Annotated in this window: 54 protein-coding genes and 1 other RNA gene (1 of these 55 cut by a window edge); 21 read left to right on the top strand and 34 right to left on the bottom strand. The window is 41.8% G+C overall.

Features of this window, described 5'->3' with window-relative positions:
- Nucleotides 1–198, bottom strand: partial view of a ribosome silencing factor gene (gene rsfS, locus ACFQ3Q_RS13020; protein WP_380746538.1) — the 5' portion only. Its footprint begins 174 nt before the window's first position; 198 of the gene's 372 nt are visible here — the first part of the coding sequence; the start codon lies at nucleotides 196–198; its stop codon lies beyond the left edge, outside the window.
- A gap of 94 nt (nucleotides 199–292) precedes the next feature.
- On the opposite strand from rsfS, the gene ACFQ3Q_RS13015 reads away from it, so the two are divergent.
- Nucleotides 293–1,024, top strand: coding sequence for a biotin--[acetyl-CoA-carboxylase] ligase (locus ACFQ3Q_RS13015; protein ID WP_380746536.1), 732 nt, complete (start codon nucleotides 293–295; stop codon nucleotides 1,022–1,024).
- Between the two features lie 30 nt (nucleotides 1,025–1,054).
- On the opposite strand, the gene ACFQ3Q_RS13010 is transcribed toward ACFQ3Q_RS13015, so the two are convergent.
- Both ACFQ3Q_RS13010 and pyrE read right to left on the bottom strand, forming a co-directional pair.
- Nucleotides 1,055–1,447, bottom strand: a complete 393-nt coding sequence (locus ACFQ3Q_RS13010; RefSeq protein WP_380746534.1) for an SRPBCC family protein — start codon at nucleotides 1,445–1,447, stop codon at nucleotides 1,055–1,057.
- The gene (pyrE, locus tag ACFQ3Q_RS13005; RefSeq protein ID WP_380746532.1) at nucleotides 1,444–2,091 is read right to left on the bottom strand and encodes an orotate phosphoribosyltransferase; all 648 of its coding nucleotides are present in this window, start codon (nucleotides 2,089–2,091) and stop codon (nucleotides 1,444–1,446) included. Before pyrE ends, ACFQ3Q_RS13010 begins: the two co-directional genes overlap by 4 nt.
- Before the next feature lie 7 nt (nucleotides 2,092–2,098).
- On the opposite strand from pyrE, the gene ACFQ3Q_RS13000 reads away from it, so the two are divergent.
- A complete protein-coding gene (locus ACFQ3Q_RS13000) occupies nucleotides 2,099–2,722 on the top strand; it encodes an NUDIX hydrolase (RefSeq protein WP_380746530.1) in 624 nt (207 codons plus the stop codon).
- Here ACFQ3Q_RS13000 and ACFQ3Q_RS12995 read toward each other — a convergent pair.
- Nucleotides 2,690–4,441 (bottom strand): M14 family metallopeptidase, encoded by a 1,752-nt coding sequence (locus tag ACFQ3Q_RS12995; RefSeq protein WP_380746528.1) that lies wholly within the window; start codon nucleotides 4,439–4,441, stop codon nucleotides 2,690–2,692. The two genes, ACFQ3Q_RS13000 and ACFQ3Q_RS12995, sit on opposite strands and share 33 nt — an antisense overlap.
- 151 nt (nucleotides 4,442–4,592) lie before the next feature.
- Here ACFQ3Q_RS12995 and ACFQ3Q_RS12990 point away from each other — a divergent pair, with 151 nt between their 5' ends.
- Entirely contained in the window at nucleotides 4,593–6,893 is a 2,301-nt protein-coding gene (locus tag ACFQ3Q_RS12990) for a TonB-dependent receptor domain-containing protein (RefSeq protein ID WP_380746526.1), read from the top strand.
- A gap of 26 nt (nucleotides 6,894–6,919) precedes the next feature.
- Here ACFQ3Q_RS12990 and coaD read toward each other — a convergent pair whose 3' ends face one another.
- Together coaD and ACFQ3Q_RS12980 are read right to left on the bottom strand one after the other, a co-directional pair.
- Nucleotides 6,920–7,372 (bottom strand): pantetheine-phosphate adenylyltransferase, encoded by a 453-nt coding sequence (gene coaD / locus ACFQ3Q_RS12985; protein WP_380746524.1) that lies wholly within the window; start codon nucleotides 7,370–7,372, stop codon nucleotides 6,920–6,922.
- A 43-nt stretch (nucleotides 7,373–7,415) separates the two neighbouring features.
- On the bottom strand, nucleotides 7,416–8,390 hold the full coding sequence (locus ACFQ3Q_RS12980) for a D-alanine--D-alanine ligase (protein ID WP_380746523.1): 975 nt from the start codon (nucleotides 8,388–8,390) through the stop codon (nucleotides 7,416–7,418).
- Between the two features lie 103 nt (nucleotides 8,391–8,493).
- On the opposite strand from ACFQ3Q_RS12980, the gene ACFQ3Q_RS12975 reads away from it, so the two are divergent.
- The 4 genes from ACFQ3Q_RS12975 to ACFQ3Q_RS12960 all read left to right on the top strand — a co-directional run bounded on the left by ACFQ3Q_RS12975 (nucleotide 8,494) and on the right by ACFQ3Q_RS12960 (nucleotide 11,723).
- On the top strand, nucleotides 8,494–9,108 hold the full coding sequence (locus ACFQ3Q_RS12975; RefSeq protein WP_380746522.1) for a PASTA domain-containing protein: 615 nt from the start codon (nucleotides 8,494–8,496) through the stop codon (nucleotides 9,106–9,108).
- Nucleotides 9,108–10,160: an RluA family pseudouridine synthase gene (locus ACFQ3Q_RS12970; protein ID WP_380746521.1), complete on the top strand. Its 1,053-nt coding sequence runs from the start codon at nucleotides 9,108–9,110 to the stop codon at nucleotides 10,158–10,160. Before ACFQ3Q_RS12975 ends, ACFQ3Q_RS12970 begins: the two co-directional genes overlap by 1 nt.
- 113 nt (nucleotides 10,161–10,273) lie before the next feature.
- Nucleotides 10,274–11,035, top strand: a complete 762-nt coding sequence (yaaA, locus tag ACFQ3Q_RS12965; protein ID WP_380746519.1) for a peroxide stress protein YaaA — start codon at nucleotides 10,274–10,276, stop codon at nucleotides 11,033–11,035.
- Between the two features lie 28 nt (nucleotides 11,036–11,063).
- Nucleotides 11,064–11,723, top strand: a complete 660-nt coding sequence (locus tag ACFQ3Q_RS12960; protein ID WP_380746913.1) for a uracil-DNA glycosylase family protein — start codon at nucleotides 11,064–11,066, stop codon at nucleotides 11,721–11,723.
- A gap of 5 nt (nucleotides 11,724–11,728) precedes the next feature.
- Here ACFQ3Q_RS12960 and ACFQ3Q_RS12955 read toward each other — a convergent pair whose 3' ends face one another.
- From ACFQ3Q_RS12955 to ACFQ3Q_RS12900, 12 genes are all read right to left on the bottom strand, one after another.
- A complete protein-coding gene (locus tag ACFQ3Q_RS12955; protein ID WP_380746518.1) occupies nucleotides 11,729–11,863 on the bottom strand; it encodes a 30S ribosomal protein THX in 135 nt (44 codons plus the stop codon).
- 3 nt (nucleotides 11,864–11,866) lie between these two features.
- Complete coding sequence (locus ACFQ3Q_RS12950) at nucleotides 11,867–12,010, bottom strand: hypothetical protein (RefSeq protein ID WP_380746516.1); 144 nt, start codon at nucleotides 12,008–12,010, stop codon at nucleotides 11,867–11,869.
- Between the two features lie 76 nt (nucleotides 12,011–12,086).
- Complete coding sequence (gene trpA, locus ACFQ3Q_RS12945) at nucleotides 12,087–12,854, bottom strand: tryptophan synthase subunit alpha (protein ID WP_380746514.1); 768 nt, start codon at nucleotides 12,852–12,854, stop codon at nucleotides 12,087–12,089.
- A 37-nt stretch (nucleotides 12,855–12,891) separates the two neighbouring features.
- On the bottom strand, nucleotides 12,892–14,073 hold the full coding sequence (gene trpB / locus ACFQ3Q_RS12940; RefSeq protein ID WP_380746513.1) for a tryptophan synthase subunit beta: 1,182 nt from the start codon (nucleotides 14,071–14,073) through the stop codon (nucleotides 12,892–12,894).
- 48 nt (nucleotides 14,074–14,121) lie between these two features.
- Nucleotides 14,122–14,778 (bottom strand): phosphoribosylanthranilate isomerase, encoded by a 657-nt coding sequence (locus ACFQ3Q_RS12935; protein ID WP_380746511.1) that lies wholly within the window; start codon nucleotides 14,776–14,778, stop codon nucleotides 14,122–14,124.
- 5 nt (nucleotides 14,779–14,783) lie between these two features.
- The gene (gene trpC, locus ACFQ3Q_RS12930; RefSeq protein WP_380746509.1) at nucleotides 14,784–15,569 is read right to left on the bottom strand and encodes an indole-3-glycerol phosphate synthase TrpC; all 786 of its coding nucleotides are present in this window, start codon (nucleotides 15,567–15,569) and stop codon (nucleotides 14,784–14,786) included.
- Between the two features lie 25 nt (nucleotides 15,570–15,594).
- Nucleotides 15,595–16,587, bottom strand: coding sequence for an anthranilate phosphoribosyltransferase (gene trpD, locus ACFQ3Q_RS12925; protein WP_380746507.1), 993 nt, complete (start codon nucleotides 16,585–16,587; stop codon nucleotides 15,595–15,597).
- Between the two features lie 82 nt (nucleotides 16,588–16,669).
- The gene (locus ACFQ3Q_RS12920) at nucleotides 16,670–17,236 is read right to left on the bottom strand and encodes an anthranilate synthase component II (RefSeq protein ID WP_380746505.1); all 567 of its coding nucleotides are present in this window, start codon (nucleotides 17,234–17,236) and stop codon (nucleotides 16,670–16,672) included.
- A gap of 1 nt (nucleotide 17,237) precedes the next feature.
- A complete protein-coding gene (locus ACFQ3Q_RS12915) occupies nucleotides 17,238–18,635 on the bottom strand; it encodes an anthranilate synthase component I family protein (protein WP_380746503.1) in 1,398 nt (465 codons plus the stop codon).
- A 235-nt stretch (nucleotides 18,636–18,870) separates the two neighbouring features.
- Nucleotides 18,871–19,440: a YceI family protein gene (locus ACFQ3Q_RS12910; RefSeq protein WP_380746501.1), complete on the bottom strand. Its 570-nt coding sequence runs from the start codon at nucleotides 19,438–19,440 to the stop codon at nucleotides 18,871–18,873.
- A 26-nt stretch (nucleotides 19,441–19,466) separates the two neighbouring features.
- Nucleotides 19,467–20,099 carry an NAD(P)H-dependent oxidoreductase gene (locus ACFQ3Q_RS12905; RefSeq protein ID WP_380746499.1) on the bottom strand — a complete coding sequence of 211 codons (633 nt, stop codon included), beginning with the start codon at nucleotides 20,097–20,099 and terminating at the stop codon, nucleotides 19,467–19,469.
- Nucleotides 20,100–20,108: 9 nt separating this feature from the next.
- Complete coding sequence (locus ACFQ3Q_RS12900; protein ID WP_380746498.1) at nucleotides 20,109–20,561, bottom strand: MarR family winged helix-turn-helix transcriptional regulator; 453 nt, start codon at nucleotides 20,559–20,561, stop codon at nucleotides 20,109–20,111.
- Between the two features lie 188 nt (nucleotides 20,562–20,749).
- On the opposite strand from ACFQ3Q_RS12900, the gene ACFQ3Q_RS12895 reads away from it, so the two are divergent.
- From ACFQ3Q_RS12895 to ACFQ3Q_RS12875, 5 genes are all read left to right on the top strand, one after another.
- Nucleotides 20,750–21,061, top strand: coding sequence for a rhodanese-like domain-containing protein (locus tag ACFQ3Q_RS12895; protein WP_380746496.1), 312 nt, complete (start codon nucleotides 20,750–20,752; stop codon nucleotides 21,059–21,061).
- Between the two features lie 2 nt (nucleotides 21,062–21,063).
- Nucleotides 21,064–21,462 carry a rhodanese-like domain-containing protein gene (locus tag ACFQ3Q_RS12890; protein WP_380746495.1) on the top strand — a complete coding sequence of 133 codons (399 nt, stop codon included), beginning with the start codon at nucleotides 21,064–21,066 and terminating at the stop codon, nucleotides 21,460–21,462.
- Between the two features lie 183 nt (nucleotides 21,463–21,645).
- Nucleotides 21,646–22,881: a S8 family peptidase gene (locus ACFQ3Q_RS12885; RefSeq protein ID WP_380746493.1), complete on the top strand. Its 1,236-nt coding sequence runs from the start codon at nucleotides 21,646–21,648 to the stop codon at nucleotides 22,879–22,881.
- A gap of 162 nt (nucleotides 22,882–23,043) precedes the next feature.
- Nucleotides 23,044–23,730 (top strand): outer membrane beta-barrel protein, encoded by a 687-nt coding sequence (locus tag ACFQ3Q_RS12880; protein ID WP_380746492.1) that lies wholly within the window; start codon nucleotides 23,044–23,046, stop codon nucleotides 23,728–23,730.
- 132 nt (nucleotides 23,731–23,862) lie between these two features.
- On the top strand, nucleotides 23,863–24,543 hold the full coding sequence (locus ACFQ3Q_RS12875) for an aspartate/glutamate racemase family protein (RefSeq protein WP_380746490.1): 681 nt from the start codon (nucleotides 23,863–23,865) through the stop codon (nucleotides 24,541–24,543).
- A 71-nt stretch (nucleotides 24,544–24,614) separates the two neighbouring features.
- Here ACFQ3Q_RS12875 and ACFQ3Q_RS12870 read toward each other — a convergent pair whose 3' ends face one another.
- From ACFQ3Q_RS12870 to ACFQ3Q_RS12850, 5 genes are all read right to left on the bottom strand, one after another.
- Nucleotides 24,615–27,833 (bottom strand): TonB-dependent receptor, encoded by a 3,219-nt coding sequence (locus tag ACFQ3Q_RS12870; protein ID WP_380746489.1) that lies wholly within the window; start codon nucleotides 27,831–27,833, stop codon nucleotides 24,615–24,617.
- A 188-nt stretch (nucleotides 27,834–28,021) separates the two neighbouring features.
- Nucleotides 28,022–29,287, bottom strand: a complete 1,266-nt coding sequence (locus ACFQ3Q_RS12865; RefSeq protein ID WP_380746487.1) for an NAD(P)/FAD-dependent oxidoreductase — start codon at nucleotides 29,285–29,287, stop codon at nucleotides 28,022–28,024.
- 125 nt (nucleotides 29,288–29,412) lie between these two features.
- A complete protein-coding gene (locus tag ACFQ3Q_RS12860) occupies nucleotides 29,413–30,972 on the bottom strand; it encodes a DUF7282 domain-containing protein (protein ID WP_380746486.1) in 1,560 nt (519 codons plus the stop codon).
- Nucleotides 30,973–31,284: 312 nt separating this feature from the next.
- Nucleotides 31,285–32,142, bottom strand: coding sequence for a 23S rRNA (adenine(1618)-N(6))-methyltransferase RlmF (gene rlmF / locus ACFQ3Q_RS12855; protein ID WP_380746484.1), 858 nt, complete (start codon nucleotides 32,140–32,142; stop codon nucleotides 31,285–31,287).
- A 57-nt stretch (nucleotides 32,143–32,199) separates the two neighbouring features.
- Entirely contained in the window at nucleotides 32,200–32,721 is a 522-nt protein-coding gene (locus ACFQ3Q_RS12850) for a hypothetical protein (protein WP_380746482.1), read from the bottom strand.
- Nucleotides 32,722–32,927: 206 nt separating this feature from the next.
- Between ACFQ3Q_RS12850 and ACFQ3Q_RS12845 the strand changes: the two genes are divergently transcribed.
- The gene (locus tag ACFQ3Q_RS12845; RefSeq protein ID WP_380746480.1) at nucleotides 32,928–34,238 is read left to right on the top strand and encodes a DEAD/DEAH box helicase; all 1,311 of its coding nucleotides are present in this window, start codon (nucleotides 32,928–32,930) and stop codon (nucleotides 34,236–34,238) included.
- Here the strand turns inward: ACFQ3Q_RS12845 and ACFQ3Q_RS12840 are convergent.
- Nucleotides 34,235–35,659 (bottom strand): exonuclease domain-containing protein, encoded by a 1,425-nt coding sequence (locus tag ACFQ3Q_RS12840; protein ID WP_380746478.1) that lies wholly within the window; start codon nucleotides 35,657–35,659, stop codon nucleotides 34,235–34,237. The two genes, ACFQ3Q_RS12845 and ACFQ3Q_RS12840, sit on opposite strands and share 4 nt — an antisense overlap.
- Nucleotides 35,660–35,788: 129 nt before the next feature.
- Nucleotides 35,789–36,847, bottom strand: coding sequence for an NAD-dependent epimerase/dehydratase family protein (locus ACFQ3Q_RS12835; protein WP_380746476.1), 1,059 nt, complete (start codon nucleotides 36,845–36,847; stop codon nucleotides 35,789–35,791).
- Between the two features lie 221 nt (nucleotides 36,848–37,068).
- On the opposite strand from ACFQ3Q_RS12835, the gene ACFQ3Q_RS12830 reads away from it, so the two are divergent.
- A complete protein-coding gene (locus ACFQ3Q_RS12830) occupies nucleotides 37,069–37,539 on the top strand; it encodes a methyltransferase family protein (RefSeq protein WP_380746475.1) in 471 nt (156 codons plus the stop codon).
- Nucleotides 37,540–37,645: 106 nt separating this feature from the next.
- Here the strand turns inward: ACFQ3Q_RS12830 and ACFQ3Q_RS12825 are convergent, their stop codons facing one another.
- From ACFQ3Q_RS12825 to ssrA, 4 genes are all read right to left on the bottom strand, one after another.
- Complete coding sequence (locus ACFQ3Q_RS12825; RefSeq protein WP_380746474.1) at nucleotides 37,646–38,050, bottom strand: nuclear transport factor 2 family protein; 405 nt, start codon at nucleotides 38,048–38,050, stop codon at nucleotides 37,646–37,648.
- Nucleotides 38,051–38,054: 4 nt separating this feature from the next.
- Entirely contained in the window at nucleotides 38,055–39,179 is a 1,125-nt protein-coding gene (locus ACFQ3Q_RS12820; protein ID WP_380746472.1) for a hypothetical protein, read from the bottom strand.
- A 427-nt stretch (nucleotides 39,180–39,606) separates the two neighbouring features.
- Entirely contained in the window at nucleotides 39,607–39,975 is a 369-nt protein-coding gene (locus ACFQ3Q_RS12815) for a DUF2255 family protein (protein ID WP_380746470.1), read from the bottom strand.
- Between the two features lie 372 nt (nucleotides 39,976–40,347).
- Nucleotides 40,348–40,747, bottom strand: a transfer-messenger RNA (tmRNA) gene (ssrA, locus tag ACFQ3Q_RS12810).
- Nucleotides 40,748–40,861: 114 nt separating this feature from the next.
- Between ssrA and ACFQ3Q_RS12805 the strand changes: the two genes are divergently transcribed.
- Complete coding sequence (locus ACFQ3Q_RS12805) at nucleotides 40,862–42,091, top strand: NAD(P)-dependent oxidoreductase (protein WP_380746468.1); 1,230 nt, start codon at nucleotides 40,862–40,864, stop codon at nucleotides 42,089–42,091.
- Nucleotides 42,084–42,917 (top strand): endonuclease/exonuclease/phosphatase family protein, encoded by an 834-nt coding sequence (locus ACFQ3Q_RS12800; RefSeq protein ID WP_380746467.1) that lies wholly within the window; start codon nucleotides 42,084–42,086, stop codon nucleotides 42,915–42,917. The genes ACFQ3Q_RS12805 and ACFQ3Q_RS12800 overlap by 8 nt, the downstream gene beginning before the upstream one ends.
- Nucleotides 42,918–42,934: 17 nt before the next feature.
- Here ACFQ3Q_RS12800 and ACFQ3Q_RS12795 read toward each other — a convergent pair whose 3' ends face one another.
- From ACFQ3Q_RS12795 to kdsA, 4 genes are all read right to left on the bottom strand, one after another.
- Complete coding sequence (locus ACFQ3Q_RS12795) at nucleotides 42,935–43,792, bottom strand: universal stress protein (protein WP_380746465.1); 858 nt, start codon at nucleotides 43,790–43,792, stop codon at nucleotides 42,935–42,937.
- 2 nt (nucleotides 43,793–43,794) lie between these two features.
- A complete protein-coding gene (locus ACFQ3Q_RS12790; protein WP_380746464.1) occupies nucleotides 43,795–45,429 on the bottom strand; it encodes a BCCT family transporter in 1,635 nt (544 codons plus the stop codon).
- A 21-nt stretch (nucleotides 45,430–45,450) separates the two neighbouring features.
- Nucleotides 45,451–46,605, bottom strand: a complete 1,155-nt coding sequence (locus tag ACFQ3Q_RS12785) for a hypothetical protein (RefSeq protein ID WP_380746463.1) — start codon at nucleotides 46,603–46,605, stop codon at nucleotides 45,451–45,453.
- Between the two features lie 242 nt (nucleotides 46,606–46,847).
- The gene (gene kdsA, locus ACFQ3Q_RS12780) at nucleotides 46,848–47,666 is read right to left on the bottom strand and encodes a 3-deoxy-8-phosphooctulonate synthase (protein WP_380746461.1); all 819 of its coding nucleotides are present in this window, start codon (nucleotides 47,664–47,666) and stop codon (nucleotides 46,848–46,850) included.
- A gap of 152 nt (nucleotides 47,667–47,818) precedes the next feature.
- Between kdsA and ACFQ3Q_RS12775 the strand changes: the two genes are divergently transcribed.
- The 3 genes from ACFQ3Q_RS12775 (at nucleotide 47,819) to ACFQ3Q_RS12765 (ending at nucleotide 50,622) form a co-directional block, all read left to right on the top strand.
- On the top strand, nucleotides 47,819–48,304 hold the full coding sequence (locus tag ACFQ3Q_RS12775; RefSeq protein WP_380746459.1) for a DinB family protein: 486 nt from the start codon (nucleotides 47,819–47,821) through the stop codon (nucleotides 48,302–48,304).
- Nucleotides 48,305–48,452: 148 nt separating this feature from the next.
- Entirely contained in the window at nucleotides 48,453–50,252 is a 1,800-nt protein-coding gene (typA, locus tag ACFQ3Q_RS12770; protein WP_380746457.1) for a translational GTPase TypA, read from the top strand.
- 109 nt (nucleotides 50,253–50,361) lie between these two features.
- Nucleotides 50,362–50,622, top strand: coding sequence for a uroporphyrinogen decarboxylase (locus ACFQ3Q_RS12765; RefSeq protein WP_380746456.1), 261 nt, complete (start codon nucleotides 50,362–50,364; stop codon nucleotides 50,620–50,622).
- 54 nt (nucleotides 50,623–50,676) lie between these two features.
- Here ACFQ3Q_RS12765 and ACFQ3Q_RS12760 read toward each other — a convergent pair whose 3' ends face one another.
- Nucleotides 50,677–51,360, bottom strand: a complete 684-nt coding sequence (locus tag ACFQ3Q_RS12760) for a cell division ATP-binding protein FtsE (RefSeq protein ID WP_380746454.1) — start codon at nucleotides 51,358–51,360, stop codon at nucleotides 50,677–50,679.
- A 162-nt stretch (nucleotides 51,361–51,522) separates the two neighbouring features.
- Here ACFQ3Q_RS12760 and ACFQ3Q_RS12755 point away from each other — a divergent pair, with 162 nt between their 5' ends.
- Both ACFQ3Q_RS12755 and ACFQ3Q_RS12750 read left to right on the top strand, forming a co-directional pair.
- Nucleotides 51,523–54,546, top strand: coding sequence for a tetratricopeptide repeat protein (locus ACFQ3Q_RS12755; RefSeq protein WP_380746452.1), 3,024 nt, complete (start codon nucleotides 51,523–51,525; stop codon nucleotides 54,544–54,546).
- Nucleotides 54,547–54,575: 29 nt separating this feature from the next.
- Entirely contained in the window at nucleotides 54,576–56,312 is a 1,737-nt protein-coding gene (locus tag ACFQ3Q_RS12750) for a TonB-dependent receptor domain-containing protein (protein WP_380746450.1), read from the top strand.
- The last annotated feature ends 10 nt before the right edge of the window (nucleotides 56,313–56,322 follow it).

Raw genomic sequence — 56,322 nt, 5'->3', positions numbered from 1 at the left:
ACTTACTGTTTTTTGGATGGAATTAACTATGGCGTTTACCTGCGTGTTGGAAGTTCCGTTGCAGATTATAAAATAATCACAAACTGTGTTTTCTATGTCTCTAAGGTCAAGGATGTCAATGTCATTTCCCTTTACTTCCTCAATTCCTTTGATAATATGTGCAATAAGTTGATCGCTGTTCGTTTCTTTTTTTGCCATTAAATTTATTTCTTTACGCAAAGTTATTACTTTTTAGTCTTATAGAGACCCTGTTAACATAACATTTAAACGCTTTATATGCTTCTCTTTTAATATGCGTATAATCAAAGTTAATGCCATCAATTCTACCAATGAATTTGCCAGGAACCTTTACCGTGGCAATTCGAAATTTGAACCGAGCTGCGTGGTGGCTAAAGAGCAAACCAAAGGTAAAGGTCAGCGCGGTGCACGCTGGGTCTCTAATGCAGGTGAGAACCTAACATTTAGCATCTTATATCCAAAGCTTAATATAGGCATAAATCAGCAATTTTTACTAAGTGCAACGGTTTCAGTTTGTATTCTCAAGGTGTTGATAAAGTATAATATCCCGAAACTTAAGGTGAAGTGGCCCAACGACATAATGTCAGGGAGATTTAAGATAAGCGGAATCCTTATCGAAAATATACTTAAGAATGACAAAATTGAAGCCTCGGTAATAGGGGTAGGGCTCAATGTGAATCAGGAAACTTTTGAAGGATTACCCCAGGCAGCCTCTCTCAAATTGGTCACGGGCCGCAGTTTTAAGCTGAATCAACTGCTTCAGGATATTTTGGCAGAGATCGAGCTGAAATTATCCACTCTTTCTGAAGAGAGACAAACCGAAGTGCTGGAGGAGTATGCAACAAATATGTTTAGGCGTAACAAGGTGTCTACTTTTCAGCTGCCTGACGGGAGATATTTTACAGGTATAATTCGTGGGGTAACTACTACAGGAAGACTGAATATGGAAATTGAAGATTCGGTTTTTAAAACCTTCGACCTGAAAGAAGTAAAGTTGATGACTTAAAAAAGCCCCACTTTAGTGAGGCTTGATCATTTACATTTTTCCGACATTTGCGGCCAGACTGTCAATAAATTTCTGTAATGGTCCTTTGATCATCATACTCATCATCGCATTGAATTTTCCGCTGAAGAAAAGCTGAGTTTCGCTTTTACCATCTCCTGCAGGATCTATGTGTATGCTTAATGCAAAGGGGAACTTATCTGAAGTGGAACCCAGAACAACAAGGTTGGGCTCATCTGTATCTTTAATCTTTAATTTAATTTCTGGCATTCCCTTAAGGCCAAAGAGAAAAGCGTCCTGGGAGACTACTTCAAATTTCTCTTTGCTTTCGGGCATTAATTGTTCGTAATTTTCAACATTGGTCAAAAAATCGAACATTTCCTGCTGACTCTTGTCAGCGGTTACTTTAGGACTTTCTAAATTCATATTTTTACATTCCAATTACTGGGGTCCTGACTCCATTCCTTAAGGATTTCGGCTTCAGAAGCATTTATATAATTTGTGCGGTGTGCAGTTTCTATCAGGTGGTCGTAATTGCTTAGGGTGTGATATTCTACTCCGGCTTCCTTAAAGTTTTCTTCAGATGTTTTGAAGCCGTATGTAAAAATGGCAAGCATACCTTTAACATTGGCTCCCGCTTCTTTAAGGGCTTTTACTGCATTAAGACTGCTTTTTCCGGTACTAATAAGGTCTTCTATCACCACAACGGTTTGGCCCTCTTCGAGGTTTCCTTCGATCTGGTTCTTACGGCCGTGGCTTTTTGGTTCGGGCCTTACATAGATAAAGGGAAGACTAAGATACTCGGCCACGAGCATCCCGATCCCTATGGCTCCGGTGGCAACCGCCGCAATAACATCTGGTTTCCCGTAGATCTCCTCGATCTGTTTCGCGAAATGCTCCCTTATAAAGTTTCTTATTGGCGGATAAGAAAGTACGATCCTGTTGTCGCAGTAAATTGGCGACTTCCAGCCACTTGCCCATGTGAAGGGGTCTTGTGGTTCCAATTTTATTGCTTTAATTTGCAATAACAGTTCAGCAGTAGTTCTTGCTGTTTCTTTGTTTAAAATCATAATGCAAATGTATAAAGTTTTTGTAAATGATATTCCCATAATTCTATCTACTCAGAAAGATTTTGGGGAAAATTACACAACTTTTCCTCTGAAAAGCGTGAAGCTGAAAAGGTTGATTAAAAGAATTAACAAGGGCACAATTATGTATGTTAATCTTTATCACCCAGATGAAAATAAGCTGCTGAAGCTGCTCTTTAAAAAAATAAAGGTGGTGACGGCTGCCGGAGGCCTGGTGTATAACGAGGCCGGAGAGATTTTATTTATCTACAGAAATAAACGCTGGGACCTGCCTAAAGGAAAGACCGAAAAAGATGAGACCATAGAGTCTTCGGCTGTTAGAGAGGTGGAAGAAGAAACCGGAGTTGAAGGGCTTGAAGTGACTCACTTTCTAAGAAAAACCTATCATATTTTTAAAAGAAAAGGGAAGTTCAGGCTTAAGGTGACCCATTGGTATGAGATGAAGACCTCTTATGAAGGTGAATTAAGACCGGAGATCACTGAAGGAATTGAAAAGGCCGTATGGAAGAACCCTGAAAAAACCCGGAAGGCACTTACCAAGTCGTATGCTAATATCAAAATGCTGTTTCCGGAGAAACTTTTAGCGCGGAAGTCTGAAGATTGGGTAGCGTAAATGTGCTGCTTCGTAATGTTTAGATTTCTTGTGCAGCCAGTCCAGTTGCGCATACCAGTCATTAGAGAATTCCGGATCATTTCGTTTCTTCATTTCAAATTCTTGTTTTAGACCGTCATTCGTCTCCAGCATTTCTTTTGCAATATCTTCAAAAACATAAGGTGAAAAGCCCTCTTTTTGTTGGAGTACAGAATCGAAGAAGTTCCATTTGAAAAAGGAGTCGGGTGCTGTTGGTTCCAGGGTTTCAATAAGATATCTCGCGCCATCCTGGAAGGTCTTAACCAGCATATCTCCTTTTCTGAATTTTATGGAATCGGTGGTTTTACTCACTTTAACTTCACTGTGGGGGTAATGTCCTTCAAAAGCTTTGTCACCGGTTTTGAGGTCTTCTATTTGGTAGACCTCTACCAAAAATGTAGTGTCCTGTTTGAGAGGCTGCATTTTGATCTTATTGAGTTCAAGAAGGTCAATGATGTTCCACCATCCCTGGGGGATTACATAGGCCCTTGGGATCTCGATCTCTTCAGTGGCTTTAAAATTATCGTAATAATTTATCTCTTTGGTGAACGGCTTGTTTCTGTCATATTTCAGCCTTTGTTTGCCGGTAACTTCACTGGCTATCATTTCCCCTTCGTACCCCTTGAACTGACGCTTTGACGGATTCTCCATATCCGGCTCATAGTTTATGGGATACCAGCGATCTGTCAGATACTTTCGCCGCTCTCTTTCCCGTATATCTTTTATTCTGGAAGATTCTATATCTGTAATATTGATCATAGACCGAATTAGTTCATATGTCCCGTTCACCCTCTGCTTATAAGGCTTCAGCATATGGGTTTCAACCATCATCCCCAGGGTGTTCCAAAGACTTGTGTACCCGGTGGAGTACCTTGGCAGATCAAGAAATTGTGAAAATCCCTTTTCCGGGACCTCATTGAATACATTCACGTAAGGAGTAATGTCAAGTTTCTTGCGTTTAAGGGAGTCTTCAAGCGCCGGCATCATTTTCTCATCCAGGTATTCGCCTAATTCCCCGCCGAGTTTGTTGTGCTGGGTAAAGAGGTGGGTAAGGGTGTATTGATAATCGGCGCCGTTGCTCACGTGGGTATCGATAAAAACATCGGGGTTTACGTGATGAAAGATTTCATAAAAACTCCTGGTGTTTCGGGTGTCAGCCTTTATGAAATCCCGGTTGAGGTCATAATTTCTGGCATTTCCCCTAAAGCCATATTCCATTGGGCCATTTTGATTGGTCCTGGAGGTGGAGTTCCTGTTAAGGGCCCCGCCGATATTGTATATCGGGATTGTTGCGATAATAGTGTTTTTGGGTGTTTTAATAGAGTCGCCGGCAAGATCTCTAAAGAGCATCATCGTGGCATCTATCCCGTCACTTTCCCCGGGGTGTATCCCGTTGTTGATAAGCAGTATGCTTTTGTCTTTTCTTAATTTTTCAAAATCGAAGTCACCATCGGGGCTGTAAACAGCAAGATGTAAAGGTTCTCCGCTGTCTGTTTTTCCGAATTCCTCCAGGCTGATGCTGGGGTAAGCCTCGGCAAGATCGGTGTAATAGGAGATCACTTCGTGATAGGCTGCCGTTTCTTTTCCGCCCGATTTTTCAAAACGAGTTTCAAAATCATATTCCTCGACCAGGGCATATTTCGAGAAATCGCAGGATGCCAGTAGGGCCAGGCAAAATGCCGCTAATGTTAATTTTTTCATAAAAGACACCTATTGAGCGGTAAACATACTTAAAACCGCTAAAGTCACCAAAAAAAGACGGTGAGAGGCCTAAATAACAGGTCTTTTGCTAAGAGGCTTTTTCTCTCATCAAATTTAAGACTATTTTTAAGCCCGAATCCAATTCTATTAAATGAAGTTTTTTCTAAAAGCCAATTTTTTCATCTTTTTTCTTCTTTTCTCTGTCAATTCCTTTACTCAGAACTTTGAAGGTATAGTTCTGAACGAAAAGGACTCAAAGCCAGTGACCTTCGCATTAATCAGGGTTTTCGAGAAGGGAATTTCAACCGAAACAAATGCGGAAGGACGTTTTGAATTGAAAATCGAAGAATTCCCTGTAGAACTGGAAGTTTCCGCTTCAGGATATAAGGTTCGTAAAGTCAGGTTCGCTTCAGGAGAGGGGCCGGTTAAAATTTATTTACAGAAAATAATGGAAAGCCTGTCGGAAGTGGTGGTTCGAAGTGCGGTAATTCCAAATGATCTTCAGAAAACTCCTGCCGCGGTAGGGGTGATCTCTGCAAGGGATATGGAAAGAAGCGACGCAGCCAATCTCGTGCAGGTTTTTAATAATGTTTCCGGAGTATATGTGAACCAGGGAGCTCTGAACACCAATAAGATCAATATTCGCGGGATTGGTGCCCGCTCGCAATACAGCACTAACCGGATACAGGCCTATTTTGACGGAATACCGCTTACTACTGCCGAAGGGGAACTTACCCTGGATGATATAGACCGGGAGAGCCTGGAGCGAATTGAGGTGATCAAAGGCCCAACCTCAAGTATATATGGTGCGGGGTTGGGCGGTTCCATAAACCTCTATTCAGCCGAACCGCAAAATGAAGGAATCCGGGCTGGGGTTTCTTCAGATTTTGGAAGTTTTGGAATGAGAAAACAGACCGCAAAGGCTTCTTTCAGCAATAAGAAAGCCTCTTTTTTTGCTAATTACTCAAACCTGACTACCGATGGATACCGGGAAAATTCCGATTATGAAAGGAAATCCTTCCTGATGAATGGCAGACTGAAAATATCGGAAAAAAATCAACTTTCATTTTTGGTTAATTTTACCCGGTTAAAAGCCTACATCCCTAGTTCGCTTAATCAATCAGATTTTTTGAATGACCCTGAAGCAGCAGCTCAAAACTGGGCAGATGCCAGGGGATACGAATCTTATGATCGCGGAATGCTTGGGGTCTCCAATCAATATCATTTTTCGGATAAATTCAGCAACATTAGTTCTGTTTTTATGAGCTTCAGAGATGCTTATGAGCCGCGGCCTTTCAATATCCTGGAAGAAGAAAGGACTTCTGCAGGAGCGAGGACTAAATTCAATTTGAAAACGAATTTTATTCAACTGCCATCAGAATTGAGTTTTGGGGCTGAAGCTTACCGCGAATGGTACGAAACAGGGACTTTTGAAAATTTATATGAAGAACCAGGGAATGCCGGGAGTGTTCAGGGAGAGCCCTTAAGTAAAAATGAACAGGACAGGGAATACGCGAATTTCTTCGTCCAGTTTAACCTTGAGTTTTCCCGAAAATGGAATTTGGAGGCCGGTTTTAACATAAATACCACCGCGTACAGTCTGACCGATCTTTATGATCAGGATGAAACAGACCAATCCGGTGATTACCGCTTTAAGACAATTTTCTCACCAAGGCTGGCCACAACCTATGAGCTAAGCCCGGGAAAAAATATTTACGCCTCGGTTAGTCACGGATTTTCGACTCCTACGGTCGCCGAAACCCTGACTCCTGAGGGGCTTATAAATACTTCCCTTCAGCCGGAAGCGGGAGTTAATTACGAGATCGGTTTCAAAGGAAACTGGCTTGAAAACAGGCTCTATACCGAATTTGCTCTTTATTCGATACAGATCGAAAATCTGCTGGTGGCCCAAAGGGTAGGAGAAGACCAGTATGTAGGCGTTAATGCAGGGCAGACCGATCATAACGGGGTCGAATTTCTGCTGAATTATAATTTTGAATTGTCAGAGTCCATTTCGTTGCAGCCTTACCTAAACACTTCCCTGAACTTCTTCGAATTTGATGAGTTCGTAAATGAAGGGGTGGACAATTCAGGAAATGAATTGCCGGGAGTGCCAAAATCGGTACTCAATTTAGGCCTTGATGTGGAGAGCGATTTCGGGTTGAGTTTTCACAGCAGTTTTCGCAATGTAAGTGAGATCCCGCTTAATGATTCGAATTCGGTTTACTCAGAAGGCTACAGCCTCGTGAACATAAAAGCCGTGTATGAGATTGCGCTAATTGATGATCTTAAATTGAAAATAAATGCCGGGATCAATAATCTTTTCGATGAACATTATGCAGCCAGTGTGCTCACTAATGCCGTTGGTTTTGGTGGTGCTGAGCCGCGATATTATTACCCGGGCAACCCCAGAAATTATTTTGCGGGATTAAGCCTTGATTATCTTTTCTGAAATTTGACCGGAAGCGGAATTAATTCCTAACCCCTAACCACATCGGGGACCATAAATTCATAATTTCCGCCGTGGCGAATCACGTCACGTACCACGGTAGAAGAGATATGCTCCTTGCCGGAAGAAGCAATAAAGAAAACCGTTTCTATGCCTGACATTTTATAATTGGTCTGTCCTATGGCTTTCTCGAATTCCAGGTCCTGCCCGTTTCTGAGTCCGCGTAAGATGAATTCCGCATTTTGTTCCTTACAGAAATTTACCGTCAGGCCTTCGTAGGTCATCACCTTTATCTTAGGCTCATCCTTATACGTTTGCTTTAAAAAATTCAGTCTTTCTTCAAGAGAGAACATATACTTCTTGCTGGAATTGGTGCCTATGGCAAGAATGATCTCATCAAAAAGCGGCAATCCTCGTTCAATGATGTCGGTGTGGCCCAGGGTGAGTGGGTCGTAAGATCCAGGAAATACTGCTTTTTTCATCTTTTTGATTTTGAATGTGTTTTATAAAGATATTAAATGCTATCTATTTTAAAGCAGCCTCGATCGCGCTTCCGTAAAGATCGCTCAGCGCGATTCCTGCTTTTTCGGCTTGCTGAGGTAAAATACTTGCCTGGCTTAAGCCGGGATTGGTGTTGATCTCAATAAAATAAGGCTCGTCATTATGGAAGATGAATTCAGACCTGGTCAGCCCGCGAAGCTTCAGCTTTCTGAATATGAACTTGGAGATCTCCTGCACCTTTTGCGTTTGTTCTTCCGAAATCCTTGCCGGTGTTATCTCCTGTGATTTTCCAAGATACTTGGCTTCATAGTCAAAGAATTCATTTTCTGAAATGATCTCGGTAACCGGTAGCGCGAGGACTTCATTTTTATAGTTTACCACTCCGACAGAAACCTCGGTCCCGTCCAGAAAGGATTCGATGATCAGTTCATCATCTTCCTTAAAGGCAATCTTTGTTGCCGGGATCAGCTCTTCTTCGGTTTTAACCTTGGTAACTCCAAAGCTGCTCCCTGCGCGATTTGCTTTTACAAAACAGGGAAGCCCAACTTTATCGATTATGGCCTGGGTATCTATCTCATCTTCCTTATTGAGGTAGTAATTGGTTGCAGACTTGATTCCGTAGGGTTTCAGTACGCTAATAAGGTCTCTTTTATTGAAGGTAAGGGCTGCCTGGTAATAATCGCAGGAGGTTTGCGGAATTCCTATCAGTTCAAGGTAAGCCTGGAGAAGCCCGTTCTCACCGGGAGTTCCGTGAATGGTATTAAAGACACAATCAAAACTGATGGTCTTTCCGCCTATATTTACCGTGAAATTGCTTTTATTTATCGGGTATGGAGTATCATCATCGGCCACTACAAACCATTCGTTCTGCAAAATATGAACTCTGTAGGGTTCATAAAGATCGCGGTTAAGGTGCTTGTAGACCATATTTCCGCTGTTGATAGAAATGCGGTATTCACTGGAATAGCCGCCCATTGCAATGGCGATTTTTTTCTTCATATTCAATATATGGTATTATATATGCGTTAAACAAAAATATCACTAATAACGGGTGCAACCAAAACCTCGGGGTTTTATATCTTTGCGTCTTATAAACAAATCTATGGGATTAATACGATTTATATTTAGTAAAACTTTTCTTATTCAATTGGTTTTAGCGGCTATTGCAGTAGTGATCATTGCTTTTTTCGCTATGCAGTGGCTGGATTATTCTACCAACCAGGATCAGCGGATTGAAGTACCGGACCTGTCTAAGGCCTCTTTAGATGTTGTAGACGGAAAGTTGGAGGAGCTAGACCTGAGGTATGAAATATTGGATTCTGCAAACTTCAACCCGGATTATCCAAGATATTCGGTGATCGAGCAGGTGCCAAGAGCCGGCCAGTTCGTGAAAGAAGAACGTAAGATCTATTTAACGCTGAACCCTTCAGGATACAGAAAGGTCGTGATCCCGGACCTTATAAGAAGAACACGCAGGCAGGCTGAACCTACCCTGAGATCCCTGGGCTTCGAAATTGGCGATATTACTTACAAACCGGACATTGCAGAAGATGCGGTGCTGGAGTTAAGACATAAAGGAAAAGAACTGAAACCCGGTGACAAATTGATGAAAACCTCGAAGATTGACCTTGTACTGGGAGATGGTTCAGGCAGATATAATGGAGATCTGGATGATGATAATGAGGAGGAATCTCCTGCAGACGAAATAGAATTATAATGATCAAGCCGGAAGACGAGAATAACGAGATTGAGGAACAGGATGATGAGCTATATGAGCATCATAAGTTTATAGCTGAAAGAGGACAAAATCCGCTTCGGGTAGATAAGTACCTGATGAACTACATCGAGAACGCTACCCGTAATAAGATACAGAAAGCCGCAAAAAGCGGGAATATTTACGTGAATGAAGTTCCCGTAAAGTCGAATTACAAAGTGAAGGCTGGCGATGTGGTACAGGTGATGTTCGAACATCCGCCTTATGAATTCCTTTTGACTCCCGAGAATATACCTCTGGATATAGTTTATGAAGATGATGTTCTGCTTGTGGTGAATAAACCCGCAGGGATGGTTGTGCATCCCGGCCACGGTAATTACAGCGGGACCCTGATCAACGCGCTGGTGTATCATTTTGAGAACCTGCCCAATAACAGCAGTGACAGGCCCGGGCTGGTACATAGAATAGACAAGGAGACTAGTGGTTTGCTTGTGGTTGCCAAAACCGAAGAGGCGATGTCACACCTCTCAAAACAGTTCTTCGATAAGACCAGTGAGCGGGAATATGTGGCTCTTGTATGGGGAAATGTAGAAGAAGATGAAGGCAGGATTGAAGGCAATATAGGAAGGCATCCGAAGAACAGACTTCAGAATACCGTTTATGAAGGGGAAGATGAAGTGAAAGGGAAACCTGCGGTAACACATTACAAGGTGCTGGAGCGTTTTGGCTATGTAACCCTGGTGTCCTGTAAGCTGGAAACCGGAAGAACTCACCAGATAAGGGTTCATATGAAGCATATTGGCCATACCCTTTTTAATGATGAGCGTTATGGAGGCGAAAGGATCCTGAAGGGAACAACCTTTACCAAGTACAAGCAGTTTGTGGAGAATTGTTTCAAGATCCTTCCGCGGCAGGCGCTTCACGCAAAAACCCTTGGTTTTGAGCATCCCACAACAGGTGAATGGTTGAGCTTTGATACCGAGATTCCTGAAGATATACAGGCCTGCATTGAGAAATGGCGAAGCTATGCTAAAAATCAAAAGGAAGTATTGTAATATTTTTGCTTCTGAAATATATAAGACCTTTCTATTGCTTTATAAATAAGTAATTAAAGGTCTTTTTTCTTTTATGGGCTTAAGACTTATATTTGGTAGAAAATTCAAACCCAATGAAGATCGTTGTTTCCCCGGCCAAGAGCCTGGATTATGAATCAAAACTACCTACCAGTCGTGGCACACAGCCCGCTTTCCTGGAAACTACTGCTAAGCTGAATCGCAAAATGGCCCGAATGACCAAGGCCGAAATTGCAGATTTAATGAGTATCAGCGATAAACTTGCTGATCTCAATTATACGCGTTACCAGGAATTTGAAGAGGAACATACAAAAAAGAACTCCCGTCCGGCGATGTACGCCTTCAATGGCGATGTGTATACCGGTCTGGATTCTTATACCATCCCAACCGATAAACTGGACCGGTTACAGGATACACTGCGTATACTTTCCGGCCTTTACGGTATTTTAAGACCCTTGGATCTTATCCAGCCGTATCGACTGGAGATGGGGACTTCTGTGGGGATTGAAAGAAAAAAAGATCTTTATGAGGTTTGGCAAAAGAAAGTCACAGATTACTTGAACGATGAACTGGAAGAGGATGAATTATTCCTCAACCTTGCCAGCAACGAATACTTTAAAGCAGTAGATAAAAAACACCTGAAAGTTCCTGTGGTCTCACCGGTATTTAAGGATTTCAAGAACGGGAAGCTGAAGATCATCAGTTTTTTCGCTAAGAAGGCCAGAGGCTCAATGGTACGTTACATCATAGATAAAGATGCAAAGACGCTGGAAGATGTTAAAGGTTTTGACTATGATGGTTACCGTTTCAGCGAGGAGCATACCAAAAAAAAGAACGAGCCTGTATTCATAAGATAATCTTCCTGTTTAATTAAATCAACGCTATATCTTTCACCACACGCATCCATATCAGCCTTTCATCCCTGAAAATGCCACGAAACTGATCGTCGGTACATTGCCGCCGCCCCGTTTTACCAGGGGAGAGTTCAAGGAGGGAGATGTGAATTTCTGCTACGGAAGCCGTGACGGACTACTCTGGGTTGTCTTGGACAGGATCTTTGATCTTGATCTTAAATTTGAAACCTCAGAGGAAGCAATAAAGCAACGCAAGGATTTTCTGCGAAACAGAGGAATAGGGATTTGTGATATGGTGGAAAGCAGCCGCAGGGACAAGGTAGACGCCTCTGATCTTGGGATGCAGCAAGTAGAATTGCGGAATATGATCGGGATACTCCGGGAAAATCCAAAAATAGATACCCTGTTATTCACCGGTGGGAACAGTAAGAACGGGCCGGAGTATTTCTTCAGGAAACATCTTAAACAAATTGAAAGTGATATCCGCCTGAAAGTAATTTCGAATGAAGTTCCGAGAATTCACCAGTTCGTCCTTGAGGGAAGGCTGATAAATACGGTTTCATTAACGGCACCTTCCGGATCTGCTAACAGGGCAATAGGCAGTATGGAACTGTATAAGTATCTAAAACAAAAGGATCCTGAATTCAATACTATTGACTTCAGGATCCTTCAGTACAAGGAGTTTTTTTAGCCTACTTACTCCAGTTCTTTCTTAGACTGCTCGGCTACGGTTGTAGGTTTGATCTTAAACTTTTTACGCTTTGGCCTCAGCTTTCCATAGGTGCCGATGGCAGTTTTTCCGCGTTTGGTCTTTTTATCTCCTTTTCCCATAGCTTACTTTTTGTTCTGTTGATCTTTAATGGTCTTCTCATCGATATCGACCTTATTAGTGTCTTTATCCCTTTTTCCGATCTCGTTTAAAGGGTTTCCGTCTTTATCTTTTCTTTCTTTATGTCTGTCTTCAATTGGTCCTCCCATAATTCTAAGTTTTTAGATTTACTCTAAGATAAGGACACATTCTTAAAGATGCTGCTAAAGCCTTGTTAGAATTAGGTTAAAGACCCTTAACAGTTTGCACGAATTCGGTGATTTTTTCCTTCCCATTCTTGTTGAGGTGTTTGATAAAAGCACTCCCGATAATGGCTCCTTTTGCATATTCCGTGGCCTGGTCAAAACTTTCTTTATCACTTATCCCAAAGCCTACTACCTGCGGATTCTTAAGGTTCATATCGCCCACTCTTTTGAAATATTTTCTGGTTTCTTCTCCAAACCCGCTGGTGGAACCGGTCACGCTTGCTGTGCTTACCATATAGATGAAGCCGCCGGAAACCGAATCAATGTACCTGATGCGTTCTTCCGAAGTCTGCGGGGTAATCAGAAAGATGTTTCTTAAACCGTGCTTTTCAAAAATTTCCTTGTATTCTTCGTGGTATACATCAACGGGAAGGTCGGGGATGATCAGCCCGTCAATACCCAATTCTTCACATTTCCGGCAGAATTTCTCCACCCCGAACTGAAGTATGGGATTAAAATAGCCCATAATGATAAGGGGAATCTCGACGGAACCTCTTATGCCTTCAAGCTGTTCAAAAAGCTTGGCCGTGGTCATTCCTTTCTTAAGGGCTTCAGTGGAACTCTTCTGAATTGTGGGCCCGTCGGCTAAAGGATCGCTGAAGGGCAGCCCGATCTCTATAAAATCGACCCCGCTTTTCTCAAGGTCCTGAATAATGGAAACAGTGTCTTCTGTTTCAGGGTAACCAGCGGTAAAATATATGGAAAGAAGCTTTTTGTCTTCCTGTAGTTTCTTATTTATTCGGTTCATTTTGTTGCTGTTTTTGATATTTACTGTCAAGGAGGTCTTACAGGTTGAAATAATCGATATAGGTTTGAAGGTCCTTGTCTCCACGTCCCGAAAGGTTGACTACTACCACATCATCTTCTTTGAATTTTCGGTCTTCAAAAATGGCAAGGGCGTGAGAGGTTTCTATGGCAGGGATGATGCCTTCCAGTTTGGCCAGTTCAAGCCCGGCATCCATCGCGTCTTTATCGGTTATGGAAATGAATTCTCCGCGACCGCTTCTGAAAAGATTCGCGTGCATTGGGCCTACACCCGGGTAATCCAGCCCGGCTGAAATAGAATAAGGCTCCGTGATCTGTCCGTCATCGGTTTGCATCAATAAGGTTTTACTTCCGTGAATAATCCCTTCTTTTCCCAAAGCTGAGGTTGCGGCACTTTCGCCACTGTTAATTCCCTTACCTGCAGCTTCCACGGCAATTATCCCCACCTCCGGATTGTCAAGATAGTGGAAATAGGCTCCTGCGGCATTGCTTCCGCCTCCTACACAGGCTACAACATAGTCAGGGTTTTCCCTGTTCTCCTTTTCCTTTAGCTGAACTTTGATCTCTTCAGAGATCACCGATTGGAACCTGGCTACCATATCTGGATAAGGATGAGGTCCTACCACAGAACCTATGATGTAGTGCGTATCCAGCGGATTATTTATCCAGTCTCTAATGGCTTCGTTTGTGGCATCTTTAAGGGTCCGGCTGCCAGATTTTGCGGGAACTACCTTGGCGCCTAACATTTTCATACGCGCCACATTGGGAGCCTGACGCTCAATATCGATCTCGCCCATATAAACGATGCACTCGATTCCCATAAGTGCGCAAACCGTTGCCGTTGCCACCCCGTGCTGGCCCGCACCGGTCTCGGCGATGATCCTGTTCTTGCCAAGGCGCTTAGCCATCAGGATCTGGCCAACCGTATTGTTCACCTTATGGGCACCTGTATGGCAAAGATCTTCGCGTTTCAGGTAAATTTTAGTATTGTACTTTTTGCTGAAGCGTTCCGCATAATAGAGCGGAGTGGGCCGCCCGACATAATCCTTCAAAAGCTGTTTGAATTCCTTCTGAAAGGATTCTTCTTTCATAATATCGAGGTATTGCGACCGCAACTCCTCCACATTGGGATACAGCATTTCGGGGATGAAAGCCCCTCCAAATTCACCGTAGTATCCTTTTTCGTTCGCCTGATAGCTCATAATCTTTTCTTTACTTGTTTGAAATTATTCCGGACTCTCTTGGAGACTTTAGAATAACCTCATATTACTTTTAAACTTTTTCAATTTCTCTGCTTCTTTAAGCCCGGGCTGGGATTCAAATCGGCTGTTCACATCCACGGCATAGATCAGGTTTTCTTTTCCCTGTTGCTGAAAATAACCGGCTAATTCTTCAATTTCAGGAGTCTCTTCCAATCCTATTCCCCCGCTTAAAAAGAATGGGGTGGCAGATGGATAGTCCTTTAGCAATTCCCAGTTAAAACTGATGCCGTTCCCGCCTTTGTTCTTTCCCTTGGTATCAAAGAGAAAGAAATCCACGATCCTTTCATAAGGCTCAAGTTTTTTAAAATCAAAATCATCTTTTACTGAAAACACCTTGATGATCTCTATATCCGTTCCTTTGAACAGGGTCTTTAACTCCCCGCAGAACACTGCGCTTTCATCCCCGTGTAACTGAACAGCCTCCAGCTGATGGTCCTTTATTTTCTCAAGGATAAAGGCGACACCGGCATTGACAAAGACTCCGGTTTTCTTTATGCCGTCCGGAATTTCAGGGATTTCGGAATCAAAGAACCGCGGGGTTTTTTCATAGAATATGAAGCCCATATAATCAGGATGTAATTCGGCAACTTCCCGGATATTTTCAGGATGCTTCATTCCGCAGATTTTCAATTTGATATCACTCATATCATTTAAGCCTTCAGTTTTTTGATAAATTCTTTTGCACTGGCACCGGGATCTTCGGTTTTCATAAAATTCTCACCGATCAAAAATCCTTCAAATCCATAATTCTTAAGGTCTTTTATGACTTCTACCGAGCTGATCCCGCTTTCAGAGACCTTCACAAAGTCTGAAGGGATCTTTTCAGAAAGCTCCTTGCTGGTATCGGTACTTACCTCAAAGGTTTTTAAATTCCGGTTGTTTACCCCAAGCATATCCAGACTGGACATAATCGATTTTTCCAGCTCTTCTTCGTTATGAACCTCCAGTAACACATCCAGCCCCAGGTTTTTCGCAAACTCAGAAAGAGTCTTGATCTGTTTCCGGTCAAGTACGGCGGCGATAAGTAAAATTACGTCGGCGCCGTAGGCTTTAGCCTCTAAAAGCTGATATTCATCGATAATGAATTCCTTTCTTAGTAAAGGAATTTCAACCGAAGCCCTGGCGTATAGCAGATCTTCAAGGGACCCTCCAAAATACTTGCCATCGGTGAGAACTGACATTCCGGAAACTCCGGCCTCTTCATATCCTTTGGCTACATCCTGAACGTTGAGGTCCTGGTTGATCACCGATTTAGAAGGAGATCTTCTTTTATGCTCGGCTATGATGCCGGTATCACTTTTCCTTAGCAATTCTGCAAGGGAAATGCTGGTTCGCTCAAAAAGAACCGATTTTTCCAGCTGGGAAACAGGGATAAGTGATTTTTTCAATTCCACTTCCCGGCGCTTATCAGCTATTATTTTATCTAAGATGTTCATTACTCAATTTTATGCGGAGTTGTGGTTATTTACTTAGTTCCTGTAATTTTCTAAGGGCCTTTAAGGCTTTGCCGGAACTTATCGCTTCTTTGGCAGCTTCAAATCCTTCCTGTGGACTAAGGTCTTTTGCGGTTGCGATGGCCATTCCGGCATTGGCACATACCACATTGCTCTGGGCATCGCTTCCCTTTCCTTCCAGGATATTTACAAGAATTTCAGCCGAGCTTTCAATAGAGCCACCGCCTGCAATCTCTTCTGCATTTAATTTGTTCACACCAAAATCTTCCGGGCTCAGCATTCCTTCAGAATTGTTTGAAATGGTTTTAGTGTTATCAGTAAGGGAGATCTCATCGTAACCGTCAAGTGCGTGTAAGATCGTGAAATTCTTGTCGGTATTCTGATAAAGGTAACCATACATTCGCGCCAGTTCCAGGTTGAAAACACCCACGAGCTGATTCTTTGGAAATGCAGGATTCACCATTGGGCCAAGCATATTGAAAAAGGTCTTTACCGCAAGGGATTTCCTGACCGGGGCAACATTCTTCATCGCGGGGTGGAAGAGGGGAGCGTGCAAAATACAGATACCTGCTTCGGCGATACATTTTTCGAGAAAATCTGCATCGCTGGTAAATTTTATTCCGAGGAACTCCATTACATTAGAGCTTCCGCTAACCGAAGAAACTCCGTAATTCCCGTGTTTTGCGACATTGACTCCAGCACCTGCAGTTACGAAAGAGGAAGTAGTGGAAATATTAAAAGTGTTCTTGCCGTCGCCTCCTGTTCCGCAAAGGTCAATGGGGTTATAAGCACTAAGATCTACCGGTACGCATAATTCCAGCAATGCATCGCGAAAGCCTTCCAGTTCCTGAATGGTAATACTGCGCATCATATAGACCGTAAGGAATGCCGCGATCTGACTCTCGTTATATTCTCCGCCAGAAATATTGAAAAGCACCTGTTTGGCTTCCTCTTTACTGATGGTTTCGTGATTTATTAATCTGTTGAGTAATTCTTTCATTTTCTTAAGACTGAATTCGGGTGATAAATGTTATTGTTTTGGTTGTCCTGAAGATATTTTCAGGATAAGTTGCTTGTGAAATCTAACTGTTCACCCAGTTCTCTATCATTTTTTTTCCTTCAGGTGTCAATACGGATTCCGGGTGGAATTGCACTCCTCTTACATCATATTCCCTGTGGCGTAAAGACATTATCTGTCCGTTTTCATCGTAGGAAGTCACTTCCAGAGCATCGGGCAGGTCTTTCAATACTACCCAGGAGTGATAACGGCCTACTTTCATTTGCTTCGGCAGGTCTTTGAAAAGAGGTTCATCGTCTACACATAATTCAATATTGGTGGCCACCCCGTGGTAAACCGATTCCAGGTTGCCCAGTTTCCCGCCAAAAACTTCTCCTATGGCCTGCTGACCAAGGCAAACACCAAGTATGCTTTTTGTTGCTGCATATTTTTCGATAATAGGCTTTAACAGGCCTGCTTCTTCCGGAATTCCCGGGCCCGGAGAAAGGAGAATCTTGTCGAAATCTTCCACATCTTCCAGCTCCAGCTGATCGTTTCTTCTTACGGTAACCCTGCAATCCAGGTCTTCCAGGTAATGCACCAGATTATATACAAAGGAGTCGTAATTATCTATCACTAATATCTTTTTCATCTTAAATATCTTCAGCTATTTCAAGAGCTTTGGTTAAGGCTCCAAGTTTGTTATACACTTCCTGTAATTCGTTCTCTTCAACCGACTCTGAGACCACTCCGGCGCCGGCCTGGTAATGTAACTGGTGATTTTTACTTACAAAAGAGCGAATGATGATCGCGTGGTTAAAGTTTCCTTCAAAATCCATAAACCCGATCGCGCCTCCATAAGCATCCCTGTTCACATTCTCATATTTTTCAATGAGTTTCATCGCAGAATGTTTTGGGGCACCGCTAAGGGTTCCTGCCGGGAAGGTGTCGGCAACCACCTGCATCGTTGGCGTGTTTTCATCTTTCTTTCCGGTTACCTTGCTCACAAGGTGGATCACGTGGGAGAAGAACTGTATTTCTTTGTAGGTCTCAACCTTAACTTCATTGCCGTGGCGGCTAAGGTCATTTCGGGCAAGATCTACCAGCATTACGTGCTCAGCATTTTCCTTCTCATCGGCGGCCAGTTTTTTTGCCAATTCGGCGTCCTGCTCATCATTTCCGGTTCTTTTAAATGTTCCGGCTATCGGGTGAATTTCGGCACGACCGTCTTTCACCACCAGTTGTGCTTCAGGAGAACTTCCGAAGATCTTAAAATCTCCGTAATCAAAATAGAATAAATAGGGGGAAGGGTTCACATTTCTAAGCGCTCGATATACATTGAACTCATCTCCCTTGAACTTTTGAGAAAATCTTCTGGAAAGCACCATTTGGAAAACATCACCCCTGAAACAATGTTTTTTTCCCAGCCTCACGTTCTCCTTAAACTCTTCATCGCTAAGATTGGAGACCGGGTCATCCTGGCGATGGAAGTTATAGGTTGCAAAATTCTTGACCTTAATGAGCTGCTCAATTTCCCGGATTTTACTTTCGGTATCAAAGCTGTGATCAAAAATATAGGCTTCGTTATTAAAGTGGTTGATGGCGATGATATTCTGGTAAACCGCATAGTACATATCGGGAAGTTCCAGGTCGCCATTTCTTTTGGTAATTTCCAGGTCCTCAAAATACCTTACCCCGTCATAAGCGATATAACCGAAAAGTCCATTGTTGATAAACTTGAAACTGGAATCTTCAGCCTGGAATTTTTGAGAAAACTCCTGAATTTTTTCGGGAATATTCACCTCCGGAGTGATACTGGTTGAAGTTTCACTTCCATCAGGAAATACTTCGACCACCTTTTCATTTTGTACTTTAATAGAAGCAATGGGATTGCAGCAAATATAAGAGAAGCTGTTGTCACTGGCGTGATAATCACTACTTTCCAGCAAGAGGCTGTTGGGATACCTGTCCCTTAATTTCAGGTAAACGCTTACCGGGGTGATCGTGTCGGCAAGCAGTTTCTTGTAGGTGGTATTTAGTTTATATTTCATTTTGAATTTTTTGAATAAAAAAAGGCTTGTCGTGAGACAAGCCTTTTGTATGATTATATACTATAGCAGTGTTACTTCACGACGTTTTGACGTAAATTAAACCACCACCAGGTATTTGCTATTCTGTTTTTCATTTGCTTCAAAGATAGAAACGAAAGTTCAATAAACAAACATTTTTTAAAAATAAAACCCCGCTTTAAATTTAAAACGGGGTTTTATGGTAATCAAAATTAAATTAGAATTTCAGTTCTACTTCAAGATCGAAATTATCATAGATGGTTTTGTCTCCAAGGTTATCGAAGAAGCTTCCTGAACCGTAACGCACATCATACTTTGTACGGTCTATGCTAAGGTCTGCAGTGGCTGTATCCCCATCCCAAACTAAATCGAAAGTGACTGGATTAGTTTTGCCTTTTATAGTAAGATCTCCAACAACTCCGTAAGTATTACCTGACTTTTTTGAAGCGCTTGTAATGACTAATTTCGAAGTTGGGTGATTTGCTACCCCAAAGAAATCATCAGACTTCAGGTGGCCTTCAAGTTTAGCCTTGTTGTCTCCTTCAAGGTCGGTAACATTGATGGAAGTCATATCGATAATGAATTCACCCCCAAGGATCTTGTCATCATCAACGCTAAGATAGCCGTCTTTGAACTCGATGGTTCCTTCGTGAGATCCGGTAACTTTTTCACCGGTCCAGGTAACTTCACTAGACTTTACATCTATCTGTTTCTTTACATTTGTAAATGCAACAGTGGCTAGAACAATCGCTGAAGCCACGGCTCCTTTTAAAAGATTCTTTTTCATAACAATTTTTATTTTTAAAGTTTATATTAAATTAAGTGAAATAATTCTTCTTTGTTTTTCCTGACTTTGGTTGCGTGCTGGGCCTGGTCTTCTTCGCTTCTAAAGCCCATTGTGGCAATTACCGCTGTGGTAAGTCCTTTGTCTTTTAAGCCAAGAATTTCATCATATTTAGCGGCATCGAAACCTTCCATTGGGCAGGTGTCAATTTTCTGACTTGCAGCTGCGGAAAGGAAATTTCCTAAGGCGATATAAGCCTGATTGGCAGCCCAAATACTTTTTTCTTCCTGAGAGAACTGAAGCACCGTATTTTTAAGCATATCCTCAAGACCTTTCAGCTTTTCAAGATCGAGTTTGCGGGTTTTGCTGATGTTCTTCAAATATGAGTTTACATAGTCCTCATTGATCTCCGTAAGATTTGCGAAAACCAGCAGGTGAGAAGCATCTGTGATTTGAGGCTGATCCCAGGAAGCAGCTTTAAGCTTTTTCCGAATGTCTTCGTCCTCTATTACAAACACTTCATAAGGCTGAAGTCCGTAAGAAGATGCTGATAACTGAATGCTTTCCAATAAGGTTTCTACCTGATCTTTACTTAGCTTTTGTTCAGGGTCAAACTTTTTTGTGGCATAACGCCAGTTTAAATTTTCATTATACTTTTCCATAGCAATTTTTTATTTCCTTAATTTATTCAGGAGCTCTATGAGAGTCTCCACTTCTTTTTCATTTAAATTTTTCACCACTTCTTTTTCGGCTTCCTCAAAAACAGGATCTATTTTATCAAGCAGTTTTAAACCCTCTGGAGTGATGGTGATCTCTACCTTTCTCCTGTTGTTTTCGCAGGTCACTCTTTTTACAAGGTCCTTTTTAATAAGCTTATCTACCAATCTTGTGGTATTGCTCATCCTGCTGATCATTCTTTCCTGGATTGTGGAAAGGTTAGCGGGCTTTCCTTTTTGCCCTCTTAAAATCCGAAGCACATTAAATTGTGGTTCAGAGATGTCGAACTCCTTTAGCACCTCGACTATCTTCTCGTTCATATAATTGGCAGAGAACAAGGTGTTCAGGATAAGCCTCCTGTAAGAAGGCAGTTTATTATTGGTCTTTATGTGTTCTTCAACATCCATTGTCTGTACAACATTTGTATGTACAAATATAAGGAAGTTTTGATTTGTAAAAACTAAAACTTTGTTAAAGTTATTGGAAAGCATAATCCTGTTTAGGAGAAAAAGTTTTCATTGCTTCCTCTTTGACGCTATTTAAAGATTCATTTATCTTTACTTTTTATTAAAGAACCCAAAGTCTGTTTAAAATTATGAAAGAACTAAATCAGGAAGAATGGAGAGCGCAGTTGGAGAAAGACGATAATGCTGTTATCCTTGATGTGCGTACGGAAGAAGAAGTAGATGAAGGCTATATTCCTAATGCGAAGAATATCGATATTTACAAAGCTCAGGAATTTATGGAAGAAATTGAAAAGCTCCCAAAAGATAAAAGCTACTATATTTATTGCCGGTCTGGAAAACGAAGTGCCCAGGCCTGTATGATGATGGATCAGATGGGTTTTGATGAAACCTATAATCTTGCCGGTGGATTTATGGAATGGCAGGGAGAAAAAACCAGTTAATTATGTCACAGTTCAGATTGTTTTTTGCGCTTGGTCTTTTAAGCCTTATTGGTCTTCAGTCCTGTAAAAAGGCCAAGGCTGTTGAAGCAAATGCACAACTTATTAGTGTTCAGGAGATGAAGACGCAGTTAAAAATGGACGATGTACAGTTAGTCGATTTAAGATTAAAAAAGGATTTTGCTTCATCTCATATTCTTAGTGCGGAGAATATCGTTTACGATGAAAATTTCAAAGAGAATATAAATGCTCTTGATAAAGATAAACCGGTAATTGTTTATTGCTACAGGGGGGTGACCAGCAAAAGAGCTGTTGAAATTCTTCAAAAATCAGGTTTTAAAAAGATATATGAACTTGAAGGAGGTATAGCCAAATGGGTGCAGGAGGAAAACAAAGCTGATTAGAATTTATCACCAAAAAAGTTAAAAAGCCACCGATTTCGGTGGCTTTTTTTATTGACACTAATAATAAAATTTTTAATGTTTTTTATGTTTTTTTGATTATTATGCCGATAAAATTTGCAATTTGTCGATAAAATTATAGATTTGATACATCTATTAACCTATTTTTAACTAAAAACTTAGCAAATGTTTTTAAACAACTTACGACCATTGGCGGCTTCAGCACTTGCAGCTGCCTTTCTAATTTCCTGTTCTCAGGATGCAAAAAATGAACAACAGCCGGAAGAGCAACTTGTAGCTCCTTCTTCTTCGCAAATGATCGAAGGGCAATACATTGTTGTTTATAATACCTCTGTTACGGGGGATGAAGGGAAGAGGTTCCCACAGGATTATGCCCGGGCTCAGGAGGCGGTGCAATCCAGAACAAGACAAATGCTTGCAAGTACCGGAATTGATGACTCAGAGATCCTGGCGGTTTTCAGTCATACAGTAAACGGTGCCGCGCTTAGATTATCTGCAAAACAGGCAGAGTTACTTAGTAACAAAAAAGAAGTTGCGTATATTGAAGAAGATAAGATCGTAACTTTCGCTCCGCCTTGTGGTACTCCAAGCGGAGGACCTTGTGATGGCGATCCTGGAGGTGGCGGTTCCGGCCAGGAAACTCCTTATGGTATTGCCCGTGTTAACGGGATAGCAGATTATACCGGATCTGGTGTAGCCTGGGTTATCGATACCGGGATCGATCTTGATCACCCTGATCTGAATGTAGATGCTGCCAGAGGTTTTAACGCCTTTACTTCTGGAAAAGATGCTAAATCTCTGGATGATGGTAACGGTCACGGATCACACGTTGCAGGTACTATTGCAGCCATTAACAATGAAATTGGTGTTATTGGTGTTGCTCCTGGCGCAACCGTGATTCCTGTAAAAGTTCTTGACAGTCGTGGTAGTGGTTCTTACTCTGGAGTAATAGCCGGGGTAGACTATGTAGCCGCTAACGGACAGTCGGGAGATGTTGCCAATATGAGTCTTGGAGGACCAGTGTCTCAGGCTTTAGATGACGCAGTAGTTGCAGCTTCCGAAAACGGAATTAAATTCGCCCTTGCCGCAGGTAATGAAAGCGATGATGCTAATAACCATTCACCAGCACGTGCCAACGGATCTAATATTGTAACGATTTCTGCGATGGATAATACTGACAGCTGGGCTTCTTTCTCTAATTATGGAAACCCACCGGTAGATTACGCTGCACCTGGTGTTGCGATCAAGTCTACCTGGAAAGATGGAGGTTATAATACCATTAGCGGTACGTCTATGGCATCTCCGCATGCTGCAGGGATATTATTATTAGGAAATGCATCTACTGATGGTGTCGTAAGCGGTGATCCTGACGGGAATGCAGACCCTATTATTGTTCATTAATCCAACTTGACTTAATGATAAAAAGCACCAATTTTTGGTGCTTTTTTTATTTAGTATACGTTTGGCCGATATTTTACGTTAAAAAGATAGCGGGAGTTTATTTGAATATTTTATTTAATTGATATATTTACCCGGTATCTTGACCTATTTAAATTAACTGGTATGAATAAAAAATTTCTATTGATCTTAATTGCAGGATTTTACTTTTCTTTTGCCCAGGCACAGGAGTATAGTTTTGGAGTTAAGGGCGGAGCTAACTATAATATAGGAGGAGAAATCACAAGCGAAAGTTCTGGTGGTATTTTTACTGTTGGTACGTACCAGGCAGATTCCAAGATTGGATTTCATGGTGGAGTTTTCTTCCAGCTCAAATTTGGTAAGATTTTGATCCGTCCGGAAGCTTATTATAATACACTTGAAACTGAATTTCCCTTTCCGAGTAAAGTAGCTAGTTTTTCAGTAGATAGATTAAGCATACCTCTTTTAGTTGGGTATAATATCTATGGACCTATAGATATATATGCTGGGCCGGCTTACCAAAGTGTTATTACTTCCACTCTTGAGGGTACTCAGCCTACAGATCAGGAGATTGTCGTGCAAAACTCACCTTTATCAGCTCAAGCAGGAGTAAAGTTTAACATTGGGAGATTTGAATTAGACCTTAGATATGATCATTCTTTAGCAACTAAAGAGCCTCAAGATATTGATATAAGAAATGGCGAGTATGGAATAAATCTTTCTCGAGAAGATAATGACATGAGATTAAACCAAATCCTTTTCAGTGTGGCTTTCAAAATTGGAGACAGTGAAAAGGCCGGAAGAAGACGTGGCGGGAATTGCTATTTCTAGTCTTTGATTCATAATATATAAAAAAAGCCTGGGCAAAAGCTCGGGCTTTTTTTATTGATATAATCATTTTGCAACCTGTGTTACTTTATGAAAGGCCTAGATTGTCTAAATTTATTGGAAAATCAATTTATTATGAAAACTCTCGGAATGATTGGAGGTACCTCCTGGCACTCAACCATAGAATATTACAGAATGATTAATGAGAATGTGGGCAAGAAGATAGGTTCACAGGGAAATCCTCCATTAATAATTCACAGCCTTAACGTGGAATTGATGCGTAGAGGAGACTGGAACGAAATCAATAAGACTTATCTCGAAACTTCCCAAAAGCTGGAAAATGCGGGAGCAGAGGCCATAGTTATATGTGCCAATACTCCGCATCTTGTTTACGAATTTGTACAGCCAAAAATAGGAGTGCCCATTCTTCATGTAGCCGATGCTGCCGGTAAAGAAGCGGAAAGGCTTCAGCTTTCAAAATTAGGGCTGCTTGGTACAAAACCGGTAATGACTAAAGGCTTTATCCAGGATCGGCTGAAATCTAATTTTAATATAGAGACTATTATTCCTGAACCGGAATACCGGGAAGAGACTCATAAGTATATTTCAGAAGAGCTGACTCGCGGAGTATTTAGCGAGGGGGCAAAGAAATTCTACCTGGATCAAATTCAAATATTAAAAGAAAATGGAGCAGAAGGGATAATTCTTGGGTGTACAGAGCTTCCAATGTTGCTGAAACAGGAGGATACTGATGTTCCGTTACTGGCAACCACCGATCTTCACGCCCAAATGGCCGCCGACTTTATTTTAAGCTAATCAGACCTTCTAAATAAAAAAATCCCGCTCAGGAATACCTGGCGGGATTTTATATTTGTGTTCAGGTGGTTTTAGAAGATATATCTAAGACCTACCTGTGCCTGCCATCTTGACTGAAGACTAAAGTCATAGGCAAACGTACTCTCTTGATCTGGATCGAATGAGTAAACCGGGTTGTTGTTCTCATCAACGCTAACTCCAATCGGCTGGTCGTTAACCGGTCTCTCTATCACACCCCAGTCAGAGTTCAACAGGTTACCGAAGTTAAGGATATCAAGACTCAACTGTATAGTGTTGGTTTTTTCACCAACTTTAAAGTTGTAGTCCTGAAGGAACTTCACATCCCATCTTCCTCTCCACGGGCTTAAGATTCCATACTTTTCAGCATACTGACCTCTGTTTTCGCTCAGGTAATCGTCCTGCTCGATGAAAGATTCTAAAGCTGCACGCTGAGTTTCCTGTTCGCTTGCATCACCTGTAAAAGTGTAAGAGTCAAGTTCGCTTTCAGTAGGGATATAAATAAGATCGTTCAATACAGATCCGTCGTTGTTGATATCTCCTGAGTAAGTGTAAGAGAATCTCCCTCCCTGTGCATATTCGAAAAATGCCCCGATAGAAGTTCTCCATTGGTCATTATTACCGTAAGTGAATTGCTTGTTCAGCTGCCCAACAATACGGTGCTTGTCACCATATCTTGAAGCAGAGCTTACAGCTTCGTTCACGTGGCCTAATGCTGGATTACGGTCATAAGCATCACTTGAGATCTCTGCATCTAATGAACTTGCGTCCTCAACCTTTAAAAAGTTATAAGCTACACTTGCGTAAAGCCCATTTTCAAAGGTTTTGCTGAATTTGGTAGACCAGTTGAATGAATATCCAACATCTGTATTAGTAAACACGTAAGCATTAGTTACTCCACCAAATTCGTTTACAGCACGGTCAGATTCCAGATAAACAGGTCTGTTGTCAACTCCGTTCAGGTTACCTGATGGTCTTGCTAAACCATAGTTTCTTACCATTTGAGCATTGATATCTTTGGTGTAAACAAGGTCGGTCGTAGCAAGTAAACCGTTTTCAAACTTATAATCGGCTCCTAAGCTGTTTCTCCAAACTTGTGGGTACTTAAAGTTAGGTGCAGTAGTCTGGTAGAAGTAGAAAGCAGGGTTGGCTACCTGGTTTCCTATCCATACAAATGGAAGTCTACCGGTAAAGATTCCTGAACCACCTCTTAACTGAAGCTTATTGTTTCCTAAAACATCCCAGTTGAATCCAACTCTTGGAGACCATAAAAGGTCGTTAGATGGTAACTCAAGGCTGTTAAGTTTTGTAGGGTCGCCGTTTTCATTGTAATAAGTGATGCCTGGCTGGTAATCTCCGTCAGGAAAAGTACCTCCTGCAAGACGGTCTATGTTCTCACGAATCTTGTCAAGAGTATTGAAATATAAAGGCTTGTCTACACGAAGTCCGTAGGTGAAAGTGAAGTCATCTGTCATTTTCCACTTATCCTGTGCGTAGAATGCAAGCTGACCAACATTGGTTTCAGCAAGAGCCCAGCTATCATTTGCATTTCTGTTCTCATATACATTCTGAGCATTCTGAAGTGCAGCTGCAATAGTTCCGTTGTTGATAGCTTCCTCAAAGCTTCCTCCAGGTGAATTAGGGTTTGCTCGTACGCTGGTGAATGCATCAAAGAAAGTACTTACAGGTCCGTAACCTTCTTCTTCATTTCCAGGATAATCATAAGCTCCCAGGTTAAAAGAGTTGTCAAAATCAAAGCGCTCAAAGCTTGTTCCCAGTGTGAAGGTATGGCTTCCGGATACAATGTTCAGATTGTTGGTGATCTGGTAAACGTGCTGCTCTAAACGGTTGTTGATAGAGAAAGGCTCGTGTCCTGCTACAATGTATCTTACACCGTCTTCCTGAATGTTGATAGGAGGTGCAGGTGCTGAGAAAGGATCACGGCTGTCATCGAAGAAAGTATATCCTGCCTGGAATTTATTTGAAATATTGTTTCCAAAGCTGGAGTTAAGTTCTACTAGCCACGAATCAATTTTATTGTTAATAGTGTAACCTGAATTTCTGTATTGTAGGGTAGTAAGGTCAGGACCTCTACGTCCAATAGCTTCAGGGTTTGCCGGAAGGTCTCTTGAAGCGTCCAGGAAGTTATAGATAAACGCCATACGGTGGTTATCGTTAATGTTCCAGTCAAGCTTTAGGATACCTTTAGTAGATTCTGTAATATGGGTGTAGCCTTCGTAAGGACCTGTTTCATATCCAAGCTCTCCAAGTTGATTTGATACATAATCAAGATCTTCGGCAGAAACTCTTGATACATTTGCTCCCGTTAAACCGGGGCGGCTTGCAACAAAGTTAGATCCAAGATCTTCTCTGTCATCTTTTTCAAAGTTTGCAAAAACAAATAGTTTGTCTTTGATAATTGGAGCACCAATACTAACTCCGTACTGTGCTTGTTTAAGGTCCGGAACGATAATTTCATCTCCGGCTACTTTCTTTCCGGTCATATCTTCATTACGGTAAAAACCGTAAACTGTACCTTCAATCTGGTTAGTACCACTTTTGGTAACAGCATTTACAGAGGCTCCGGTAAATCCTGCTTGTGTTACATCGTAAGGAGCTGTAGAAACCTGAATTTGCTCAATCGCATCTAATGAGATTGGCTGAGCATTGGTTTGTCCTCCAGGAGTTGCAGCATCTAGTCCGAATGGGTTGTTGAAGATAGAACCATCAAGGCTAAAGTTGTTGAACTGGTCGTTTCTACCTCCAAAAGATCCGTTGCTGGATGCCATTGGTTCAAGACGGTAAAAGTCTGAAGCAGATCTTGAGATGGTAGGCAGAGTCTTAAGCTCTTTGCTTCCTACACTGGTTACAGCACCTGTACGGTCGCTGTTAATGATCTGGTTTCTTTCTCCTTTAATTACCACTTCCTGAAGCTGAGTTTCGTCTGAAACCATATTTACTTCAAGATTGTAAGTCTCACCAAGGCTAAGATTAACATCATTGTAAACCGCAGTGTTGAAACCTACAAAGCTTATAGTAATCTTGTAAGGACCTCCTACTCGAAGGTTGAGTAAGTTGAACCTGCCATCAAAGTTAGTGACCGCTCCGTATTTGGTTCCGGTTGGAGTGTGTACGGCGGTGATATTGGCACCCGGTAGAGGTTCTCCGTCTTCAAAATAAACAGTTCCGCTTATTTCTGCAGTGGTTACCTGGGCCGTGGCCGGAAGGAAACCTAGAAAAGCGATAAAAAGTAAGAGTAATAAACGCTTCATTTTTAAATTTTTAGTAGTGTTGATTGTGTTAAAATTTTTGCAAAAGTAAATTAATATGAAGGAATTCCAACTATAGATTTCACTTTTTGATAACATTCTTAATATTTAGATGCTATTCATACAGGCTGTTATAGTGAAACGTTCGGTCCTGAAGCAGTATTCTGGAGAAAAAGAGAAGGCTAAAGCTTTTAAATTCTATCTTTTGGCCTTATGATCATTCTTAGGTCCTGATTTCTGGTGAAATATGCAATGGTCCAGTTGTAAAAAGTCCTAAGCCTGTCGTGGCGGTTAACAAGTGCGAAAAGATGAATAAGCGACCAGATTAACCAGGCAGGGAGCCCCTTAAGATTCATTTTGGGTTTCGGAATTTCAGCTACGGCTTTACTTCGGCCTATAATAGCCATAATGCCTTTGTCATTATAAACAAAATCTTCTGGCTCCTTTCCTTTGTTTATTTTTTTCAGATTTTTTGCAAGATGCTCTCCTTGTTGTTTAGCTACCTGTGCCAGTTGAGGATGGCCTTCGGGAAAGGCTTTGTCGCTGGTCATTATGCAGGTATCCCCTAGAGCATAGATATTTGAAGAATTTTCGATCTTGTTACAGGCATCCACCTTAAGCCGGTTTCCGGGACCGTACGTTTCTTCCGGGATTCCGGGAAATTTCATCGCTGTAACGCCGGTAGCCCATATCAGGTTCTTGCTCCTAATATAGGAGCCGTCCTTGAGGCTTACATTTTCCCCGTCAAAGTCGGTCACCCGGGTGTTTAGCTTGATTTTTACCCCAAGGTTTTTAAGGGCTTCATAGGTGTAGCTTTGAGATTCCTCGCTCATAGGAGCAAGCAAAGAGTCACCTCCGTTCACAAGATATATTTTTCCATGAACATCATTAAGTTCAGGATATTCTTTAGCGATTATTGACCTGCGCATCTCTGCGAACATCCCTGAGACCTCCACCCCGGTTGGTCCGCCTCCTGCAATGACCATGGTTACCCAATCTTCCTTTTCTTTAATATCTTTTGTCTTTGTTGCCATCTCGATACGCTGAAGAAGAAGATTCCGCATATTAAGGGCGTCATCAAGGGTTTTCATAGGGATTGCATTCTTTCGAACGTTGTCCAGGCCAAAATAGTTGGTCTTGGTTCCGGTCGCTAAGACAAGTATGTCATAGTCCAACTCTTTATCAGATATGATAACCTTGTTTTCGTCTGGCTTTACTTCCTGGAATTCGCCAAGCCAGAAATGAACATTCCTCTTGTTTCCGAAAAGTTTTCTGAATGGGTGACTTATAGAAGATGGTTCCAGAAAGCCGGTGGCAACCTGATAAATAAGCGGGGGGAAGAAATTGTAGTTGTTCCTGTCTACCAGGGTAACATCGAAGTCCCTAGAGTCATCAATGGATCTTATGAAATTCAAACCGGCAAATCCGCCGCCTATAACTACAACTCTTGTTTTCATAGAAGCTTTGGTTAGCAAAGGGGAAATTAATGAAAATGAAATAGAAGGCCTAACCTAAATTAAGACTTAAAAAAACCGATAGCAATGCTACCGGTTTCTCAGCCTAAATAATAATTGAAATATTACTACTCAGTAATGTCGATCGGGGTAACTACTACGTTTCCATCCACCACGATAGGCAGGTCAAGACCGTTCATTCCATCGAATTCATATTCTCCGGCCGCTCCGGTATCGTTGTGTAGCATTACCCATACAGTATCTCCTGCATTTACGTCTGCTGACTCTTCAAAGCTTATCTCAACATCATTATTGGTGCCTGCTTCAAGATATACTGGATTAGAGATAATTTCCGGTACTACAGGCGCACCGTCTCCGTTATCGGCGTGAACCACTACCCATCCGTCTTCAGCTACGGTAATGCTTTCTGCAGTGATCATATTGTCACTTACAGCCTGGTTATCTATAGTAATTGATCCTGTAATAGCTGAGGTGGATACATCGGTAATTACAAGGGATTCCATAACGATGTTCCCTTCAGCATCAGTAATTGGACCATCAAGCCCATTCTGCCCGTCAAATTCATATTCTCCTTCTGTTCCGGTATCGGTATGCAACATTACCCAAACAGTGTCATTCATATTTACGTCTGCCGATTCTTTTAGCGGAACTTCAACATTGGTATAGGTTCCTGCTTCAAGGTAAACAGCCTGAGAAATAATGTCCGGTACCACAGGCGCTCCGTCACCATTGTCGGCGTGGATCACCACATAACCGTCTTCTTCAAGCGTGATAGCTCCAACAGTAACATTGTTGTTGGTAAGCACCTGATCGTCTACGGTAAGGGAACCTGCCGCGGCATCGTTTTCAGTAATACTGAATGAAGCCAGAACAACATCTCCGTTCATATCGGTAATAGGACCGTCAAGTCCGTTCTCTCCGTCAAATTCATATACTTCTTCTTCACCGGTATCGGTATGAAGCATAGCCCATAGGGTGTCGCCGGCTTCAACATCGGCGTTTTCAGTAAACATCACATCAACATCGGTGTGGGTTCCTGCTTCAAGATATACAGGTTCAGAAATAATGTCCGGTACTACGGGCGCTCCTTCACCATTATCGGCGTGAATTACCACATAACCCGATTTATTTAGGGTAACAGAACTTATGGTTACCATATTATCTGTAACAGCCTGATCTTCTACCATAAGAGACCCGGTCGCTTTCTCCATAACGCTAAAAGACTGGGTTACCACATCTCCGCCGGCAGTCAAAATTGGAGCATCAAGCCCGTTACTGCCGTCAAATTCATACATCCCAATTTCACCGTTATCGGTGTGGAGCATTGCCCAAAGCGTTTCTCCGTCTTCGATCTCTACTCCGTCTTTCAGTTCTACCATTACATCTGAAGATGTTCCGGCTTCCACCATTTTTGGTTCAGAAATAATATCGGGAACCATAGGTCCTCCGCTTTCAGCAGCGCGGTGGATCACAACCCATCCGTCTGCACTCATTTCCACATCACTAATAGTAAGCATATTGTTTTCGACGGTTTGGTCAGCTACGGTAAGGCTCCCTGTAGGATCCATAACCTCTACCATGTCATCGTCGTCTTCACTGCAGGAAGTTAACCCCAAAGCAGCAAAGCTTAAAAACATAATTAAAAAGTAATTTTTCTTGAATTTCATAAGTGTAATCTAATTTTAGGTGATTGATTTCGAATTTATGGATTAGATTACAGGGAATAGTTAAGAACTTATTAATGTAGCATATAATTGCTGGATTTTAAGAGAATTTAATAATCGCTTAAGAAGGTTGTAAGGTTTGACTAAGCTAGTTTGTGTAGAAGGAGCTTAATTCGAAACAGAGAAAAAAGAATTTCAGAATTCTAAAGTGCTATTTATAAGATTTGAGATGCAGATCCTTCAATCATTCATACTTTAGAAGGCTATGCCTGAGAGCGCTTTGATCAAAACAGCCTGAGTGAAAAAGAGGTCTTTTTATTCGAATTTCCAGGCTATGAACCTGCTTTTTTTATTCCCCTGGCTCATCTCTACAGTTCGGTAGGCGGCCTTTAATTTCTTCAGTTGTTTATAGATTTTCGGGAGATTTTCTTTTCTGGATACAAGACTGGTAAACCATCCTACCTGCGAGCCGAACAATACACTTTCCTTGATCATCCTTTTTATGAACAGGGATTCCCCGCCGTTGCACCATAACTCGTTTGCCTGTCCGCCAAAATTAAGCTTCGGATTCTTCTCATTTTCCAAATTCTTTAATTTCCGAAGCGCCGCTTTATTGGCTTCCTTTTCTGAAGCGTGAAAAGGGGGATTGCACATACTAAAATTATAATACTCCTTTTCTTTAATCATTCCCTTAAAAATACTACCGCGGTCTTCCTGGTGCCTGACCTCAATGGCTGCTGAGAGCCCAGGATTAGCATTGATGTTTCTTTTGGCTGCTTTAACTGAAGTTTCATTAATATCGGTTCCAACCATTTTCCAGTTGTAGATCCTGTTGCCTAAAATAGGATAGATGGCATTGGCACCCACCCCGATATCGATGCCTTTGATGTTTTTTTCTAATCCGTCTTCTGCAAGCAGGTCTGCCAGATGATGAATATAATCTGCCCTTCCGGGAATTGGAGGACAGAGGTGATTTTCAGGGATATTCCAGTCTTTCACCTGGTAATGGTAGCTGAGTATTGCTTTATTTAGCTGTAGTACAGCATCAGGCTCGCTAAAATCTATACTCTTATTTCCGTGGGGAGTAACGAACACGAATTTTGATAATTCCGGGTTGGATTCGGTTAAAACGTTAAAATCGTAAGGGGCGTTATGAATATTATTGGGGTGCATTCTTTAATTTTTGAATGTTCCAAAGATAGCAGTTTATAGCTCGAATATTCCCATCCATCAAATCCTGTAGAAGAATGTAATCCCGACAATCGGAAGCACTTTTTGATCAAGATCTATATCGAATAAGAACCAGGTGTTCTCCTTCGCTTTTTTTTCGGTTATATCTTCAGAGATCACATAAGCAGGACCTATGTCGATCTGAACTCCAAAATTATCTGAGAAGTTGAGATCTCTTCCAATTCTCAGGTCCAGGAACAGGTATTTTGCCAATTCGGACTCAGTATCAGATCTGCTATAGGTAAAACTGCTGCGAATGTACCAGGGTCGCCTTGTAGAAAATGCCGTAGATCCTCCAAAGTGGTAAAGTAAATTTGCCTGCAGGGAGAAAACCTCTTCATCGGCTGATGGAAGGGTTCCTGCACTAAAACCTAATTCTGTTTGGTTTATTTGGAAACGCCCGCCAATATTGATCAGTTCCGGGATTCCTATTCCCCCGGTTATATTAAAACTCTCCTGCTCCTGTCCGTAACCCGTGAGAGGATAGATACAAACCAGGAATATTATTAACAGTCTTCTCATATTAATTAATTTGATTGGTAATTATGTTATGAGCAGGTATGTTTCAGGCAGACCGGAATGCTTATTAATTTTTAAACAAAGCAACATTCAATTTACAAAATTATTTCAGGATGGCATTTACCTGATTATCCCTTAAATATATGATGATCTTAAACTGAATCGTGAATCTTTAAAGATCCGAATCAATTAAGCCTTACTTTTGCGCTATGTCAAATACTATAAAAACCAAACCAGAAATTCTTGAGAAACTAAAGATCTCGAAGCTTAACCCAATGCAGAAGGATGCGGGGGCGGCGATCAGTTCCTCTTCCAATACTATTTTATTGTCCCCTACTGGTACGGGAAAGACCCTGGCATTTTTACTGCCTTTGCTGGATGAACTTGATGCCGAAATTCCTGATGTGCAGGCGATGATCCTGGTCCCGTCCCGGGAACTGGCCATCCAGATTGAACAGGTGATCCGGGAAATGGGAACCGGGTTTAAAGCAAATGCGGTTTATGGAGGCAGGGCTTTTGCCAAAGATAAACTGGAGCTGAAGCATCCTCCGGCAATTTTGATAGGAACTCCCGGGAGAGTTGCAGATCACCTGCGCAGGGAGACTTTTCCAGTGGAAGCTGTAACAAGCATTATTTTGGATGAATTTGATAAATCCCTGGAAATAGGTTTTAAAGATGAAATGTCTGAGATATTTCAAATTTTACCGGGCATTAAAAAGCGAGTGCTTACATCGGCCACTCAAAATGTTGAAATACCCCGGTTTGTGGGAATAAAGGATCCCGCAGTTATCAATTACCTTGGCGAGGAAACGTCTTTGTTAAAGGTTAAAACCGTGAACTCCCCTTCAAAGGATAAACTGGAAAGCCTGTTGAACGTACTGGCACATATCGGCAATAAACCGGGTATTATATTCTGCAATTTCAGGGATAGTATCGAGTGCGTAAGCGAATTCCTTTCTGAAAACAGGTTGCCTCACGGTTGTTTTCACGGCGGAATGGAACAGAAGGACCGGGAAAGAGCCCTGATCAAATTCAGGAATGGTACTCACAGAATTATCATTGCCACAGATCTGGCGGCAAGAGGGATCGATATTCCTGAACTCAGTTTCATCATACATTATCAACTGCCATTAAAAGAAGCTGAATTTATCCATAGAAACGGAAGGACAGCCCGTATGGATGCAAAAGGGACTGCTTATGTACTGAAATGGGTAAAGGAGGAATTACCTGAATTCATCCAGGAGTCTTCTATTCAAAAAATGGAATCCAACGCTATAAAAAAAGAAACCGAATGGAAGACCTTATTTATTTCAGGGGGCAGAAAAGACAAAATATCCAAGGGTGATATCGCCGGCTTGTTCTTCAAGCAGGGAAGCCTGAATAAAGATGAACTGGGAACTATCGAGTTAAAGCAGGACTGCAGTTTTGTTTCGGTTGCCGCTTCCAAAGCAAAGACTGTTGTTCAATCTCTTGATAATTCCAGGTTAAAAAAGAAAAAGGTGAGAATCAGTCTTGTTTAGCCAAACCATAATTCGGTTTCTGCTAATTCTTCCTCCTCTGTCTTCAGCGGAATCTTAGAAAGATTCTTTTTGGTATTCAGATACCGGTTCACAATTCTGTCAGCATAGCTGGAAGTTTTGGAAGGAGTGAGGAAGTTTTTAAATTCTTCGGGGTGGTTGAAATCATCTGCGGGGCCAATATAACCATACCCGGCATATTTGCCTTTATTGAGATATATAAAGGATTTTTCCTCACTGGTTCGTCCTTTTTCCAGAAGAAGACAGGATTCATCGTATTTCCCGATATACTCCACAGCTTTTTCAACGCGGGCATTATATTCATCTATATTGATTTCGTTTTTACAAACCCCGCTGCAGGTGGTGATCCTGTAATGGTCACAAACCTTTCCACTTGGTTGTAATCCGCAGTATTTTGGACAGAGTTCGAATTCCTGGCACAGGTACTCCAGGAATTTGATGGCCTCTACCCGGGTATAGAACTTCATCCAGCTAACAGGCGCGATCTTGTTCTTGTGTAAAGCGAATTGTTCAACGCCTTTCTGGTTATGATAGGAGGTAAGCGTGTAAGGGCGGCTGACTTTCTTCTGGGCTTTATTGAATTTAGGGTAGAATTTCAGGATCAGTTCAGATTCCCTCAGTAAAGCAAGTAGTTCATTCCCGGTTAGTTCATAATCGATGCTGTAGGTTTCCTGCATCAATTTATACTTTCGGTTAGAACGTTCCTGAAAATGAGATTTTATACGACTCTTTATGTTCTTTGCTTTTCCAATATAAAGCGGTCTTCCGTCCTTATCCTTAAAAAAATAAACCCCGGTCGAGGTAGGCAGTTTTTCAAAGTCTGAACTTTTAAAATTAGGCGGAAGGTAAGAAGCCGCGGTCTTCTGATTTAGTAATTTCTCGATCACCTCAAATTCGGGATCCAGGGATAAACATCTTTGAAAAAGCGTAACAGTAGCGTCGCAATCTCCCTTGGCCCTGTGCCGGTCTATATGCGGGATGTTTATGGAGGTGCAGATATTTCCCAGGCTATAGGAGAACAACCCCGGGATCAGTTTTTTTGTCAACCTCACCGTACAAAGTCTTTTCCTTTTAAACTGCCGGTCAAGACCGGTAAACTCAGAGCGTATGATGTTGTAATCGAAATTCACATTATGTGCGACAAAAATACAGTCTTTGGTGATCTTTTCAACTTCATCGGCTATTTCAGAAAAACAGGGTGCATTGCTCACCATTTCGTCATTGATGCCCGTTAAGCTTTCAATATAAAGGGGAATTTCCTGACTGGGATTTACCAGAGAGGAATACTCATCAATCACTTCTCCGTTCTGCACGATGATCACGCAGATCTCCGTGATCTTGTTTCCTTTGATCCCGCTGCCGGTAGTCTCAATATCAGTAATAGCGAACTTCAAATCTTTCATTCCGGAAAATTACTGTTTTATTGGAAAATATCCAAATGAATGGAAAAAATCCAATATTAAGCTTGTGAAATACCTTGATTATCTTAGAAAGCGAAGAGCCGGATGCCGGACTTTTAGGGTCTGAAGGGTCTAAATAATATCATTACTTATAAGCACCTGGAAGGAATCTTCCATCGTCTCCTGCATCGGTCTGAAGTCTAAGTTCAGATCTTTTTTGATCTTGGAATTGTCTGCTCTCCATTCAATATTCACATTATTCCGAATGAATTTCCTGGAGAGATTCTTATTCACATAAGGACCAATTAAAAGCAATAACCATTTTGGCAGGGCTTTGGTCGGTACCGGATAGGAATCACCATATCTAGGTTCCAGGGCTTCCCCCAGCTCTACAAAATTGGTGTTATGCGCAGAGGTGATATACCTGCCTTTTGCAGAAGGTGTAAAGCCGGCTTTATAATGAGCTTCGGCAACATCGCGGACGTCTACCAGTCCAATCCCTATTTTTGGCGCACCCATTTTGAATGTTCCGTCCCCAAGCTGCTTCAACAAACTGAAACTTTCAGAGGTGGTGGCTTTTGGGTTTAGTGGTGGTCCCATAACTAAAGATGGATTAATAGTTACCAGGTCCCACTCATTCTGCTCCTTATTGATCTCCCAGGCCTTTTTCTCGGCCAGGGTCTTGGAGTAAGAGTAAGGCTGATGATCCAGGGAGGCAGTGGTGTTCCAGATGTCTTCCGTAAGAATATCATTTGGGGTATCCTGTACATCCCTGGCATCGGTATAGATCGCGGCACAGCTGCTGGTAAGAACCACTCTTTTCACACCCGGTGTTTTAATCGCCTCATTCAGTACATTTTCGGTTCCTTTCACCGCCGGCTCGATCAGTTCCTTTTTAGGATCATCGAATTCTGAGGTAAATGGAGATGCGGTATGAAAAACCAGTTCACAGCCTTGCATTGCTTCGGCATAGGAACCTTCGTCTAAAAGATCAGATTTGAAGTATTTTATGGTCCCCGGAGAATTTTCTGAGATCTCATTAAGGTGCTGCACTTTATGCTCTTTTTCAGGATCACGTACTGCGGCGTGTACCGTCAGGCCATCTTCGAGCAATCTTTTTACCAGCCAGCCGGCAACATATCCTGTTGCTCCTGTTACCAGTACGGGTTTTGTTTTATCTATTGTTGTCATTTCTTTCTTATTTGGTTATTAAGGAACAGGTGCATCGTCCTTAGTCGTATTCATCTTTGATGCTCTCCTTCCGGGTTTGAACAAATTTCAGTATTATGCCTGGTTTATGCTAACCTAAACTGTTGTTTTTCAGGTGTAAATAAATAAATTTTTGGAACTTGTTATATATTGGTTACATAGCTGCTGTTTTTTCAAGAACCAGACTATTAAAATTGGTGTAAATGAAATTAAAGTCGAAAGATTATATTCTGGTTGGTATACAGGCTGCGATCTTCATGTTGTATATATTCGACTTGCAAATACTTCAGCTGAGTTTCCCGCAATTGATTAAAGATGCGGCGCTGATTGTTTCGATTTTGGGGTGGATAATCGTCCTGGTGGCAATTTTACAGCTAAATAGAAATCTTTCGCCATTCCCCTCCCCGAAGGCTGATTCAAAACTGGTCCAAAATGGTCTGTATAAATATATAAGGCATCCTGTTTACTTCGGAATTTTAATAGGTTTAGGCGGAATAGCTATTTACAGTTTATCCGGATATAGGGTGATTCTCACACTGGCCTTGTATGTTTTGTTCGATATCAAATCCATTTATGAAGAAAAGCTGCTAATGACCAAATTTCCCGGGTATAGAGATTACCGCAAGAAAACAGGGAGGTTTTTTCCAAGAATTAAAAAACCCCACAAATCCTGAGATCTGTAGGGTTTTAGATCAGGCTGGTAGCCAAACTCAAATGCCCGCTATTTACTCGTTAATAGTTTATTGGTATGTCATTTTCAATAGACTCCCGCTATTATCTCTAATATTTTTCCTGGTTTTCTTTTAAAGTTTTTGCTGTATGAACAATAGGTATATCCCAGGCTTCTTTAATCTGCCCATCAATAATACACCATATCGCAATAGCCTCAATCTCCATTGATTTACCTTCCAGGGACAATGTGTCTTTAACATGGGTGATAATTAATTCATCTCCCATAGGGGTTATGGATATGGGATCTACTTTAAAAGAACTATTGGTGCGACCTGCTAATTTTTGGAAGAAATCGGTCAAACCAGAGAGACCGAAATAGTCTCCTTCTAACTCGGACAGCTTTGGATTGATATAATGCCAAACGAAATCTTCAGCTAACACCTCAGCTAAAGTATTGGGGTTTGCAGGGTTGAACCTCTTTAAAATACCAATATTGGGATGTTCTTTATTCATAGTACTATTTTTTAACCAGTTTTTTAGAGCGAAGCACCTTTAAAGTCAATGCTCCATAAGTAATTGATAGTATAACTATAGAAATTAATATCCCTGCATAAGGAATAATAGTGAGTAAGCGCAATATCACAGCACACAATAATGCCAGGAAGGTAACACTCCAAAAGCCCCAATCCTTTTCTTTTTGATACCTGAAATAATAAACTACCAGTAAAGCTGCGATCAAATGACCGAAAAGAAGACTAAATAAAAATATGACCGTTGCGAAGAGACCCAGGGGAATGCCAATTAGAATTAGCAAAGCAAGGATTATTAATAATGGAATACCTATTAAGTAAATCAGTCCAAAGCCGAAGCTCTTTAACCAGTTATGCTCTAAACCTTTAACAGCATTTGAAAATGTATTTTTGAAGAGCGCATGAAACACCAGAATCACCAGAAATGCAGAAAATATATAGAACCCCCATAATAAAAGGGAAGTTGTGCCAAAGGTAGTTAAAGATAAATCTGATTCTTCTTCCCCAAGATCTTCATTGAATTGAGCTTGAGTATCGACCAGCGAGTTTTTGAAGTCTATTTCTTCTTCACTATTCCAATACTCAACTTCCTTATAAAATTTGGCATTTGACCCAATTGTGATGTCTTCCCCTACGATTTTTGAGGTTTCTTTTACAGTTCCATTAATAAGAACGTCGCCCCCTTTAATGTCAAGTTTTCCAATTACCTCACCATTCATTTCAATATTTCCGGCAAAACAAATAAGACTCCCATGTATTACAGCATTTTTAGTAAGGACGACTTCCCCTCCAAAAACAACTAAATCATCTCCTATTTCTGAATCAATGGTTACCCTTCCCACCGCTATACGAACATCATCTGCTATATAAGCATTGATAAATAATTCTCCTCCTGCTGCAGTAAGGTCTCCGTTGATGCTATCATTTACAATAAGACTGCCTCCGGCTATTACCAGGTCTCCCTGTACCACAGCATTTACTTTGATGGATCCTCCGGCGCGATAAGTGTCATCCTGTTGGGTGGTATTAATTACAATATTACCTTCATTCTCTTCCTGGCCAAAAGAGAGCATTGACCAGAGTACAATTAGTAAAAAAGTTATAATTCGCATTAGTATTAAGTTTTAGTTGTAAACACTTAATTTACTATTTATCAGCAGTTTAAAAACTGATATGAATCATCAGTACTTTTAGGATTCCTGTTGCTGAATAGACTTTCTGGCCAGTAGCTTTAGTAATGGTAACAATTATTATTGCAGCGAGAATTGAGGGATGAAATTATTGAATTTTGAAAGAGCTATATAAGCACTGATCTGGATAAATAAGTGCTTTATTTATTCTAACCTGTGTAGGAATAGGAATATTAGTCTTTTAAAAATATGAATAAAGGGGTGTGTTGCAGCTCAGCGGTCCCGGTTATCGCAAGTTGACGGAGTAGGGATGCGGTTTTGTCGGTTTAAGACCTGTTTTTTTGGTGACGTCAAAACGCTGCCGCCTATTTGCGATGAAGCGTAGTTATGTGTAGTAATTTTAAACGGGTTATTGATCGAAGAATTCCATTGTATAGTTAAAATATTCAGGTTTTGAGATTCCTTTGGCATATTTCAAATTTTCCGGTTGCTTATATTTTTCAATATAAGCCTGACTAATTTTTTTATTTATTGGGTCATCTGAATTTATTTTTTCACCTTTTACTCTAATAACTTTATCACCAAATTTTATCTCTCCGATTCCGGTTTTTTGAAATTCCGTAAACCAACTATTTTCACTTTTATTCCAACTTCTGGCAAAAATCCTATTATCCACAGCTACCATCCAAATTTTTAAGAAAGTCGGTCTCGTCAAACCTCCCTTTATTTCGATCAAGGTATTATTTATTAAATATGTGTAGAAGTCTTTTGAAAACATATCATTAATAAAATTATTACATAGGATTTGTTATAGGCCGTAAATATGCTTTTTTATCCGGGTAGAATTTAGGATAAGGGAAAGCTTTAGTGTTCAATTCTCTTTATAATCTGGCTAGGATATTGATTTATTGAATTATGAAATGTCACCCAATTTGTAATCCGGAAATAAAAAACCCCGAAATCACCAATGATTTCGGGGTTGTAAAGTGGAGTCGGAGGGGTTGACTGCGTCTTCCCCTGGAATTCTCATTCTGCAAATGGAAATTCCCGGCTGCTCCAGCCGCCGATGTCTTAAAATAAAAATTCCCGTTCAGGTGAAAATACCTGACGGGAATTTTATTTTTTAATCCATTGCGGAATTTCCGCTTGATTGTGGAGTCGGAGGGGTTCGAACCCTCGTCCAAACAAGCAATTCAGCTGCTTTCTACACGCTTAGTTTTCGTTTGATTGTCGATGCAAGACCGGCCGAAAACCACCAATCTTACACGTATCCTCAATTAAGTTTCGGAACTGCATCAAGGCCCTGCAGTCCCTATATTTACTTTATCGGTGCCCCGAATGCGAACGCCGTAAATCAAGGCTTTCGCGGGACATCTTGGCTCCCTGTCTTACAGGGACTAAGAGTAACCTACTGTGATTCGGTTACGCAGCCAAGGCGTAGTTATTCTCGCCGTTTAAAAAAGTGTGAAATATGAGATTTACGAGCTATATCCCAGCGCTCGACGTGCTTACAACCCAATTAGACTCGCTGTCAAAACCAAGTCGACCCCAATATGTAAAGAACTTTATTTTCCAGGCCTTTCTTCCGGCCAAGGTCAGCAAAGATACTATTAAAATTTATATCTTTACAAGCCACATTTAAATGTACAAAACCTATACCAGAAATGATAAAATTTGCGCTTATTAAAGAACGAAAAACCCCACCGGACAGAAGAGTTGTTTTCTCTCCTCAAAAGCTGAAAGAAGCCGTAGCAAAGTTTCCCGAAGCCAGGTTTAAGGTTGAAAGTTCTGATATCCGCATTTTTTCTGATCAGGAATACCGGGATGCCGGTTTTGAGGTTTCTGAAGATGTGTCAGACTGTGATGTAATGCTAGGGGTGAAAGAGGTCCCTATTCCTGCCCTTATTCCCGGTAAAAAGTATTTTTTCTTTTCGCATACCATTAAGAAACAACCCTATAATCGTGATCTTTTAAGGGAAATCCTGCACAATAATATCGAGCTTTATGATCACGAGGTTATTGTAAACGAAAAGGGCGGAAGGCTCATTGGTTTTGGAAGGTATGCCGGGCTGGTTGGGGCTTATAACGGTTTCAGGGCAGTTGGTTTGAAAGAGGGCCTTTTTGAACTTCCAAAGGCTGAAACCTTAGCCGACCTTCAGGCTTTGTGCGCAGAACTAGACAGGATCAAACTGCCTGCTTTTAAGATCGTGCTTACCGGAAACGGTAAAGTTGCCCACGGAGCCAAAGAGATCCTGGATCACCTGCAGATTAAAAGAGTTGGGGTGGAGGAATATCTCAATTCTGAATTTAACGAACCTGTATACTGCCAAATAGATGTGCTGGATTATAATAAGCGTAGTGACGGAGGAGAGGGATCTGCAAAAGAATTCTATGAACATCCTGAATATTATGAATCAGACTTTTTTAGGTTTGCAAGGGTGAGTGATATGTTTATCGCCGGTCATTTTTACGGCGAAGGAGCACCGAAATTCTTTACCGAAGAGGATGCCAAATCTTCCGATTTTAAAATAAAATATGTGGCAGATATTTCCTGTGATATTGCCGGACCTGTGGCTTGTACAATCAGGCCATCCACCATTGCCGAACCCTTATTTGGATACAATCCTCAAACAGAATCTGAAGTAGATTTCAGAGAAAAGGATGCGATTTGTGTGATGGCTGTAGACAACCTGCCCTGCGAATTACCCAAAGATGCCAGTGAAGGATTTGGAGATATGTTCCTGGAACATGTGATTCCCGCATTTTTTAATAATGATTATGACCATATCCTTAGTCGAGCCCGAATGACTGAGAATGGAAAGCTGACCGAAAGATTCAGCTATCTTCAGGGTTATGTAGATGGTGATATTAAAAGTTTAAACGAGTATGCTTAAAAATATTTTCAGCCTTATTTTTCTTATAGCTTTTGGTTTGTCAACTCAGGCACAAATTGAGATGATGACCTACAATATTAAGTATGCGAACGAAAATGACGGTAAGAACAGCTGGTCTCAGCGTAAGGATCATATCACCAATCAGCTGAAATTCTATGAACCGGAAATATTAGGGATGCAGGAAGCGCTGTTAAGCCAGCTTGAACATTTCAAGGCAAATCTTCCGGGCTATCAGTTTGTAGGGGTAGGCCGTGAAGACGGTAAGGAGAAAGGGGAGTACAGCGCCATTTTTTTTGATAGTTCAAGGTTTGAAGTTTTAAAAGCGGATACTTTTTGGTTATCTGAAACCCCGTCTCAGGTTTCTACCGGTTGGGATGCAGCCCTGCCAAGAATTTGCACCTACGCTAAATTTCGTGAAAGGGAAAGCGGAAAGGAATTCTGGGTCTTTAATACTCATTTTGATCATATGGGGGAAAAGGCAAGGCAGGAAAGTGCCAAACTTATCTGGAAAAAAATAAACGAGGTTAATGCAGGTGAACTGCCGGTGGTGCTAATGGGAGACCTTAATCTGGAGCCGGATACAGAAGCTATTCAGTTTCTATCAGAAAAACTCAATGACAGCAAAAGTATCAGTGAAAATGTTGTTTTCGGACCGGAAGGAACTTTTAACGGGTATGAATTCAACCAACCGGTAACCCGCCGTATAGATTATATTTTGGTAAGCGACGGGATAAAGGTTTTAAAATACGGAGTGCTTAGTGACTCAAAAGACCAAAAATACCCCTCAGATCATTTACCGGTTTTGATTAAGCTTAATATTCAATAAAAGACAACTGTTTTTGCCTATTTGGAGATCCATAAAGGCAGGTGTAGCTGACTGTTAAAAAGTTCCTCGGTTAAGCTGCCTACGAGGATTGACGATATAGTGCTTCCACCCGTATCGGCAACCACCAGCATATCGGCTTTTGAGGCTTCCGCTTTTGTAGCCAGCTCTACCGCTTCGCTGGAGCTTCGGGCAGAATAAATCCTGAAAGAGAGGTCTCCCTGGTAATCTAGGTTTTTGAGGAACTTATCCATTCGCTCGTTTACGTGCTTTTCTATCTTAGGCTCCATATCTTCCTTGTTGATATAAGGAGAGAAGTGAACCGGAATGCTGAAAACGTGGGTGGCAGTTACTTTTGCCCCGGTGGCACTTTGTAAAACCCTGGCGGCCTGGAATACTTTTTTGGATTCCTTCGAAAAATCAGTGCCCACCCAGATATTTTCCAGTTTACAGGGAGCATTTTCCGGAACCGTAAGCAGATCGCAATTCAGGATCCTTAGTAGTTTACTCGGTACCGTTCCTGTTCCTTTCTTTTTATTCTTGTTCCCCAGAATGACGAGGTTTACCAAATATTTATTTACTATATATTTTATCAATGCTTCAGAATAAGGGTCTTCAGAGATTAAAACATCCCATTGCGCATTGGCATTGAATTTAGAACTGATTTTATCCTTTAGTTCTTCGCTTATGATGTCTTCCAGGTTGATGTCCTTGAGCTGTTCCTGAAATAATTCAGAAATCTCATATTTCTTAATATTATGGACAAAATATACCTTTTCAGCTCCTAATTTGTCGGCTATAAATGATGCATATTCTATAAGTGTGTCATCAATTTCTGAAAGATCCAGTCCAACTAAGATATTTTTCACTTGTTCCATAGTTATGAATTTTCCTGTTTTCCGGTTTCTGATTTTAAGTTTCGTTTCTGAACAATTTCAGATACGATCTCTTCATAATTGTCCATTTCTTTCTGTGTTTCCTTCTCATTGAGTTTTTGAAGGTCTTCCTTAAGTCCTTTATAAAGCGAATAACACATAAAGAGCAGAATAAAGGCGAAGGGGAGTCCCGTTACGATGGAAGCGGTTTGCAATGCCTGCAGGCCACCACCAATAAGCAATACGGCAGCTACGGTTCCTTCGGCAACAGCCCAGAAAATACGTTGTCCCACAGGGGCATCAATCTTACCTCCCGAGGTTAGGGAATCGACAACCAGGGATCCGGAATCCGAAGAAGTCACAAAAAATCCTGCAATAAGTATAACCGCGATCACATTAAGCGCAATGGCAATAGGGTAGTCTTCAAGGAATACGAATAGCGCGGTAGCCACGTTATCATCAACAGCATCGATTATGGTGTTGTCTCCCAGCAAGGCCTGTTGAATGGAGACACTTCCGAAAGCCGAGATCCAAAAAAAGGTGACCAGTGAGGGAACTATCAGTACCCCCAAAATGAATTCACTTACGGTTCTTCCTTTAGAAACACGGGCGATGAAGGTACCCACAAAAGGGGACCAGGCAATCCACCAACCCCAGTAGAATACCGTCCAGGAGTTTTGCCAGTCGGTTCCAGTGAAACTTTCGGTCCAGGTAGACAGATTCAGGAAGTTATAAAAGTAGCTTCCGGTGTTCTGAACAAAAGACTGGAAAATAAATATTGTTGGGCCTAAGATGACCACCAGTACGAGTAAAGCAACAGCAATTCGCATATTCCATTCACTCAAAAAGCGCACTCCTTTATCTACACCTGCTACCACAGAGATGGTTGCTATAAGGGTAATCCCGGCTATGAGGGATACCTGTGTGGTGATTCCGCCACTAATATCAAATACGTGATTAAGTCCTGCTGCAATTTGTTTTACCCCAAGCCCAAGTGAAGTAGCCAATCCGAAGAGGGTTGCCAGAACGGCAAAAATATCTATTATATCACCAATCCAGCCGTGTATCTTATCTCCTAAAAAAGGATGAAAAATAGACCTGATAGTGAGCGGGAGGCCTCTTGAATAAGTGAAATAGGCCAATGCAAGCCCTACTAAGGCGTAAATAGCCCAGGCGTGAAAGCCCCAATGTAAAAAGGTGAAGTTCATCGCCTCTCTGGCTGCGGCAGTAGTCCCTCCTTCGGCCATTGGAGGAGAATTGAAGTGGTTTATAGGTTCTGCAATACTCCAGAAAAGAAGTCCTATTCCCATCCCGGCACTGAACAGCATTGCAAACCAGGAGAGGGTCTTGAACTCTGGTTTGGCATTTTGTCCTCCAATCCTAAGTTTTCCAAATTTGCTGAAGGCCAGGTATATCATAAAGATCAGAAATACATTTACTGAAAGTATAAAGAACCAGCCACCGTTAGTTGCGACCGTTTCCTGTACACTGCTGAAAATTTCCTGAGCCCTCTTTTCAAATAAAAGAGTTAGAACAATAGATACGATTATAATAAAAGCGGATGTGAAAAAAACAGGACCGTTGACTTCCAGGCCGAATATGGACTTTTTCTCATCGCTTCTGGTAACTTTCTCACTCATATTTTTTGGTTTGGTTATGATTTAAAAATAATAGCCGATATTAATATTAAAGCGGGCTTCCCATTTGGCATCGGGCTTCCCTTTTGCAAAGTCATCTACAAAATTCCCGCCCAGCCAGGAATGATTATAGCCGGCGGCATAATCTACATAGGTAAACACCTGTCCAGCAGTTATCAAAACTCCGGTTACGTTCATATATGAATCTTCGAAGCCGGCTTTTTGCTTCTGCATATATCCAAAATCGTTGTAGAACTCAAGATTGGAGACCGGACCCCATTCTACAGGAATATTTCTTGATATTGCCAGTGAATATAGATTGAAATCGGCGGCAACCTGATAAGGGGCGCCGTAAGCAGCGAAACTCAGCACGTCTTCAGATTCTCCTTCGGCATTTTCAGGATTATGCGAGGCTGTTAAAGCCTGGGCTTTCACGTTCCAGCGATCCCCGATAAATTCATAGTGGGCCGCGAGACCGTAATGATCTCCCGTTTCTTTGGTGTCAAGGTTGTACAAACCTCCATACTGAGCCGAAAGCCCGACCCTGTGAATTGATTTATTTACAAACTTATAGATGAACTTTCCGTTGAATTGGTTGATCTCCTTGTTGCGGCCGGCAACGTCGTAGGAATAACGACTGGGTGAAGATTCGGTTTCACTCCCAAAGCGCAGCTCTTCAGAGCTCTTGAAGAAAGCGAGGTGGTATTCTATTTTTTTTCCGTCGTGAATATATTTCACCCCCATATCGTGGTCATCTTCAAGCCCCATATAATAGGTGAGGTTAAAGAACCAGTTGTGGGAATTGTACTGCTGGATCCCGAAGGGAACCTGGGTAAGCCCAACCTGGATCTCATCCTGTTTGTTGAACTTATATCCCATCCAGCCCTGCTTTAGCATCCCGCCGCCAAAAAAATCGGAGTATAAGCGGTATTCTGCATTCAGGTAGACTCCTTTGTATTTCGCGTCGAAATTTACCCGGAACATATCGTAACCAAAATCTCCTCCACGGTCCTTTTGTCCGTCTTTCCAGGAAGATAGATTGTAGTTGAATCTTAGGGCGCCGCCAACGCTTATTTCCGGCTCTTCCTGTGCAATTACAGGGGTTATTCCAAACAGGTTTATTCCCAAAAATAAAAGGAAAGCAGAAGTGAATTTAGGTAGGGAGTAAATTCTTTTCATTTATTGGTTGGTTAATTGGATTTCTTCAAATTAAACCAAAATGAAATAAAATCCTACCTGGGGAATGTGGATTAACTTTTATTTAATGCGAGTTGTGAATATTTTTAAGAATGTTTAAAAGCGGTACCTGTCCAAAGCTTAGTGAGAAGATCAGGAGGGTACTCTTAAATGTAGAACGGGTGTCTGAATAATGGTTCTGAAAAGGTAAAATGCCTGGTACTTCCCTGCTTTACCCGAACTATTTAAAACTTATTGATGGTCTTTCTGATTGCAACAAGATGGGAGAGCAGATTCTCCAGATGTTTCAGGTCGAGCATATTTGCGCCATCGCTTTTTGCATTTGCAGGATCGAAGTGGGTTTCGATAAACAGCCCGTCAACATTGTTTACCACTCCGGCACGGGCAATGGTTTCTATCATATCAGGTCTTCCTCCGGTAACCCCGCTGCTCTGGTTTGGCTGTTGTAAAGAGTGGGTTACATCCAGTACCGTTGGAGCAAATTCTCTCATTGTGGGGATACCGCGGAAATCCACGATCATATCCTGGTATCCGAACATTGTTCCCCTGTCGGTTACCATTACCTGTTCGTTATTACAGTCGGTTACCTTGGTCACGGCGTGTTTCATACTCTCGGGACTCATAAACTGACCTTTTTTAAGGTTGACGGTTTTCCCCGTTTCTGCAGCGGCTACCACCAGGTCCGTCTGTCTTACCAGGAATGCCGGGATTTGAAGAATGTCTACATATTCTGCAGCCAGTTTCGCGTCGCTTACCTCATGAATATCGGTTATGGTTGGGATGTTGAAGGTTTCGGACACCTTTCTCAGTATCTTCAGCGCTTTTTCATCTCCAATTCCGGTAAAACTGTCTATTCGGCTTCTGTTGGCCTTTTTGAAAGAGCCTTTAAAAACATAAGGGATCTCCAGTTTGTCGGTGATTTCAACTACCTTTTCGGCAATGCGTAAGGCCATTTCTTCACCTTCAATGGCACAGGGTCCGGCTAAAAGGAAAAAGTTATTGGAGTCAGTATGTTTTAATTGCGGAATATTCTCAAGTTTCATAACCGGTTTTTTAGGGGAACAAAGATAAGCGAATTAGTTGGCCGGCACAATTGCGAAAAATACGGGAAAACCCGTAGTTTTAAAATTTTCAGGAAAAGGGAGTTTAATTATCAATTTGTTGTATTTTAAGGCGATTAACTAACAATATGAAAATGGATATTAAAGACTTCTTTCTTCAGGAGCTACAGCAGGAAGCTGCCCTGACCGAAAAATTCCTGAAAAGGATTCCCGAAGATAAGCTGGACTGGAAGCCTCATCAAAAATCGATGAGTTTCAGGGAGCTTGCCAATCACCTGGCTGAGATTCCCAGTTGGATTACAGGGACAATGGAAATGGAAGAGCTGGATATGGAAGGCTATAAGGCGCCGGATTTTGGAAGTATTGAAGAGATACTCCAGACCTTAAAGAACAATGTTCAGGAGGCTGAGGCCGCATTAAATAAGCCCGACGAAGAATATCAGAAGAACTGGAAGATGACCCAGAACGGAGAGACGTTAATGGAAATGCCGCGTTTTAACGTGCTGCAGGCAATGGTTATGAACCAGTTTCCGCATCACCGGGCACAACTGGGCGTATACCTGCGATTGAATGATCTGTCGGTTCCTGCAACTTACGGGCCTTCAGCCGATGAGAATTAAGGTTTTGTGATTTACGTCTTAGAGGAAGAGTATCAGTTAGTTAGTCTTTGAGATTAACTGAATGTTATTTTACGTAATTAAGTGCCACAAGACTAGTGATTTCGGAAAAAATAGACGTACATTTGCAGCCTTTTAAAAACAGGCTCGTATGACAGCTATTAGAAATATCGCGATTATCGCACACGTTGACCACGGCAAAACAACCCTGGTTGATAAGATTATGTACCATTGCCGACTTTTCAGGGACAATGAGAACACAGGAGACCTTATCCTGGATAATAATGACCTGGAAAGAGAGAGAGGTATTACCATTACCTCCAAGAACGTTTCGGTAACCTACAAAGACACAAAGATCAATATTATAGATACTCCTGGCCACGCCGATTTTGGTGGTGAGGTTGAGCGGGTATTGAATATGGCCGATGGAGTGCTTTTGCTGGTAGACGCCTTTGAAGGGCCAATGCCGCAAACACGTTTTGTACTTCAGAAGGCTATCGACCTTGGTTTAAAACCCTGCGTGGTTGTGAACAAGGTAGATAAAGAAAACTGTACACCAGATATAGTTCACGAAAAAGTCTTCGACCTTATGTTCGAACTTGGCGCTGAAGAGTGGCAGCTGGATTTCCCGACTGTTTACGGTTCGGCCAAGAACAACTGGATGAGTGATGACTGGCAAAAGCCAACAGAAAGTATCGAGCCTTTGCTTGATATGGTGATGGAGCACATTCCTGCACCAAAAGTAGAAGAGGGGACTCCCCAGCTGCTTATCACTTCTCTTGACTTTTCTTCATTTACAGGAAGGATCGCTATTGGGCGTCTTCAAAGAGGTGTGTTGAAGGAAGGGATGCAGGTTTCCCTTGTGAAGCGTGACGGAAGTATAAAAAAGACGAAGATCAAAGAACTTCATACGTTTGAAGGTCTTGGAAGAAGAAAGATCGAAGAGGTACATGCAGGAGACATCTGTGCAATTGTAGGTCTTGAAGGTTTTGAGATTGGTGATACTGTTGCCGATCTGGAAGAGCCGGAAGGATTAAAGACCATCGCCATAGATGAGCCAACAATGAGTATGCTTTTCACTATTAACGATTCGCCTTTCTTCGGGAAAGACGGAAAGTTCGTGACTTCAAGACACATTAAGGAAAGACTTACCAAGGAGCTGGAAAAGAACCTTGCCCTTAGGGTAGAGGAAACAGACAGCGCCGATAAATTTATGGTTTACGGTCGTGGGGTACTTCACCTTTCAGTTCTTATTGAAACAATGAGAAGAGAAGGTTATGAGCTTCAGATCGGACAGCCACAGGTGATCATCAAAGAAATTGATGGCGTAAAATGTGAGCCTGTAGAAGAACTAACCATAGATCTTCCTGAAGAAGTTTCAGGAAAAGCCGTGGAGATGGTGACTATGAGAAAAGGGGAGATGCTGAGTATGGAAACCCGTGGGGACCGTATGAACATTCAGTTCATTATTCCTTCAAGAGGAATTATCGGGCTGCGTAACCAGTTGCTTACCGCTACTGCAGGGGAAGCGATTATGGCGCACCGTTTCAAGGAATACCAGCCGCTAAAAGGTGGAATTCCTGAAAGACTTAACGGTTCTCTTGTTTCTATGGAAAAAGGAAAAGCTATTCCTTATTCTATCGATAAACTTCAGGATCGTGGAAAATTCTTCGTAGATCCGGGTGAGGATATCTATGAAGGCCAGGTGATAGGTGAAAATTCACGTCAGGATGATATGGCGGTGAATATCACTAAAACCAAGAAGCTTTCTAACGTGCGTTCTTCCGGAGCCGATGATAAGGCGAAGATCGTTCCTGCAATAAAGTTCTCTCTTGAAGAAGCTTTGGAATATATTCAGAAAGATGAGTATGTGGAAGTAACGCCAAACCACCTTCGTTTAAGAAAGATCTTCCTTACCGAGAACGAAAGAAAAAGAAATAAAATAGTTTAAGTTCAATTCAATATAAAAAGAGTTTGTTTTAAATCTCCGTAAAAGTCACTGTTCTGAAAAGACAGCTGAAATAAGGGATAACTAAAACAAGCTCTTTCTTTTTATCACTATGGAAATATTTGGAATTAGTCTTACGGAATGGATAGGGTATATCGCTTCATTTTTTGTGGCGATCTCCTTTTTTATGGGTAATATAATAAGACTTAGAATCGTAAATTCTGTTGGCTGTATCGCCTTTATAATCTATGGGGTTTTGATAGATTCCTGGCCGGTGATTGTTACCAACGCCGTGATCGTGGGGGTAAATTTCTACTATCTGTTCATAGATAAAGCGACCCATCGTGTTAAAGCCGATGAGGTTCAGCCTTAAATAAGGACCTGATTTAAAAAGAAGAATAGAAGAAGCCGTAATTGGCTTCTTTTTTTATACGCTTTTCTGAACCACCTCGAATACCCTCTGGCCGTCGCATTTCAGCGTTTTTGAAGGGTACTTCAGCAGCAGGGCGTAATCGTGAGTAGCCATAAGAATGGTGTTCCCGTTTCGGCTTATTTCCTGGAGGACTTCCATAACTTCTACCGAGGTCTGGGGGTCAAGGTTCCCCGTGGGCTCATCGGCCAGGATCAGCTCCGGATCGTTGAGCAGCGCCCTTGCAATGGCCACACGCTGTTGCTCTCCTCCCGAAAGCTGGTATGGAAATTTAAAGCCCTTGGTTTTCATTCCCACCTTGTCCAGTACTTCATCAATTTTACTGTCCATCCCTTTTTTGTCTTTCCAGCCGGTAGCTTTAAGCACAAAGAGAAGGTTGTCCTTGATGTTCCGGTCGGTGAGCAATTTGAAATCCTGGAAGACCACCCCGAGCTTTCGGCGCAGGTAAGGGATGTCTTTTTCCTTAAGCGTTCTAAGGTTAAAATCTACTATGGTTCCTTCGCCTTCAGTTAGCGGAAGATCGCCGTAAAGGGTCTTCATAAAACTACTTTTTCCGGTTCCGGTTTTACCTATCAGGTATACAAAATCACCTTTGTTCACGGTGACATCCACTTCAGATAAGATAAGGTTTTCACGCTGGTAGATCGCAGCGTTATTTAATTCCAGAACAGTTTGAGACATTGGTCAGGTAAGTTGATTTCAGATGTAAAAGTAAACGGAAAAATATGTTTTTCAAATATACCGAACTTACTTTTTTTGGGATTAACATAATTATAGAACTTTATCGGCGTTATTAAACCAAGCTTTAAATTATCTTTGAATCCCGAACCTAAAAAATAATAAATGACACCTAGCAAAGCTATCCTATTTGTTGTTTTCCTTTTCTTTTCAATCAACGGATTTTCTCAACAGTCGGCAGCTCATACCAACGAGCTGGTAGACTTTAACCGCGCCCTGGAGCTGTATAATAATCAGCAGTACCTGGCCGCCCAGAAGATCTTTGATGATGTTAAGGATGAGACCAATGACGAAAAAATAAAGGGAGATTGTGCTTATTATATCGCCAATGCGGCCATAAGACTTAACCAGCCCGGTGCTGACCGGTTGATGGAGCGTTTTGTAAGCAGATACCCTACCAGTACCAAGACCAATTCAGCCTATATAGATGTAGCCGATTATTACTTCGATACCGGAAAATATTCCCTTGCCAGGAAATGGTATGAGAAAGTAGATGAAAATGCGATGAGCCGTTCAGATAAGGAAGAGTATAATTTCAATAACGGTTATGCTTATTTCAGGGCGAAGCAATATGATGAGGCCCGCACTTACCTGGAACGTGTTCGCAATTCCAAGAAATACGGTGCCCAGGCCAAGTATTATATCGGATATATGGCCTATGAAGCCGATGATTATGAACAGGCCAACGAGAATTTCGAAGAGGTAAAAGGTAACGAAAGGTACAGTGAAGACCTTTCGTATTTCCAGGCCGATATGAATTTTAAGCTTGGTAATTTCGAGGAAGCTATAAAACTCGGAAAGGAACAATTGCCTAAAGCCAATCGCCGTGAGATCTCACAGTTAAACAAGATCATCGGGGAAAGCTATTTCAATCTTGGGCAATATGAGGAGGCTATTCCTTACCTGAAGGAATACAACGGCCTTAGAGGAAGGTGGAACAACACCGATTATTACCAACTGGGATATGCTTATTACAAGCAGGGTGACTATGAGAATGCGATCAATGAGTTCAATAAGATCATTGACGGGAAGAATGCCATCGCTCAAAATGCCTATTACCACCTGGCACAATCCTATTTGAACTCAGGCCAGAAACAGCAGGCGCTAAATGCGTTTAAGAATGCTTCTGAAATGCAGTTCGATGCCAAGATACAGCAGGACGCATTCCTGAATTATGCAAAACTCAGTTATGAAATAGGAAACAGTTATGAGAGTCCTTCGCAGGTGCTGATCAATTATCTTGAGAAATACCCTGATTCTGAAGCGAAAGAAGAACTGGAAACCTTATTGATCGACTCCTTTATCACCTCAAAGAACTACGAGGAAGCGATGAGATTGCTTGAAAATAACAGGAATTTCAGCGATAAGGTAGCATATCAGAAAGTAGCTTATTATTACGGGCTTGACCTGTATCGCGAAGGCGAATACTATGAAGCGATCAAGAACTTCGAAAAGGCCCTGAAAGAACCGCGCGTACCGGAGATCACGGCGAAAGCCACTTACTGGAAGGCTGAAAGCGAATACAATGTGAACCGTATCGACGATGCGATCATAGGATATAAGGAGTTTGCCGGGATGAGCGCCGCCCGTGGAACCGAAGAGATGAAAGATCTTGATTATAACCTGGGGTATGCCTATTTCAAGAAGAATGAATATGCCAGGGCCATAGATTATTTCAAGAAATTCACTGCAGATACCGATAATCCTGTAGAGAGCCGAAACGATGCTTTGTTGCGCCTTGGGGACAGCTACTTTGTGAACAGCCAGTACTGGCCTGCAATGGAGGCTTACAATAAGGCCATAGATAATAATGTTTCAAATAGTGATTACGCGGCTTTTCAAAAAGCCATCAGTTACGGTTTTGTAGATCGTAACGATACCAAGGTCGAAGACCTTAATAGTTTCATTAGTCGTTATCCAAGATCATCTTACCGTGATGATGCCTTATACGAATTGGGGAATACCTATGTAGCTATGAATAATACTTCTCAGGCTGTTCAGGCTTATAACAGGCTAATTCGCGATGTTCCGGGGAGCGCCTTGGTGCCAAAGGCGATGCTGAGACAAGGGCTTATCTATTACAACCAGAACGAGGGGAACAAATCTCTTGAGCGTTTGAAAAAAGTGGTAGCCGATTATCCAAATACCCCTGAAGCCAAACAAGCCGTATCAACTGCAAGAATGGTCTATAAAGACCTTAACCGCGTAGATGAATATGCCAGCTGGGTACGAGGAGTGGATTTTGTTGAGGTAACCGATTCAGATCTCGATAACACTACCTATGAAGCTGCCGAAAATCAATACCTGAATAATAAGACCGAGCAGGCGATTACAGGTTTTGAAAAATACCTTAGCCAGTTCCCTAACGGGATACATTCTATAAACGCCAATTTCTACCTGGCCCAGCTCTATTATAAATCTGGAAATAAGGATAAATCTATCAGGCATTATAAGTATATCGTAGATCGTCCTAACAACGAGTTTACCGAGCAGGCGCTAGCAAGACTTTCAGAGATCTACCTGGAAAAGTCGGATTATGCAGAGGCGGTTTCTCTTCTTGAACGTCTGGAGAAAGTGGCCGGAGCTGAACAGAATAAGGTATTCGCTCAGTCTAACCTGATGAAATCTTATTACGAACTGAACAATTTTGCCAAGGCGGAAGCCTATGCTGAAAAGGTGCTTGCCAATCCAAATTCAGAAAAAGAAGCCAGGACCGATGCCCAGATCATCGTGGCGCGTTCAGCTATGAAATCTGGAGATGAGAATCGCGCGAAAGCGGCTTACGCTGAAGTTCAGAAAAAGGCCACCGGAGAGCTGGCAGCCGAAGCCCTGTATTATGATGCTTATTTTAAGCATAAGAACGGCAACTACGAAGCTTCGAATGCGGCGGTACAGATACTTGCCAAGGATTTTTCAGGATATAAGAAATGGGGAGCCAAGGGGCTGTTGCTTATGGCAAAGAACTTCGATAAGCTGGACGATGCCTACCAGGCCACCTATATCCTGGATAATGTGATCAAGAACTTTGCGAAATACCCTGAGATCGTTCAGGAGGCAAAAGCTGAACTTGCAAGGATAAAAGCTAAAGAGGCCAAGACGAACTCTTCAGTAGAAACCAACAACAACTAAACTCAAATCTAACATTTAAGAACACCTGTATGAAATTTGTTTCAATAAGAAGAAGCCTGTTTTTAAGTATGTTTTTTATAGGCGGTGCTCTGTTTGCCCAGGATCCTCTTGGCAGTGAGACCGTGACCGTTGTAAAACCATATACTCCTTCGGTAGGAGACGCCAATAAGATCAAACAAAGCCCGGTAATGGCCGATTCGGTTGAGACGGCTAAGAAGCCGGTAAAATACAGCATCTTTTCGGTGCCTGTAGCTTCAACCTTCACGCCGGCTAAAGGTCGGGCCACCACCGTTGAAAGGGAGCGCCCGCCAAAATTGTATAACAATTATGCCACTCTCGGATTCGGGAACTATACCAGGGCGCTGGCTGAATTTTACAGCAATCTCGAGGTGAATCGTACCGATAACTTCGGAATATTCCTTACCCACAATTCTTCTCAGGGAGGGATTGACGGAGTGAGGCTGGACGATAAATATTATGATACCGAGCTTAACCTGAACTATAATTCTCAAAACAGAGATTTGAGCTGGAAGACCGAAATAGGGGCTGAACACCAGCTTTTTAACTGGTATGGCCTTCCGGAATCCCCGCAGCTTGAAGATGAGACCGTTTTTGAGATCGATCCGCAACAAAATTATATCTCGGCTTACTTAGGCGGGGAGATAGAACTTTATGATTCCTTTTTTGACAGGGCTACGGCCAGGTTCAGACATTCGAGAGACTCTTACAGTTCTGCCGAAAATCATTTTACCACAAACGGCAGTTTTGAAGTGAACATAGCCAATGAGCTTATCACTACAGAGGTGGAAGCCGATATCCTTAACGGAAAATTTGAAGAAGGCTATCCTACCGGCAGCGGTTATGATTATACCTATATGAATTTTGGGATATCTCCAAGCTTGCTGATCCTGAGAGATGATCTTAGTCTTAATCTTGGAGTCGCTTTCTTTTATGGATTGGATGTTGAGAACACCGATAATAATTTTTACATCTACCCAAAAATCACGGCGAGCTACAGGCTGGCAGGAGATTATTTCACCGCTTATGCCGGGGTGGAAGGAGACCTGGAACAAAACTCCTATTACAGTTTCTATAAGAAGAATCCGTATGTATCGCCAACGCTTACGGTGATGCCAACAGACACTGAATATGATGCTTATATTGGAGGTAAAGGAAAACTGAGCAATGCCGTGTCCTATAATTTGAGAGCTAAATATGTCTCAAGTTTCAATCAGCCGCTTTATAAAAGAAATGAATTCGCTCCCGAGATAAATGATGAGGATTACGCCTATGGAAACTCTTTTGGGGTGGTGTATGATGATATGCAGACCCTTTCATTTTACGGGGAACTGAATATTGATGTTAATCGCGACTTCCGGTTAGGAGTCAATGCCGAGTATTTTGATTATTCGAACGATAATGAAGCCTATGCCTGGAATCTTCCCGATATTAAGGCTTCCCTGAACGCCGATTATCAGATCACAGAAAAATGGTTCACGGGTGCCAATATCTTTTATGTAGGAGAGCGCAAGGATGAAGCAGAGGTGCTTACCGGGGATCCTTTAATTCAGACAACTCCTGAAATCATTACTCTGGATAGCTATTTTGATGTGAACGCCAACCTGGGTTACAGGTTTAATGACCAGCTTTCGATATTTGCAAAGGGAAATAACCTGTTAAATAATGATTATCAAAAATGGACCAATTTCCAGGTACAGGGCATACAGGTGCTTGCCGGGCTTACCTATAAGTTCGATTTTGACTAAACTTAAGTGG

Source organism: Salegentibacter chungangensis, from assembly GCF_042678405.1.
GTDB classification, from domain to species: Bacteria; Bacteroidota; Bacteroidia; order Flavobacteriales; family Flavobacteriaceae; genus Salegentibacter_A; species Salegentibacter_A chungangensis.
Note: the sequence above shows the minus strand (reverse complement) of the source record. Positions and strands in the feature narration are given on the sequence as shown.

What these genes read in the sequence shown, in the direction of transcription:
- ACFQ3Q_RS13015 (WP_380746536.1), top strand. Translation starts at nt 293, where the DNA reads ATGCGTATAATCAAAGTTAATGCCATCAATTCTACCAATGAATTTGCC.
- ACFQ3Q_RS13010 (WP_380746534.1), bottom strand. Translation starts at nt 1,447, where the DNA reads ATGAATTTAGAAAGTCCTAAAGTAACCGCTGACAAGAGTCAGCAGGAA.
- pyrE (WP_380746532.1), bottom strand. Translation starts at nt 2,091, where the DNA reads ATGATTTTAAACAAAGAAACAGCAAGAACTACTGCTGAACTGTTATTG.
- ACFQ3Q_RS13000 (WP_380746530.1), top strand. Translation starts at nt 2,099, where the DNA reads ATGTATAAAGTTTTTGTAAATGATATTCCCATAATTCTATCTACTCAG.
- ACFQ3Q_RS12995 (WP_380746528.1), bottom strand. Translation starts at nt 4,441, where the DNA reads ATGAAAAAATTAACATTAGCGGCATTTTGCCTGGCCCTACTGGCATCC.
- ACFQ3Q_RS12990 (WP_380746526.1), top strand. Translation starts at nt 4,593, where the DNA reads ATGAAGTTTTTTCTAAAAGCCAATTTTTTCATCTTTTTTCTTCTTTTC.
- coaD (WP_380746524.1), bottom strand. Translation starts at nt 7,372, where the DNA reads ATGAAAAAAGCAGTATTTCCTGGATCTTACGACCCACTCACCCTGGGC.
- ACFQ3Q_RS12980 (WP_380746523.1), bottom strand. Translation starts at nt 8,390, where the DNA reads ATGAAGAAAAAAATCGCCATTGCAATGGGCGGCTATTCCAGTGAATAC.
- ACFQ3Q_RS12975 (WP_380746522.1), top strand. Translation starts at nt 8,494, where the DNA reads ATGGGATTAATACGATTTATATTTAGTAAAACTTTTCTTATTCAATTG.
- ACFQ3Q_RS12970 (WP_380746521.1), top strand. Translation starts at nt 9,108, where the DNA reads ATGATCAAGCCGGAAGACGAGAATAACGAGATTGAGGAACAGGATGAT.
- yaaA (WP_380746519.1), top strand. Translation starts at nt 10,274, where the DNA reads ATGAAGATCGTTGTTTCCCCGGCCAAGAGCCTGGATTATGAATCAAAA.
- ACFQ3Q_RS12955 (WP_380746518.1), bottom strand. Translation starts at nt 11,863, where the DNA reads ATGGGAAAAGGAGATAAAAAGACCAAACGCGGAAAAACTGCCATCGGC.
- ACFQ3Q_RS12950 (WP_380746516.1), bottom strand. Translation starts at nt 12,010, where the DNA reads ATGGGAGGACCAATTGAAGACAGACATAAAGAAAGAAAAGATAAAGAC.
- trpA (WP_380746514.1), bottom strand. Translation starts at nt 12,854, where the DNA reads ATGAACCGAATAAATAAGAAACTACAGGAAGACAAAAAGCTTCTTTCC.
- trpB (WP_380746513.1), bottom strand. Translation starts at nt 14,073, where the DNA reads ATGAGCTATCAGGCGAACGAAAAAGGATACTACGGTGAATTTGGAGGG.
- ACFQ3Q_RS12935 (WP_380746511.1), bottom strand. Translation starts at nt 14,778, where the DNA reads ATGAGTGATATCAAATTGAAAATCTGCGGAATGAAGCATCCTGAAAAT.
- trpC (WP_380746509.1), bottom strand. Translation starts at nt 15,569, where the DNA reads ATGAACATCTTAGATAAAATAATAGCTGATAAGCGCCGGGAAGTGGAA.
- trpD (WP_380746507.1), bottom strand. Translation starts at nt 16,587, where the DNA reads ATGAAAGAATTACTCAACAGATTAATAAATCACGAAACCATCAGTAAA.
- ACFQ3Q_RS12920 (WP_380746505.1), bottom strand. Translation starts at nt 17,236, where the DNA reads ATGAAAAAGATATTAGTGATAGATAATTACGACTCCTTTGTATATAAT.
- ACFQ3Q_RS12915 (WP_380746503.1), bottom strand. Translation starts at nt 18,635, where the DNA reads ATGAAATATAAACTAAATACCACCTACAAGAAACTGCTTGCCGACACG.
- ACFQ3Q_RS12910 (WP_380746501.1), bottom strand. Translation starts at nt 19,440, where the DNA reads ATGAAAAAGAATCTTTTAAAAGGAGCCGTGGCTTCAGCGATTGTTCTA.
- ACFQ3Q_RS12905 (WP_380746499.1), bottom strand. Translation starts at nt 20,099, where the DNA reads ATGGAAAAGTATAATGAAAATTTAAACTGGCGTTATGCCACAAAAAAG.
- ACFQ3Q_RS12900 (WP_380746498.1), bottom strand. Translation starts at nt 20,561, where the DNA reads ATGGATGTTGAAGAACACATAAAGACCAATAATAAACTGCCTTCTTAC.
- ACFQ3Q_RS12895 (WP_380746496.1), top strand. Translation starts at nt 20,750, where the DNA reads ATGAAAGAACTAAATCAGGAAGAATGGAGAGCGCAGTTGGAGAAAGAC.
- ACFQ3Q_RS12890 (WP_380746495.1), top strand. Translation starts at nt 21,064, where the DNA reads ATGTCACAGTTCAGATTGTTTTTTGCGCTTGGTCTTTTAAGCCTTATT.
- ACFQ3Q_RS12885 (WP_380746493.1), top strand. Translation starts at nt 21,646, where the DNA reads ATGTTTTTAAACAACTTACGACCATTGGCGGCTTCAGCACTTGCAGCT.
- ACFQ3Q_RS12880 (WP_380746492.1), top strand. Translation starts at nt 23,044, where the DNA reads ATGAATAAAAAATTTCTATTGATCTTAATTGCAGGATTTTACTTTTCT.
- ACFQ3Q_RS12875 (WP_380746490.1), top strand. Translation starts at nt 23,863, where the DNA reads ATGAAAACTCTCGGAATGATTGGAGGTACCTCCTGGCACTCAACCATA.
- ACFQ3Q_RS12870 (WP_380746489.1), bottom strand. Translation starts at nt 27,833, where the DNA reads ATGAAGCGTTTATTACTCTTACTTTTTATCGCTTTTCTAGGTTTCCTT.
- ACFQ3Q_RS12865 (WP_380746487.1), bottom strand. Translation starts at nt 29,287, where the DNA reads ATGAAAACAAGAGTTGTAGTTATAGGCGGCGGATTTGCCGGTTTGAAT.
- ACFQ3Q_RS12860 (WP_380746486.1), bottom strand. Translation starts at nt 30,972, where the DNA reads ATGAAATTCAAGAAAAATTACTTTTTAATTATGTTTTTAAGCTTTGCT.
- rlmF (WP_380746484.1), bottom strand. Translation starts at nt 32,142, where the DNA reads ATGCACCCCAATAATATTCATAACGCCCCTTACGATTTTAACGTTTTA.
- ACFQ3Q_RS12850 (WP_380746482.1), bottom strand. Translation starts at nt 32,721, where the DNA reads ATGAGAAGACTGTTAATAATATTCCTGGTTTGTATCTATCCTCTCACG.
- ACFQ3Q_RS12845 (WP_380746480.1), top strand. Translation starts at nt 32,928, where the DNA reads ATGTCAAATACTATAAAAACCAAACCAGAAATTCTTGAGAAACTAAAG.
- ACFQ3Q_RS12840 (WP_380746478.1), bottom strand. Translation starts at nt 35,659, where the DNA reads ATGAAAGATTTGAAGTTCGCTATTACTGATATTGAGACTACCGGCAGC.
- ACFQ3Q_RS12835 (WP_380746476.1), bottom strand. Translation starts at nt 36,847, where the DNA reads ATGACAACAATAGATAAAACAAAACCCGTACTGGTAACAGGAGCAACA.
- ACFQ3Q_RS12830 (WP_380746475.1), top strand. Translation starts at nt 37,069, where the DNA reads ATGAAATTAAAGTCGAAAGATTATATTCTGGTTGGTATACAGGCTGCG.
- ACFQ3Q_RS12825 (WP_380746474.1), bottom strand. Translation starts at nt 38,050, where the DNA reads ATGAATAAAGAACATCCCAATATTGGTATTTTAAAGAGGTTCAACCCT.
- ACFQ3Q_RS12820 (WP_380746472.1), bottom strand. Translation starts at nt 39,179, where the DNA reads ATGCGAATTATAACTTTTTTACTAATTGTACTCTGGTCAATGCTCTCT.
- ACFQ3Q_RS12815 (WP_380746470.1), bottom strand. Translation starts at nt 39,975, where the DNA reads ATGTTTTCAAAAGACTTCTACACATATTTAATAAATAATACCTTGATC.
- ACFQ3Q_RS12805 (WP_380746468.1), top strand. Translation starts at nt 40,862, where the DNA reads ATGATAAAATTTGCGCTTATTAAAGAACGAAAAACCCCACCGGACAGA.
- ACFQ3Q_RS12800 (WP_380746467.1), top strand. Translation starts at nt 42,084, where the DNA reads ATGCTTAAAAATATTTTCAGCCTTATTTTTCTTATAGCTTTTGGTTTG.
- ACFQ3Q_RS12795 (WP_380746465.1), bottom strand. Translation starts at nt 43,792, where the DNA reads ATGGAACAAGTGAAAAATATCTTAGTTGGACTGGATCTTTCAGAAATT.
- ACFQ3Q_RS12790 (WP_380746464.1), bottom strand. Translation starts at nt 45,429, where the DNA reads ATGAGTGAGAAAGTTACCAGAAGCGATGAGAAAAAGTCCATATTCGGC.
- ACFQ3Q_RS12785 (WP_380746463.1), bottom strand. Translation starts at nt 46,605, where the DNA reads ATGAAAAGAATTTACTCCCTACCTAAATTCACTTCTGCTTTCCTTTTA.
- kdsA (WP_380746461.1), bottom strand. Translation starts at nt 47,666, where the DNA reads ATGAAACTTGAGAATATTCCGCAATTAAAACATACTGACTCCAATAAC.
- ACFQ3Q_RS12775 (WP_380746459.1), top strand. Translation starts at nt 47,819, where the DNA reads ATGGATATTAAAGACTTCTTTCTTCAGGAGCTACAGCAGGAAGCTGCC.
- typA (WP_380746457.1), top strand. Translation starts at nt 48,453, where the DNA reads ATGACAGCTATTAGAAATATCGCGATTATCGCACACGTTGACCACGGC.
- ACFQ3Q_RS12765 (WP_380746456.1), top strand. Translation starts at nt 50,362, where the DNA reads ATGGAAATATTTGGAATTAGTCTTACGGAATGGATAGGGTATATCGCT.
- ACFQ3Q_RS12760 (WP_380746454.1), bottom strand. Translation starts at nt 51,360, where the DNA reads ATGTCTCAAACTGTTCTGGAATTAAATAACGCTGCGATCTACCAGCGT.
- ACFQ3Q_RS12755 (WP_380746452.1), top strand. Translation starts at nt 51,523, where the DNA reads ATGACACCTAGCAAAGCTATCCTATTTGTTGTTTTCCTTTTCTTTTCA.
- ACFQ3Q_RS12750 (WP_380746450.1), top strand. Translation starts at nt 54,576, where the DNA reads ATGAAATTTGTTTCAATAAGAAGAAGCCTGTTTTTAAGTATGTTTTTT.